General features: G+C 45.4%; 49 protein-coding genes and 1 rRNA gene (1 of these 50 running past the window's edge). 9 read left to right on the top strand and 41 right to left on the bottom strand.

Features of this window, described 5'->3' with window-relative positions; genetic code table 11:
* The 5 genes from CAN90_RS01945 to folE form a co-directional block, all read right to left on the bottom strand.
* Positions 1-125 (bottom strand): 16S ribosomal RNA (locus tag CAN90_RS01945); the annotation flags it as partial.
* 335 nt (positions 126-460) lie between these two features.
* Complete coding sequence (gene folK, locus CAN90_RS01940) at positions 461-946, bottom strand: 2-amino-4-hydroxy-6-hydroxymethyldihydropteridine diphosphokinase (protein WP_085832146.1); 486 nt, start codon at positions 944-946, stop codon at positions 461-463.
* On the bottom strand, positions 943-1,314 hold the full coding sequence (gene folB, locus CAN90_RS01935; RefSeq protein WP_085832145.1) for a dihydroneopterin aldolase: 372 nt from the start codon (positions 1,312-1,314) through the stop codon (positions 943-945). Before folB ends, folK begins: the two co-directional genes overlap by 4 nt.
* Complete coding sequence (folP, locus tag CAN90_RS01930) at positions 1,307-2,155, bottom strand: dihydropteroate synthase (RefSeq protein ID WP_085832144.1); 849 nt, start codon at positions 2,153-2,155, stop codon at positions 1,307-1,309. Before folP ends, folB begins: the two co-directional genes overlap by 8 nt.
* On the bottom strand, positions 2,152-2,718 hold the full coding sequence (gene folE, locus CAN90_RS01925; RefSeq protein ID WP_085832143.1) for a GTP cyclohydrolase I FolE: 567 nt from the start codon (positions 2,716-2,718) through the stop codon (positions 2,152-2,154). Before folE ends, folP begins: the two co-directional genes overlap by 4 nt.
* A 268-nt stretch (positions 2,719-2,986) precedes the next feature.
* Here folE and CAN90_RS01920 point away from each other — a divergent pair, with 268 nt between their 5' ends.
* Positions 2,987-3,856: a radical SAM protein gene (locus tag CAN90_RS01920; RefSeq protein ID WP_242953543.1), complete on the top strand. Its 870-nt coding sequence runs from the start codon at positions 2,987-2,989 to the stop codon at positions 3,854-3,856.
* A gap of 75 nt (positions 3,857-3,931) precedes the next feature.
* Complete coding sequence (locus CAN90_RS01915; protein WP_085832141.1) at positions 3,932-4,498, top strand: hypothetical protein; 567 nt, start codon at positions 3,932-3,934, stop codon at positions 4,496-4,498.
* 100 nt (positions 4,499-4,598) lie between these two features.
* Here CAN90_RS01915 and CAN90_RS01910 read toward each other — a convergent pair whose 3' ends face one another.
* The 8 genes from CAN90_RS01910 to polA all read right to left on the bottom strand — a co-directional run bounded on the left by CAN90_RS01910 (position 4,599) and on the right by polA (position 15,266).
* Entirely contained in the window at positions 4,599-6,044 is a 1,446-nt protein-coding gene (locus CAN90_RS01910; RefSeq protein ID WP_085832140.1) for an NCS2 family permease, read from the bottom strand.
* A 309-nt stretch (positions 6,045-6,353) separates the two neighbouring features.
* The gene (gene gdhA, locus CAN90_RS01905) at positions 6,354-7,706 is read right to left on the bottom strand and encodes an NADP-specific glutamate dehydrogenase (RefSeq protein WP_085832139.1); all 1,353 of its coding nucleotides are present in this window, start codon (positions 7,704-7,706) and stop codon (positions 6,354-6,356) included.
* Between the two features lie 345 nt (positions 7,707-8,051).
* Positions 8,052-9,821 (bottom strand): phosphoenolpyruvate carboxykinase (GTP), encoded by a 1,770-nt coding sequence (locus CAN90_RS01900; RefSeq protein WP_085832138.1) that lies wholly within the window; start codon positions 9,819-9,821, stop codon positions 8,052-8,054.
* Between the two features lie 184 nt (positions 9,822-10,005).
* Complete coding sequence (gene tsaD / locus CAN90_RS01895) at positions 10,006-11,037, bottom strand: tRNA (adenosine(37)-N6)-threonylcarbamoyltransferase complex transferase subunit TsaD (RefSeq protein WP_085832137.1); 1,032 nt, start codon at positions 11,035-11,037, stop codon at positions 10,006-10,008.
* Complete coding sequence (locus tag CAN90_RS01890; RefSeq protein WP_085832136.1) at positions 11,034-11,762, bottom strand: flavodoxin family protein; 729 nt, start codon at positions 11,760-11,762, stop codon at positions 11,034-11,036. Before CAN90_RS01890 ends, tsaD begins: the two co-directional genes overlap by 4 nt.
* A gap of 13 nt (positions 11,763-11,775) precedes the next feature.
* The gene (gene rimI / locus CAN90_RS01885; RefSeq protein ID WP_085832135.1) at positions 11,776-12,234 is read right to left on the bottom strand and encodes a ribosomal protein S18-alanine N-acetyltransferase; all 459 of its coding nucleotides are present in this window, start codon (positions 12,232-12,234) and stop codon (positions 11,776-11,778) included.
* Positions 12,218-12,643, bottom strand: coding sequence for an arsenate reductase/protein-tyrosine-phosphatase family protein (locus CAN90_RS01880; protein WP_085832134.1), 426 nt, complete (start codon positions 12,641-12,643; stop codon positions 12,218-12,220). Before CAN90_RS01880 ends, rimI begins: the two co-directional genes overlap by 17 nt.
* Positions 12,644-12,689: 46 nt before the next feature.
* Positions 12,690-15,266 carry a DNA polymerase I gene (polA, locus tag CAN90_RS01875; protein WP_085832165.1) on the bottom strand — a complete coding sequence of 859 codons (2,577 nt, stop codon included), beginning with the start codon at positions 15,264-15,266 and terminating at the stop codon, positions 12,690-12,692.
* A 234-nt stretch (positions 15,267-15,500) separates the two neighbouring features.
* Here polA and dusB point away from each other — a divergent pair, with 234 nt between their 5' ends.
* Complete coding sequence (gene dusB, locus CAN90_RS01870) at positions 15,501-16,481, top strand: tRNA dihydrouridine synthase DusB (RefSeq protein WP_085832133.1); 981 nt, start codon at positions 15,501-15,503, stop codon at positions 16,479-16,481.
* A 110-nt stretch (positions 16,482-16,591) separates the two neighbouring features.
* Here dusB and CAN90_RS01865 read toward each other — a convergent pair whose 3' ends face one another.
* The 21 genes from CAN90_RS01865 to CAN90_RS01770 all read right to left on the bottom strand — a co-directional run bounded on the left by CAN90_RS01865 (position 16,592) and on the right by CAN90_RS01770 (position 30,510).
* Positions 16,592-16,810 carry a phage holin family protein gene (locus CAN90_RS01865; protein WP_085832132.1) on the bottom strand — a complete coding sequence of 73 codons (219 nt, stop codon included), beginning with the start codon at positions 16,808-16,810 and terminating at the stop codon, positions 16,592-16,594.
* 45 nt (positions 16,811-16,855) lie between these two features.
* Positions 16,856-17,731 carry a glycoside hydrolase family 25 protein gene (locus CAN90_RS01860; RefSeq protein WP_085832131.1) on the bottom strand — a complete coding sequence of 292 codons (876 nt, stop codon included), beginning with the start codon at positions 17,729-17,731 and terminating at the stop codon, positions 16,856-16,858.
* Positions 17,724-17,894, bottom strand: coding sequence for a hypothetical protein (locus CAN90_RS13560; RefSeq protein WP_159450346.1), 171 nt, complete (start codon positions 17,892-17,894; stop codon positions 17,724-17,726). The genes CAN90_RS01860 and CAN90_RS13560 overlap by 8 nt, the downstream gene beginning before the upstream one ends.
* Positions 17,895-17,905: 11 nt before the next feature.
* Entirely contained in the window at positions 17,906-18,265 is a 360-nt protein-coding gene (locus CAN90_RS01855; protein WP_085832130.1) for a hypothetical protein, read from the bottom strand.
* The gene (locus CAN90_RS13430; RefSeq protein WP_143750780.1) at positions 18,252-19,292 is read right to left on the bottom strand and encodes a hypothetical protein; all 1,041 of its coding nucleotides are present in this window, start codon (positions 19,290-19,292) and stop codon (positions 18,252-18,254) included. The genes CAN90_RS01855 and CAN90_RS13430 overlap by 14 nt, the downstream gene beginning before the upstream one ends.
* On the bottom strand, positions 19,293-19,709 hold the full coding sequence (locus CAN90_RS01845; RefSeq protein ID WP_085832129.1) for a hypothetical protein: 417 nt from the start codon (positions 19,707-19,709) through the stop codon (positions 19,293-19,295). It lies immediately after the preceding gene.
* 102 nt (positions 19,710-19,811) lie between these two features.
* A complete protein-coding gene (locus tag CAN90_RS01840; RefSeq protein WP_085832128.1) occupies positions 19,812-20,036 on the bottom strand; it encodes a hypothetical protein in 225 nt (74 codons plus the stop codon).
* Positions 20,036-20,269, bottom strand: a complete 234-nt coding sequence (locus CAN90_RS01835) for a hypothetical protein (protein WP_085832127.1) — start codon at positions 20,267-20,269, stop codon at positions 20,036-20,038. Before CAN90_RS01835 ends, CAN90_RS01840 begins: the two co-directional genes overlap by 1 nt.
* A 17-nt stretch (positions 20,270-20,286) precedes the next feature.
* Positions 20,287-21,930: a hypothetical protein gene (locus CAN90_RS01830; RefSeq protein WP_085832126.1), complete on the bottom strand. Its 1,644-nt coding sequence runs from the start codon at positions 21,928-21,930 to the stop codon at positions 20,287-20,289.
* Entirely contained in the window at positions 21,917-22,285 is a 369-nt protein-coding gene (locus CAN90_RS01825; protein ID WP_085832125.1) for a hypothetical protein, read from the bottom strand. Before CAN90_RS01825 ends, CAN90_RS01830 begins: the two co-directional genes overlap by 14 nt.
* Positions 22,278-22,841 carry a putative phage tail protein gene (locus CAN90_RS01820; protein WP_085832124.1) on the bottom strand — a complete coding sequence of 188 codons (564 nt, stop codon included), beginning with the start codon at positions 22,839-22,841 and terminating at the stop codon, positions 22,278-22,280. Before CAN90_RS01820 ends, CAN90_RS01825 begins: the two co-directional genes overlap by 8 nt.
* On the bottom strand, positions 22,841-23,920 hold the full coding sequence (locus CAN90_RS01815) for a baseplate J/gp47 family protein (protein WP_085832123.1): 1,080 nt from the start codon (positions 23,918-23,920) through the stop codon (positions 22,841-22,843). Before CAN90_RS01815 ends, CAN90_RS01820 begins: the two co-directional genes overlap by 1 nt.
* A complete protein-coding gene (locus CAN90_RS01810; RefSeq protein WP_085832122.1) occupies positions 23,913-24,302 on the bottom strand; it encodes a DUF2634 domain-containing protein in 390 nt (129 codons plus the stop codon). Before CAN90_RS01810 ends, CAN90_RS01815 begins: the two co-directional genes overlap by 8 nt.
* A complete protein-coding gene (locus CAN90_RS01805) occupies positions 24,299-24,538 on the bottom strand; it encodes a hypothetical protein (RefSeq protein WP_085832164.1) in 240 nt (79 codons plus the stop codon). Before CAN90_RS01805 ends, CAN90_RS01810 begins: the two co-directional genes overlap by 4 nt.
* Positions 24,539-24,542: 4 nt before the next feature.
* A complete protein-coding gene (locus CAN90_RS01800; RefSeq protein ID WP_085832121.1) occupies positions 24,543-25,481 on the bottom strand; it encodes an XkdQ/YqbQ family protein in 939 nt (312 codons plus the stop codon).
* Positions 25,482-25,493: 12 nt separating this feature from the next.
* Positions 25,494-26,354: a hypothetical protein gene (locus CAN90_RS01795; RefSeq protein ID WP_187138275.1), complete on the bottom strand. Its 861-nt coding sequence runs from the start codon at positions 26,352-26,354 to the stop codon at positions 25,494-25,496.
* A complete protein-coding gene (locus CAN90_RS01790; protein WP_143750779.1) occupies positions 26,351-27,676 on the bottom strand; it encodes a hypothetical protein in 1,326 nt (441 codons plus the stop codon). The genes CAN90_RS01795 and CAN90_RS01790 overlap by 4 nt, the downstream gene beginning before the upstream one ends.
* 218 nt (positions 27,677-27,894) lie before the next feature.
* Positions 27,895-28,284: a phage tail assembly chaperone gene (locus CAN90_RS01785; RefSeq protein WP_085832119.1), complete on the bottom strand. Its 390-nt coding sequence runs from the start codon at positions 28,282-28,284 to the stop codon at positions 27,895-27,897.
* A gap of 12 nt (positions 28,285-28,296) precedes the next feature.
* Entirely contained in the window at positions 28,297-28,737 is a 441-nt protein-coding gene (locus CAN90_RS01780) for a phage tail tube protein (protein WP_085832118.1), read from the bottom strand.
* 13 nt (positions 28,738-28,750) lie between these two features.
* Entirely contained in the window at positions 28,751-30,016 is a 1,266-nt protein-coding gene (locus CAN90_RS01775) for a phage tail sheath subtilisin-like domain-containing protein (RefSeq protein ID WP_085832117.1), read from the bottom strand.
* Between the two features lie 14 nt (positions 30,017-30,030).
* A complete protein-coding gene (locus CAN90_RS01770) occupies positions 30,031-30,510 on the bottom strand; it encodes a phage tail terminator family protein (RefSeq protein ID WP_085832116.1) in 480 nt (159 codons plus the stop codon).
* 135 nt (positions 30,511-30,645) lie between these two features.
* Here CAN90_RS01770 and CAN90_RS01765 point away from each other — a divergent pair, with 135 nt between their 5' ends.
* Together CAN90_RS01765 and CAN90_RS01760 are read left to right on the top strand one after the other, a co-directional pair.
* Positions 30,646-30,948 (top strand): hypothetical protein, encoded by a 303-nt coding sequence (locus CAN90_RS01765; RefSeq protein WP_242953542.1) that lies wholly within the window; start codon positions 30,646-30,648, stop codon positions 30,946-30,948.
* Positions 30,949-31,211: 263 nt separating this feature from the next.
* Positions 31,212-31,433 (top strand): hypothetical protein, encoded by a 222-nt coding sequence (locus CAN90_RS01760; RefSeq protein WP_085832115.1) that lies wholly within the window; start codon positions 31,212-31,214, stop codon positions 31,431-31,433.
* A 64-nt stretch (positions 31,434-31,497) separates the two neighbouring features.
* Here CAN90_RS01760 and CAN90_RS01755 read toward each other — a convergent pair whose 3' ends face one another.
* From CAN90_RS01755 to yfbR, 3 genes are all read right to left on the bottom strand, one after another.
* Positions 31,498-32,673 (bottom strand): hypothetical protein, encoded by a 1,176-nt coding sequence (locus tag CAN90_RS01755; RefSeq protein ID WP_085832114.1) that lies wholly within the window; start codon positions 32,671-32,673, stop codon positions 31,498-31,500.
* Between the two features lie 375 nt (positions 32,674-33,048).
* Positions 33,049-34,146: an LCP family protein gene (locus tag CAN90_RS01750; RefSeq protein WP_242953541.1), complete on the bottom strand. Its 1,098-nt coding sequence runs from the start codon at positions 34,144-34,146 to the stop codon at positions 33,049-33,051.
* 103 nt (positions 34,147-34,249) lie between these two features.
* Entirely contained in the window at positions 34,250-34,864 is a 615-nt protein-coding gene (yfbR, locus tag CAN90_RS01745) for a 5'-deoxynucleotidase (protein WP_085832112.1), read from the bottom strand.
* A gap of 320 nt (positions 34,865-35,184) precedes the next feature.
* Between yfbR and CAN90_RS01740 the strand changes: the two genes are divergently transcribed.
* From CAN90_RS01740 to CAN90_RS01725, 4 genes are all read left to right on the top strand, one after another.
* The gene (locus CAN90_RS01740) at positions 35,185-37,620 is read left to right on the top strand and encodes a YfhO family protein (protein WP_085832162.1); all 2,436 of its coding nucleotides are present in this window, start codon (positions 35,185-35,187) and stop codon (positions 37,618-37,620) included.
* Complete coding sequence (locus tag CAN90_RS01735; protein WP_085832111.1) at positions 37,620-38,558, top strand: glycosyltransferase family 2 protein; 939 nt, start codon at positions 37,620-37,622, stop codon at positions 38,556-38,558. Before CAN90_RS01740 ends, CAN90_RS01735 begins: the two co-directional genes overlap by 1 nt.
* Positions 38,559-38,727: 169 nt before the next feature.
* On the top strand, positions 38,728-40,461 hold the full coding sequence (locus CAN90_RS01730; RefSeq protein ID WP_085832110.1) for an ABC transporter ATP-binding protein: 1,734 nt from the start codon (positions 38,728-38,730) through the stop codon (positions 40,459-40,461).
* Positions 40,458-42,356 (top strand): ABC transporter ATP-binding protein, encoded by a 1,899-nt coding sequence (locus CAN90_RS01725; protein ID WP_085832109.1) that lies wholly within the window; start codon positions 40,458-40,460, stop codon positions 42,354-42,356. The genes CAN90_RS01730 and CAN90_RS01725 overlap by 4 nt, the downstream gene beginning before the upstream one ends.
* A gap of 203 nt (positions 42,357-42,559) precedes the next feature.
* Here the strand turns inward: CAN90_RS01725 and CAN90_RS01720 are convergent, their stop codons facing one another.
* The 4 genes from CAN90_RS01720 to CAN90_RS01705 form a co-directional block, all read right to left on the bottom strand.
* A complete protein-coding gene (locus CAN90_RS01720; protein WP_085832108.1) occupies positions 42,560-42,931 on the bottom strand; it encodes a transcriptional regulator in 372 nt (123 codons plus the stop codon).
* On the bottom strand, positions 42,909-43,298 hold the full coding sequence (locus CAN90_RS01715) for a hypothetical protein (protein ID WP_085832107.1): 390 nt from the start codon (positions 43,296-43,298) through the stop codon (positions 42,909-42,911). The genes CAN90_RS01720 and CAN90_RS01715 overlap by 23 nt, the downstream gene beginning before the upstream one ends.
* A 151-nt stretch (positions 43,299-43,449) precedes the next feature.
* Positions 43,450-45,057, bottom strand: a complete 1,608-nt coding sequence (locus tag CAN90_RS01710) for a peptide ABC transporter substrate-binding protein (protein ID WP_242953540.1) — start codon at positions 45,055-45,057, stop codon at positions 43,450-43,452.
* A 264-nt stretch (positions 45,058-45,321) separates the two neighbouring features.
* Positions 45,322-46,650: the 3' portion of a S1C family serine protease gene (locus tag CAN90_RS01705; RefSeq protein WP_085832105.1), read on the bottom strand. The gene runs 15 nt beyond the window's last position; the window shows 1,329 of its 1,344 coding nt (coding positions 16-1,344); its start codon lies off the right edge, out of view — the gene reads right to left on this strand; its stop codon occupies positions 45,322-45,324.

The raw sequence follows: 46,650 nt of genomic DNA, 5'->3' as shown, positions 1-46,650 counted from the left end.
ACGCGTTACTCACCCGTCCGCCACTAAGTAAGAGCTAAGCAAGCTTCTCTCTTACTCCGTTCGACTTGCATGTGTTAGGCATGCCGCCAGCGTTCGTCCTGAGCCAGGATCAAACTCTCTAAAATATTGTATTAAAATGACCGAGGTCAATCTAATCTAAATTTTAGAGCATTTTGTATCTGCTCAATTAGTACGCTTTCGCGTTTCTTAGGTTTTTATAGAGTCCTAAGAACTCTTATCCGGAAGTACTCACTCCTCGTTTCCGAGAAGCTTTCTCTCAAAAAATTACGGGTTCTTTTGTCTTTCTCGTTGTTTAATTTTCAAGGTCCTGTCCGACTCTTCAGCGCTTTTCGCTTTCCGTGTCGTGCGCCGTTCTCTGTGGCGCTTGACTATAATACCAAACCACACAACTAATGTCAATGCTTTTTTTAAAGTTTTTTCGATTTTTTTCAAAAAACTTTCAATTTGCCTGAAAAAGACGCACTTCTGAGAAGTCTAAATCGCGAAAAGAGTCGGAAAAATCCAGTTCCAGAGCCATTTTCTCAGGAAAGAGGTCTGAAAGGGGTGCTAACACAAAAGCACGGTTCAAAATACCCGGATGTGGCAAACGAAGCTCGTCTTCACGCAAATTCGTGTTTTCATATAAAAGTAAATCCAAATCAATAATACGAGAACCATGATATTCACGCCGTTCACGACCAAGCCCTGCTTCGATACCAAGACATGCCCCGAGGAGCGCATGAGGAGAAAGCTCGGTGAGAAGCAATGCGCAGGCGTTAAGATAATCATTCTGGGCACTCTGCACCTCTACCGGAGCCGTTTCATAAAACCGGGAGGTTGCAATTACGGTTGTACCCGGCAGATTTTTCAGTGCCTGGAGCGCTTGCGTAATGTTCTCTAGTCGGTTACCCAAGTTTGAGCCTAGTCCTATCACTGCTTTTTTCAATGGAAATCACTTCGCTTTCTATTAATAAGGACTGCTGTATAATCAAAATCTGCTTGGATGGGTGCCTCCGGCTTTTTCAATAGAACCTCCAGCTCCATTATCTGCGCAAAATCTTTGAATAGCTGTTCGGCGATTCGCTGGGCTGCCCGCTCTAGTAAATCGTACGATTGCTCCTTCATAACTCGTACCGTTGTTTTTAAAATTTTAGCATAGCTAACCGTATCATCAATACAGTCGCTCGTGCACGCCGCAGACAAGTCCAACGAGGCGGTCACATCTATTTCAAAGTTTTGACCGTCTCTTTTTTCTTCTTCATTGACACCATGATATGCAAAAACACGCAATCCCTTTACAATGATTTTATCCATGAGCCATTCCTCCCTCTTTTGCGCAAAGTACGGCATAGGCTACCTGTGCCGCCTGAACTGCCTCTCGAACGTCGTGCACACGCAGTAGCTGCGCTCCACCAGCCTGCGCGATTGTATGCGCTGCCAGCGTGCCTGGTAACCGCTCCTGAGCAGGTGGGTTACCGCTGCTTTTGCCAATAACCCCTTTGCGTGAAGCCGCCATGAGAAAAGCACAGCCTTCTATTTTAACCGCCTCAACGTTTGCAATCAGGCGCAGATTTTCTTCATATGTTTTACCAAACCCTATGCCGGGGTCAAAGCAAATGCGTTCCGGGTTGATACCAATTTCTTTCGCATAGCGCAGCTTGTCCTCAAAGAAGCGCCGTACACGCGTTAAAATATCCTCTGAAGGGTCTTCCTCTAATACATGGCCATTATGCATGATGATACAGCCACAGGTGTTCCCTTGCACCGCAGGGAACATGGCAGGGTCGGTAAAGCCATTTACATCATTAATCACGTCAGCACCCGCAGAGAGTGCCAGAGAGGCTACCTGTGGGTAAAAGGTATCAATGGAAATCGGAATACGCAGCCGCCCTGTAAGAGCCTTTAGAACCGGCTCAATACGTTCCCACTCTTCCTCTGGTGGAATTGCGGTAAAACCGGGGCGGGTAGACTGCCCGCCAATATCCAGCATTCCGGCTCCCTGCTCCTGCATGGCAAGCGCGTTTGCCACAGCGACCTCCGGTTCAAAGCTTCTGCCGCCATCCGAAAAGGAATCAGGCGTTACATTTAATATGCCCATAATACAGGCAGGCCCATTCAATGGCAGGAAATATTTTCCCGCGCGAAACCCGCTCATCGATGACCACCCAACAGAAGCATTACCTCACTGCGGGTTTTTGCCTCCGTACGCATTGCACCACGCAGAGCAGAGGTCTGCGTCGTCGCTCCGGCAGCACGAATACCGCGCATGGTCATACAAAGATGCTCTGCCTCTGCAACAACAGCTACACCGTATGGCTTCATATTATCATATAGAAAGTCTGCAATCTGTGCCGTCAGGCGCTCCTGCACCTGAGGGCGAGAGGCAAAGGTCTTTACAATTCGAGCGAATTTAGAAAGACCAATGATTCGGCCGTCCTTAGGAATATAAGCAACATGCACCTTACCAATAAAGGGGATTAAGTGGTGTTCACAAACCGAATACAGCGGGATGTCTCGTACCAAAACCAGCTCACCGTGCTGCTGCGGCTCATGAAAAATCTTTAAATGGTCCATGGGGTCTTCTTCTAACCCAGAAAAAATCTCTGCATACATTTTGGCTACACGGTCTGGTGTTTCTAGCAGCCCCTCACGCTCCGGGTTTTCGCCCACTGCCAGCAGCAACTCCGTTACCGCCGCGCGAATTCTCTCTTGATCCATATTAAAAAGCCTCCTAACCTTTATTTTTCCATTGGGGCAACATACCTACACGATTCTTCCAAAAGAATGTAAAATATCAAGCATTGTGTTCATTCCCGGTGAATTTGCAGACATAAGGCAGGTAAAATTGCCAAAAATAGCGTGTGTGCTTTTCTTGATAAGCGAATCATGCTACAATTTAGTAATAGCATACCGAAAACAACGTTATTATGCAATAGATTTGCGCACGCGAAAAAAATAACAAATAGCGTGCAACAACAAGGAGGAAATGAATTACATGCATTATGAAGGTACCATTTTTCGCCCGCCGTCAGAAGCTGACAGCCTGCTCGTACAGGTAACGGTGGGCTGCTCGTGGAATAAATGCACATTCTGCGATATGTATTCGGAGAAGCAATTCCGGGTACGCAATATGGATGAAATTAAAGCAGACTTAGTGGAGGGCTCGCGCTATCGCAGCCAAATACGCCGCATCTTTTTGTGTGACGGTGACGCGCTTGTGCTGAAAACGCCCATGCTGCTTGAGATATTAGAAACCATTCGTGTGCTGTACCCCGATTTAGAGGCCGTTCGTGTTTACGCCTCAGCCCAAGATATTCTGCGTAAAAGCCATGAAGAATTGTGTCAGCTGCACGAAGCAGGCCTTGAAATGGTGTACATTGGGCTAGAGTCTGGCAGCGACAAGGTCTTAACGGAAGTAAATAAGGGAATTACAAAACAAGAAATGATTTCCGCAGCAAATGCTGCCACAAAAGCGGGGCTTCGCCTTTCTGTCAGCATTATTTCAGGGCTTGGCGGTCAGGCGGATTCGCGTGAACATATTCTCGAAACGGCGGATGCCTTAAATCAGATGCAACCAGATTACGTTGGTATGCTGGTTCTGCACGCCGGCAACGACACCGACATGTTCCGTAAAATTGCCGAAGGAACGTTCCGCTTACCCAGTGCTACCCAAGTGCTAGAGGAAATGAAGCTGCTAATTGAAAATTTAGATTTGAAACACTGCTACTATACCAGTGCACATGCCTCCAACTATATTGATGTACGCGGCCGCTTACCAGAAGATAAGGATGCAATGCTCCGCAATATCGCTCGCCTGACCGAACTGGTTCGCAAAAGAGAGGGCACGCCTCGTTAGTTCATCCCTCTCCAATACCGCCCAAAAGCGATGCCGCTTCTTGGGCGGTACTATGTTAAATGAAGGGATTATAGAATGACCACCATTTGTCACACTTTAAAGGAATGCATTCAAGAGAAATCGTTGGTGGAGCTTTACACCAATGGAGACGACGAATTTTCAGTCGGGCTACCTCTCTATATGGATGATAAAGGGGTTGTTGTGTTTAATATTGACCCTCAGGGCAGAATGGACGGCTACTCTTATTATGACTTGTCTTCCATTCATATATTGAATACAGATACCTCTTATCTACAAAAACTAAATCATTACCGAAAGTTCTGGGAGGAAAACCAAGGCGGCGTTTGTGCAAACACATTGCTGCCTCGCTTTACTTATGATTCTTCTGAACCACTATTATTAGAGGTTTTAAGGAAACAACAAAATGAAAATCGCATTGTTTCGATTGAAACCTGTTGTGCCGATAATTTGTATACTGGTTTTCTAATTCAGCTAACTGAAAAAACAATCGTATTAAATACCATTAATATTGAAAATGCAAAGGCGACGGAGAAGATTATCATCCATTTAAAAGACATTGTATTCGCCGAGTTCAACAGCATCGATAATCTCTTGCTGGAATCTGCTTTTCGTACTTTATAAGTAATTCGTAAAATAACGGAAAAACCGCCTTTGGGAAAATCCCAAGGCGGTTTTTTCTGTATAAAACCTCAAGCTAACTAAAAAGGGCGAACAAACGAATTTAACTGATTTTTGCAAGGATTACGAAGTTCAGAACAAACAGAATCGTCGAAATCCATAGAATGGGGTGAATCTCTTTGGCTTTCCCTTTTACTACCTTAATAATGCAGTAGAACAGGAAGCCCGCAGCGATACCATAAGAAATGCTGTAGCACAGTGCCATGAAGATACCGGCGAAGAACCCGGGAATCGCATCCTCCATGTTTTCCCACTGAATGTCGCGGAAAGAACTGAGCATCATGATACCAACTATAATCAAAGATGGGGCGATAGCCGCATCGGGAATTGCACTAACAAGGGGAGCAAAGAATGCGCTGACAATGAACATTGCAGCAGTAACTACACTGGTTAAACCGGTGCGTCCACCTGCGCCGATACCGGCGGCACTCTCTACATAAGTTGTGGTATTCGAGGTACCAATAATTGCACCAATGGAGGTTGCGGTTGCATCTGCAAACAGCGCTCTTTCCATTTTGGAATTAAAGCTTCTGTTCTCCGACAGGTTGTCCTGCTCGTTGTCGGTAAAAATACCGGCTTTACGGCCTGTACCAATAAATGTTCCAATGGTATCAAACATATCCGACAAGCTAAATGCAAAAATCGTCATTAATACAAGGGGAAGCTTAGAAGGATCCGAGAACAAAGACTGCATTCCGGGGTTGCCGAATGCGGCACCAAAGGTTTCCGGCAGTTGATTCACTGCATCCGTAAAGCTAACGGAGTTGCTCATAGTAGTAAGGCCGAGCGGGATACCGAGAACTGCAGTAACCATAATACCAATTAGAATGGCACCCTTTACATTGCGGATAATCAAAATAACCGTAAAGATAATACCAAACAGCGCCAGCAAAACGGACGGAGTATTGAAGTGAACAATTGCAGGAACAATGCTGGAGTTCGCTACAACCGTGCCGCTGTCAAGCACAATATTTTGGCCGGGGTCAGAGGTAAACGATAGAAGACCGCACTTCTTAATGCCGATGTAAGCAATAAATACACCAATACCGCCGCCAATTGCGTGCTGCAGCATGGGGGGAATCGCATCAATAATCATTCTGCGAATTTTCGTTACGGTAATTACAATATTGAGAAGACCGCACAGAAAAACCATTGCGAGTGCTTCTTGCCATTTAAAGTTCAAACCGAAACAAACGGTGAAAACAAAAAATGCGTTGAGTCCCATTCCGGGAGCCTGTGCATAGGGTACGTTAGCAAACAGCCCCATAACAAGGGTACCGATTACCGAAGCAATAATGGTTGCCAAAAACACCGCGCCCCAGGGCATTCCAGTTTGTGAAAGCATGCTCGGGTTTACCATAATAATGTATACCATGGTAAAGAAGGTTGTTATACCAGCCACGACCTCGGTCTTAACGTTGGTCTTTTGACCCTTCAGGTCAAAAAAGTCCCCCTTGGGGTGAAACGTACTCTGTTTGTTTTCCGCCATTCCGTTCATTCCTCCTGAAATAAAGTAAGAAGCCTTTTACATGGCTTCTTAGGGTATTTGCCTATCTCTTAGGACTTGAATCAACAATCCTAAGTATAGAGAATTCTTCATTCAAAATCAAGTGTGTGAATCGACAAATTTTTGGTTTTGGAAACAGTTTATTCATAACTTTTTTAAGAATTTTACATATTTTTTTCTTTTTATGGAACTATTCGCTTTATCATTGCCACATTTTGGCTCTGTTTATGCAGGAAAGAAGGGTTTGTTCTATTGAACAAACCCTCTTCTATCCCCTGCAAAGGAAAAGGCCTAGTACGCAATGCCCTGCCATTTCATCGCTTCGGCAACCTTTAAAAAGCCTGCAATATTTGCACCAATTACCAAATCGCCTTTATGACCATACTCTTCAGCAGCCTGATACGCGTTATGGAAGATATTCGCCATAATGTGCTTGAGCTTCTCATCCACCTCTTCAAAACTCCAGGAATAGCGCATGGAATTCTGGCACATTTCTAAGCTACTTACGGCTACACCGCCTGCATTGGAGGCCTTACCGGGAGAATACAGAATATGATTGGAGCGGAATACCTCAATTGCCTCTGGAGTACAGGGCATATTTGCGCCCTCTGCTACAATGATTACTCCATTTTTCACAAGCTGCTGTGCTTGCTCCTCATTAATCTCGTTTTGTGTGGCGCAGGGCAGAGCAATATCACATTTCACACTCCAGATTCCACCGCAACCGGGAGTATATACCGCTCCGGGAACACGCTCGGCATACAGATTTATTCTGCCGCGTTCCACCTCTTTAATTTGTTTCATGACTTCCAAATCAATTCCCTTTTCGTCATAAATAAAGCCGTCGGAGTCCGACATAGCAACAACCTTTGCCCCTAGCTGCATTGCTTTTTCACAGGCATAAATCGCTACATTGCCCGAACCAGAAACCACCGCGGTCTTTCCCTCAAAGGAATCCTGCTTTATGTAGGACAGCATCTCCTGTGCAAAATAGCATAGCCCATAACCGGTTGCCTCTTTACGAACCCAGGAACCGCCGGAGTAAAGAGATTTTCCGGTAAAGGTACCGGTAAATTCGTTACTAAGCCGTTTATACTGGCCAAACATATATCCAATCTCTCTTGCGCCTGTTCCAATATCGCCCGCAGGTACATCGGTATCAGCACCAATGTGTTTGGTTAACTCCGTTGTATAGCTTTGGCAGAATCGCATTACTTCGCCATCACTTTTGTCTCTCGAGTTAAAATCGGCTCCGCCCTTTGCACCACCAATCGGCAAGCCCGTCAATGAATTTTTAAAGGTTTGCTCAAACCCAAGGAACTTTAAGATAGAAGCGTTCACACTGGGGTGCAAACGAATGCCACCTTTATAAGGGCCAATCGCTGAGTTATATTGAACACGCCAGCCGCGGTTCACCTGCACTACGCCTTTGTCATCTACCCAAGAAACACGGAACTGAATCATCCGTTCTGGCTCCACAAGCCTTTCTATGATACCCGCCGCAACAAAATCTGGTCGTTTTTCCACTACGGACTCTAGGGATTCTAGAACTTCCCTCACCGCCTGAAGAAATTCCGGCTCCCCTGCATTGCGCTGGCATACAGTTTGATATACGGACAACAGATATTGATTTTGAAAAGACATGTGGTTACCTCCTATAAGAAATTGTTTTGATTATACTCCCTCGTTTGAAATATATCAATACCAAAACTGCATTTTATTGATTGATTTTGATATTTTTAGTATTTTTGTTGATTATATAAGATGTTTTCTGAATTGTATTTTATTTTAAAATTCAAATTTAGAGTATTTGATGATGAAAACTAACAAATTACATATATCGTAAGTTCTGTTTTACTCCATTACTAAATTGCAGAACAAAGAAGTCCTACTCCCGAATATAAAAAAAGAACGATTCCATAAAGGAACCGTTCTTCTTTAGATAAATGAGTGAAAAATAGAATGGTATTTGCAATACCAATTCAAATTTTATTTTACGCGCTCTTTGAGCTTGTCGAGCTCTTCATGAAGCTCTTTTGGCAGCTTATCGCCAAACTTATGATAGAACTCTTCAATCCCCTCAGCTTCCTTCACCCACTGTGCTTTATCAACCTGCAAGATGCTGCGCAGTGTTTCAAAGGAAATTTCATCCTCAAGGCCAGCAATATCAATATCTTCTGCTTGGGGTACAAAGCCGATGGGGGTTTCTACTGCGTCTGCTTTTCCCTCTACACGTGCAATAATCCAATCCAGCACACGCATATTGTCGCCAAAGCCGGGCCATAAGAAATGACCTTCATCGTCAAGGCGGAACCAGTTCACATTGAAAATCTTCGGAGCCTTATCACCTAAGATTTTACCCATTTCGATCCAGTGGTCAAAATAGTCTCCCATATGGTAGCCGCAGAACGGCAGCATTGCCATGGGGTCACGACGAACCACGCCAACAGCACCAGCAGCGGCAGCTGTTGTTTCGGAAGCCATAATGGAGCCTACAAACACACCATTATCCCAATCACGAGACTGGTAGACAAGCGGAGTGGTCTGTGCACGGCGACCACCGAAGATAATCGCGGAAATCGGCACACCTTCGCCCTTATCAAACTCGGGGCTAATGCAAGGGCAATTTTCAGCCGGAGCGGTAAAGCGGCTGTTGGGGTGAGCGCCTTTTTCCTCAGAGGTGGTGCCGTCCCAAGGCTGGCCCTTCCAGTTCAATGCATTCTTGGGCGGGTTCTTATCAAGACCCTCCCACCAAACGGTGTTGTCATCCAAATTATGAACAACGTTGGTGAAAATAGTACCCTTCTTCGTGGACTCCAAAGCATTGAAGTTGGATTTTGCATTGGTGCCGGGAGCTACGCCGAAGAATCCGTTCTCTGGGTTAATGGCATACAGTCTGCCATCTTCTCCCGGGCGCATCCAAGCGATGTCGTCGCCAACTGTCCAAATTTTATAGCCCTTATTGCGGTAACCCTCCGGCGGAATCAGCATTGCCAGGTTGGTTTTGCCGCAAGCGGACGGGAACGCAGCGGTAACATAGGTTACCTTGCCTTCCGGATTTTCAATACCGAGAATGAGCATATGCTCTGCCATCCAGCCCTGCTCGCGACCGAGATTAGAAGCAATACGAAGCGCAAAGCACTTTTTGCCGAGTAGAACATTTCCGCCGTAACCAGAGTTTACGGAAATAATGGTGTTATCCTCTGGGAAGTGGCATATGTAGCGTTTTTCTTGGTCAATTTGGCACTTGCAGTGCAGGCCGCGAACCCACTCAGGGTTATCACCCAATACATCCCAAACTGCCTGGCCAACACGAGTCATAATTGCCATATTGAGCACAACGTAAATCGAATCCGTCAGTTCAACACCAATTTTTGCAAGAGGGGAACCAACGGGACCCATGGAGTAGGGAATTACATACATTGTGCGGCCTTTGTAGCTATCTTTAGCAATGTCATAAAGCATATCGTAAGCTTTTTTCGGCTCCATCCAGTTATTGGTAGGGCCTGCATCCTCTTCATTACGGGAGCAAATAAAAGTACGATCTTCCACACGTGCAACGTCATTTACTGCTGTTCGGTGCAGGTAGCAGCCCGGCAGCTTCTCTTGGTTCAATTGAATCAGCTCGCCAGTTGAGCAAGCCTCAGCTCTTAATTGCTCGAGCTGCTGCTCGGAGCCATCAATCCAAACGATCTGATCAGGGCTGACAAGAGCTTTCATTTCTTCGATCCAGTTCAATACCGTTTTGTTGTTTGTCATTCCAGTTCTCCTTCCGGCCTGTTAGCCAAATAACGATAACTCTATTCCCATTATAATCGATATGAAAGCAGGAATCAATTCATATTTGTCAATTGTCAACCAAAAATGAGTATAAATAACTGTTAAATTCATTTAGAGAATCACGAAAAAAACACCGAACGACAAGCCACTACAATATAATTGATTATCTTACAGATTTATTCACAAAATCAGCTTGAATATCCATACTGGCAACCGCGTTTAAGTCGAGCCCGGCTCGTTTCCCCGCCTGGTATTCATAAAACCCCTGCGATGCCACCATGGCGGCATTATCCCCACACAAAGCGAGCTCTGGGCGATAAAACTCCCAGCCATTTTCGCGGCATATGACCTCTAATTCACGCCGCAATAATGCATTTGCAGAAACACCGCCTGCTATTACCAGCTTCTTTTCTCCGGTTTCTCGCATGGCTGCCATTACATTACGCACGAGGCAGTCAACCACCGCACGGCGAAAGGAGGCCGCTAAATCCGCTCGTGGAAGTTCTTCCCCTTTTTGTGTTGACTTGTGAATTAAATTAATCACAGCCGTTTTTAGGCCAGAAAAACTAAAGTCAAACGGTGAGCCATCCACCGTGGGGTGCGGCAAAGAAAAGGCATTGGGGTCGCCAAGCTCAGCCTCTTTGTCTAAAAACACACCGCCGGGGTAAGGCAAGCCCATGGCGCGCGCCGCTTTGTCGAACGCCTCGCCTGCGGCATCATCCCGTGTGCAGCCAAGCACATGAAACTGTGTGTAATCCGCTACATGTACAATGTGCGTATGTCCACCGGAAACCACCAAGCACAAAAAGGGTGGCTTAAGCTCCGTATTTGTCAGGTAATTTGCCGCAACGTGAGAACGAAGGTGATGCACCGGCACCAAAGGCACTCCAGAGGCATAGCTCAGCCCCTTTGCATAGTTCACGCCTACAAGCAGCGCACCAATCAACCCCGGTGCGGCGGTAACTGCAATCGCATCCAAATCCTTCAAGGTTACTTTTGCGTCATCCAGTGCCTGCTGTACCACACCCACAATTGCCTCTGCATGGCGGCGAGACGCTATTTCGGGTACTACGCCACCAAATTTGCGATGCTCCAGCACCTGAGACGCTATGACTGACGATAATACACGGCGGCCGTCTTCCACTACGGAAGCCGCTGTTTCATCGCACGAGCTTTCAATTCCTAACAACTTCATTTTTGTTTCCCCTTTGTTTGATTCCACGGCGTTGCGCCATGCTCCCAGCCTTGCTCTGCCCAATAGGTACGGTCTGCCGGATTATTGGCAAACCCAAATACGGATTGTCTCATGATATAAAACATGCCTTTGGTTCGTATGGATGGTGCAGAACCCTTTTTAATACTCTCATACAGCCGCTCCGCTGCACGATTCAAAGAACGTTCCGCTTTGATACGGCGGGATTCTTTCATATCTTGAAATCCTGCCGCCCAAAAGGTAATTCCGCAGTGGTATATATGGCTGATTCCCCAAAAAGAAAGGGAGCGGGTGATTCCATTGATTACATGCTTTGTTCCTGCGCCCGCCGTAGTCGAAACAATCAGCGCACTTTTATGGAACATTTCCCTTCTTGGACGATGCGCCATAAAGAAATGTCCGAAATGGTCAAGAAAGTTCTTCATTGGCGCAGTCATTTCCATTACATACACCGGCGAAGCGAAAATAAGTCCGTCTGCCTCAAGCATAGCGCGCTTCATGGGCTCCGTATACTCGTGGTGCGGGCATTTTTCTTCGGTCTTTTCAAAACAAGTAAAGCATCCCGTGCAAAAATGTGGCAAATCCTTCGGCAAATAAAATTCAGTGAATTCTGCGGGCTCCAAAGCAGCCAAGCGTTCTTTGACAATCTGGACAGCATCGTACGTATTCTTTTTGCGAGGGCTACCGTACACGATACAGTATTTCATCGGAATCCTTCTTTCAAATAAGCACTTTGGTCATAATAAGACCATCCTCTTTTGGCTGCTCGTACAGACCCTTTCGAATGCCAATTTCCTGAAATCCGCAAGCATGGTACAACCGAATCGCCTCCTGATTGGTAACACGAACTTCGAGCGAAAGGGTAACCGCGCCGCGCTGAGTTGCCAAGCGTTCCAACGACTGCAGTAAAAGCCTCCCTGCCCCATGCCGGCGGTAGTTTGGGTCTACCGCTACATTGGTGACATAAGCTTCATCCACAATAACGTGCATTCCCGCATAGCCAATGGTTTGCCCCATATACTCTGCTACCTCAAAGCAGGCAGTAGGCTCCGAAAGCTCTGCCGCAAGCCCTTCTCGTGACCATGGGATGGAAAAGCAAAGCCGCTCCAGTGCGGCAAGTGCGTCCAAATGGCATTCCTGCATAGAAACTATACGAACTCCCTCAACGCTCCAGCTCATACAATAGCTCCTCGAGTGCTTTTCGTATTTGGTCGCAGCTGGCACGGTAAATCTCCATACTCCCGCCGTAAGGGTCTCCCACACCACCGCCGAGCACCTTGATTTTCTCCCGCGGAACACCGGCTGCTTGAAGTGCCCCTGCATGGTTCTGCATCATCACTACAAACAAATCTGCGCTTTGCAGCAGCTCTTTCGTTACGGGTTTGGCACGGTGGGAAGAAAGCTCTACCCCAAGCTCACGGCATACTGCTACGGCATTTTCTGCGGCAGGTTCTCCCGCATTTGCAAACAGCCCCGCACTGCTGCAAGTAATATCGGTTATGCCGCGTTCCAAAAGCATTTTGCGGAACAACCCTTCAGCCATTGGGCTGCGGCAGGTATTGCCCGTACAGATAAAGACTATTTTCATTATCACTTACCCCTTTTCTTTTGGGACGAGCGGGTATCTATAAAAACTATTCTTTCGCATCGTACCATGTTTTCCCGATTTTTGCTTCTGCAAGCATTGCTACGGAGAGTGAAACCGCATTTTGCATTTCCTCTGTAAGCAGCTTTGCAGCCGCCTCCGCTTCTTCCTCCGGTGCTTCTACAATCAATTCATCGTGTACCTGCAAAATCAGCTTGGCCTGCATTTTTTCTTCCTTTAATCGATCAGCAACACGAATCATGGCTATTTTAATAATATCTGCCGCTGTTCCTTGTATGGGCATGTTCATGGCAACACGCTCGCCAAACGAACGTAGATTAAAATTGCTGCTCGTCAGCTCCGGCAAATAGCGGCGGCGGCCAAACAGCGTTTCGGCGTAGCCGCGTTCTTTTGCCAGCTCTACCACGCGGTTCATATACCGCTGAACACCATCGTAATGCGCTAAATACGCTTTAATATAATCATCGGCTTCCTTGCGGGTAACACCAATGTCTTTGGATAGTGAAAATGCACCAATTCCATAGACAATGCCAAAATTGACTGCCTTTGCACGACTGCGCATAATGGGTGTTACCATTTCTTCCGGCATACGGAACACTTGGGCGGCAGTAATACGGTGAATATCCGCACCCTCTCCAAAGCCCGCAATCATATTTTGATCATCTGCCACATGTGCCAGCACCCGAAGCTCAATCTGCGAATAGTCCGCATCTACCAAAACCCAACCCGGCCTTGCGGTGAAAAAGCGGCGCAGCTCACGCCCTTGTTCCGTACGAACGGGAATATTCTGCAGGTTTGGCTCCGTAGAGCTTATGCGTCCGGTACGCGTTTCGGTTTGGTTAAAACGGGAATGAATGCGTCCATCCGCTCCAATTACTTTAAGCAAACCATCGCAGTAGGTTGATTTCAATTTCGCCAAACCGCGGTACTCCAGAATCATTTCGACTGCCGGGTGCTCATAGCGCAACCCCTCTAATACCTCCGCATTGGTGGAATACCCGCTTTTCGTTTTCTTACCAGTTTGAAGCCCCAGCTTTTCAAAAAGCGCCTGCCCAAGCTGTTTGGGCGAATTTAGATTAAATTCGTAACCCACCTGCTCATAAATTTGACTTTGGATTTCATCAATCCGCAACTGAAGTCCCTTGCCGTACTCTTCAATTCCGGCGGCATCAACTGCTACGCCCACCGTCTCCATTTGAGCGAGCACCTTGGCAAGTGGCAGCTCAATGTTTTTAAGCAATTCTGTCTGCCCATTTTTCTCAATCTCTTGAGTCAGACAATCCACCAAGGCAGGTAATACTGCCGCTCTGGCGGCATCCGGGTATTCCTCGTTGACACTGGGCAATGCTACCTCATATTCTGCGGCAAGGCGTTCCTCACTGTATTCGGAGGAGGAAGGATTGAGCAGATACGCCGCAAGCACGGTATCCATCCCGAGGTTTTTCACTTCAACTCCCATTTGTGCCAGCGCGGCATAAAAAGGCTTGCTGTTGTGTATGTTTGTTACAATTTTTGCATCACCACACAACGCACGCAGAAAGGCTTTCTCTGGCTTAAGAATATAAACTGTTCCATCTATGGGCAATAGAAGAGTGGTGATTTCATCATTGGCATACACAGCCGTTATATCTGCTCTCCCACGCTCTTGCAATGGGATTAACAGCCCAGCTCCATCCTCCAGTGCTTTTACTGGCAGAGCCTTCGTGGTTTTATTTTCCGGAGTGTCCTGCGAGGCTGCATCCAACCCAAGCTTTGGGATAAGCGAGAACAGCTCAAGCTTTGCCATCAGGCGGGCAGCCGCGGCCTTGTCGCCTGCCTGCATGCGATAAGCCTCCAGCTTGGTCTCAATCGGCACTTCCGTACAAATCCTACCCAGCTTGCGGCTAAGAAACGCGTTCTCTTTGCCCTCACGCAGCTTTTTGCGGACACCATCCTTAATTTCAATGGAGTCCAAGTGCTCATAAATATAATCTATGTCATGAAAGTTACGAATCAAATCTCCCGCGCCCTTGGGGCCAATACCGGCAACGCCGGGGATATTGTCGGAACTGTCACCTTGAAGTGCCTTTAACTCAATCATTTGGGGTGGAGTTACACCATATTCCTCTAAAATCTTGGCTGCGTCATACACAGACACCTGGGGCTGACCAAATTTGGTGGCAGCAAGGCGCACGGTTACTCCCTCACCCACTAACTGCAAGCTGTCGCGGTCACCGGTCGCAATCACACATTCCGCTCCCTGTTCGCGGCTGGCCTTGGCGAGCGTACCAAGAATATCGTCCGCTTCAAAGCCGGGCTGCTCCACCAAAGGGTAACCGAGCAGGCTCAATAGCTCCTTAAGAACCGGCATTTGCTGTGCCAGCTCTTCCGGCATTCCCTTGCGCTGGGCTTTGTAGCCGTCGTATTCCAAGTGGCGAAAGGTTGGCTCTCTGCGGTCAAACGCAATTGCCACTGCATCCGGCTGGGTTTCATCCCATATTTTTTTCAGCATGGTTAAGAACCCATAAATACCATTGGTAAAGTGACCGTCCTTGGTGGTAAGCAGCTTAATACCGTAAAATGCACGGTTTAAAATACTGTTTCCATCCAGCACCAGTAATCTCATTTTTTCTCCATTCTTCCGCGTTGCGCGAAGCGGCGCTCCCTTTGCAAAATGACACATTGTTTTTCATTCGTTCCTTTTGCATCTGCCGCAATCTGTTTTATCTTACATTTATTATAACATCTTCCAGCGAAAAAATTAAGTGCTTTTCGTCCCGGATTGTGGTATATTAATAAGAACCTTATGCCACAAACGGCTGTAAGAATTCTGAGCTTTTATTGGAAAGGATTTTATTCATTGAAACTGGGTTCTTTTCTCATTGAAAACCGAGCGGCGCTCGCGCCAATGGCTGGGATTACCGACGCTTCATACCGCCAGCTATGTGTGGATTTTGGAGCAGGGTATGTAGTAACCGAAATGGTGAGTGCGCAAGGATTAACGTATAAAAACTATAAGACCAACCAACTCATGAAGCTTTCAGACGCGGAGCGACCCGCGGCGATTCAGCTTTTTGGCGATGAACCCGATTATTTGGCACGTGGAGCAGAGATTGCGATGAATTTTTCTCCCGATGCCATCGATATTAACATGGGCTGCCCTGCACCCAAGGTGTGCGGCACCAGTGGCAGAGGGCACGGCAGTGGCAGTGCACTGATGAAAAATCCCGAGCTTTGCGGCAAGATTGTTGCGGCAGTAAAATCTGCTGTGAATGTGCCGGTTACGGTAAAAATCCGCAAGGGTTGGGATAAAAACAGCATCAACGCCGTGGAGGTTGCGCAAATCTGCGAGGCCGCAGGTGCGGATGCCATTGCCATTCACGGTAGAACCCGCGAGCAGATGTACCAGCCCAGCGCGGATTGGGACAGCATTGCCGCTGTAAAGCAAGCCGTAAAAATTCCTGTGATTGGTAACGGAGATGTTACCGATGCCAAAACCGCTGCTCAAATGCTGGAGCAAACCGGGTGCGATATGGTGATGGTAGGCCGCGCCGCTCTGGGAAACCCGTGGATATTCCGAGAGATTCACGCGTACCTTTCCACCGGAGTGCTGTTGCCGCCCCCAACCTTAAACGAGCGCATGCTCATTATGCTGCGCCATGTACAAGCCATGTGTGAAGATAAGGGCGAAGACCGCGCCATGCGCGAGGCACGAAAGCATGCAGGCTGGTATTTAAAGGGATTACCGAATGCGGCGGCGTTCCGCTGTGAGGCTGGGCAGCTATCTGTATTTCACGACATTGAGGTGCTAGCCCAGAAGGTGCTTTCTTCTTCCCTTTAAATCATATTATTTTACTATAACAAAAGACCCTCAACCGCAGATATGAATCTGGGTTGAGGGCCTTTTTCCATCCTTTGTTCACGAGAGCATTTTACACTCCGCACGCGAACCTATTCTGTCTTTTGCTCCCCCGAGGCCGCCTGACCATCCACATACCCCTCGCCGGCGATATAGGCAATCACCGCGCCGAGTGATAAAATCACACCGCTTACCTGCTGTGTGGTGTTTGCGTCTGCCCCGAACAAAGCTAGTACACCCACAATAAATGCGGCTACTGCTAGCCAGAATTTACGCGATGTCAGCTTTTGCGCCCAATTGATTTTACCCATTTTTACCCCTCTCTCTGCCGGGTGAATTTAAGCAACCATATTTCTTTACAATACGGTAAAGTTACACGGTACGGTCTGTCCACCCGACGTGACCATAATATGTCCATGCCTTGCCACTGGTTCCAATGGTAGGCCTTTTACATCGATGAGCCAGCCACGCCCTTTGGAATCTAACCGCGGCTCCGAAGCAAAAATCACGTCTCGCCCCGTGGTGCTCACCGTAGGTTTTTCTTGGCAGCGGGCGAGCACCGTATACGTTTCTCCCACCGCCATGCTTTTACTGGAGGTATCTAGCGTAAGACCAGTGATTTCCGGAACACAACCGTTAGAAAAATCCTTGTAACAAAGATTGAGATCTACTCTCCCGGAAATTCCCGGCAAGCTGCCATCACTGGAGTACTGCCACACATCGTACTCACCGGGGTAGGTCACCTTGGTACTATACTGTGCCAGCCAGAAGGAATAATTGACAAGTTGCGACATATTCAGGCGATTGACTGCCCAATCCTTATTCGCGTACACTCCAGCGGGAAAGCCTGCCGCCGCAATTCTTTCACAGAAGCGCAAACAGATGGCAGTTGCCACCTGCTTGCTGGTTCCACCGCGCTTGCTCTTGTAACCGTCGGCATCTTCCATATCAATGTACACAGGGTAGGTGGGCTTGAAACCCTTAAGTAGCCGCAAGGCATGTGCCGCCTCACTTTCGGCTTCCTTTACCGTCATTGCATAGCTATATAGATACACACCCCACGGGATGCCTAATCGGTTGCACTCAGCCACATTCCGCGCCCACTGCTTGTCGTCTTGGCTAACCATATCGCTGCCATACCCACAGCGCAGGATGGCAAAATCAATATTGCCCTTCAGCTTGTCCCAGTCAACGAGCCCGTTGGCGTTGCTCACGTCGATGCCTTTAAGCATTACTCTTCCCATCCGTTTCCACTGCATCTAGAGCGGCGGCAACAATCTCTGATTTTTCAGTGTCCGTTAACAATTTATAATCAGCAAAAACAACTTCTCTGCTTTCGCCCGCTTGTACCCGTCGCTGTATTAATTCAGCAGCAACTTTCAATCGTCCTGTCATACTTTTACTCCTCATTCACTATAAAATGTATTTGCAATCTTAACCGCCAGCTCATCCGGGATATTATCCCTAGCAACGTCCACCAACTCGTCCACAATTCCGGTCACGGTTTCCTGCTTACGGATATATCTGAGCTGCCGCAGTATGTCGATCTGTTCTTGTAGTTCTTCAAGGCTGTCAACAAAGAGAAGCAGGGCGACGTTGGGGGTTGCTCGCAGAGGTAACACTTCTGTACACGGACGAGCATCCATAAAATTAATTAGTGCAGTTTCAACATCAAGTTTAGAAGCAAGTTGTTCAGCATACTGCTTTGTACCATCAAACTCGTTGTGGAATATGGCTAGTCTTATCTGTCTATTATTTTGCGCCAAAATAGTATTCTCCTTTACTATATTTTTTTACTGAAATTGAGCCTATGCCTCCGGCAGTACCAAATTCTCCATGTCCAGTATTACCACTTGATGGAGTAGAATTCCCGCCGGGTCCGCCACCGCCGCCTGCAACAGTTAAACTACCCGTGTTTGTATAGGATTTTCGATAGAGGATGTAGATTCCTCCGCCGCCTCCACCGCCGCCTCCACCGCCACCTGCGGCTGCGTCACCACCCCAGCCTCCACGACCACCAGAGCAATCGATTCTCCCGCTACAAACAAAGTTCCCCCCAACAGCAAATATTATAACACCGCCACCCCGGTTACCAGCACCGCCACCACCACCATATATATAGTATTTGTTGTCGACCAGATACCCGTCACCGCCACTACTACCGGGGCCATTCCCACCAGCACTGTATCGCCCACTATCTCCAGCTGTGCCGTCGCCACCGCCACCGCCACCATATCTACCGCCACCTGCCTGATATCGACTAGTCCCAGCGCTTCCTCCTAAAAAGGTATCAATAATATCAGTTGTTATTTGGTCAGCGCCTCCGCCTCTACCTCCCATGTTTTTATAGGAATTAACATAACCTCCTCCGTCGCCGCCACTGCCATACCCACCGCCATACTTCCTTGCCGACATTCCCTTTGAATGTGTCTCCCTAATAAGAACACCCTTCATGTCGCTACCCCGACCGCCACTACCTCCCTTGCCCGGAGACAAGGATGCCGGGTAATTAAAACTGCTTGTATGTAGCGCTGCTGCTAAATTACTTTGAGATAAGGTTCCTTTTATAATACAATCGCCTTGAACCCTAATGATTAGCCCCGAATTTAGATTATTTAGAGTTACTGATACATTAGGGTTAATAGTAAGAGATTTATACTGCAACTCCATATACTCAGCGGCAGAACCAACGTTAAATGACATATTGCTGCTTATCACAGCATCACCATGTCTTCCATCACCAAAAATCTCATCTAATGTAAGCATTCTACGTCTTAATAAAGCTATCCCCATTCATCTCACCACCAGTATTTGAATTGGAATTGCAATCGTAGGTTTAGCATCATAACAATATACCACTATACTATTTTCACCTGTTACTATTTTGCTTACGTAGCCCCATGCGTCTAGTTGTGCTTGAGCTGTTGCAACTGCATCTGATAACACTACATCAATTATTGGATTATCTATTTCCAGCAGACCGCTGACTGTAACCGTTTGAGTATGTGGGGCATTGGCAGACCAGCCCGCCGTGCTCAGTGTAGCCGTATAGGTAGTGGTTGTGGCCTTTCCGTTCCACACCTCCCGTTCCTTTTCTGTAACATGCCTGGTTGTGTCGTTTCCGTGCGCGTTGATATCGCTGATTTTCTGGTTAAATAGATTTCGATTTACCGCGTCCGAGCCTTGAAATAAACTTGTAATATCCGGCAATTCTCTTTCTCCTTTCAAATATATATAAATTTAAGTAATTAAATGGACAATGACGTAACCAAATACATCATTGTCCTATCACCCTTTATTTAGAGCAGCGTATTACTGCTGTTCCGTATCACTCACTTTTGGTTCTTCTGCCTCTTTGTCATTTTCATCTGGCACTTCTTCACCGTTTGGTTCTTCACCAGCAATTGCCATACTTAGAGTTAAGTACTGGTCCTTTGTGAGCCTGCCTGCTGCAAAGAAAACATCTAATTTTTCCTGCAAATCTGCTGTAAGCCCATTTTGAATGAGCATTTGGCATAAATTATAAACAAAAGTCATTATTTGTTACCTCCTAATTTTTCTAGCTCTTTTTCGTACTCCATTTGTACCATTCCTTGTGTTAAGGTAAGGGTTTTATCTTGCAAGGCTTTATAGTCGTTTTTTAAAGATTCTACCATTACAGCTATTGAACCGTTACTTTCTTTTAAACTACAATTTTCATCCTCTAACCTTTTTAGGTTTTCTTTTTGTTTCGCAAACTGCTCTGTAATTTGGTCATAAAAACAAGGCATGTTAACTCTCCTTTTCTTTATTCGATTAAGAAGTAATCAACCCAGTCATCAAATTCAGTATCATTTCTAATATAAGTAGCGTACATTGGGAACATCTGAAAATAAGCAAATCTTGAGATGTAGCCATTCCAATTTGGCTTAGAACCATCAGACAATGTAGCATAACCATAGCTTTCAACAGAATGTGTATTACCTGGGCTAATTTCAAGAATAATCATTTTTCCATTGGTGTTTTTTTTCGCACCTGAAAGTCGGCTTTTCTTTGTATATAAAACGTTCATTGCGACACTACTGTTGGAAATAACTCTCATTGCAATGCTACTATTAGCAATCGCTTTCATCGCTGTTGAAGATGCAGCAACAGTGTTAAAATCCGGATACAAGCTTGCATCCAAACCAGCGCAACCTACAGCAAACTTTCCAACAGCTAGATTAGAATTGCTTACTACATTCATAGCAACAGAAGAATTAATACAAGCGTTCCTTGCAGTACTGCTATTTGCAATCGCAGTCATTGCCGTTGAAGATGCAGCAATTTCGGTCATAGCGGCACTACTGACAGCAATAGACTTCATTGCCGTGCTGCTATTTGCAATCACTTTCATTGCAGTAGCATTGTTTACAAACTTTGCGATTGTCTCCTTAACCACAACCATTTTACTTAGAATCGGGTTCAGCGTAACCAAAATACCGTTTATGGTTTCTTCTGTTTGTTTTACTTCTTGTTCCGCCGTATTGCCTTCGATTATCTTAGGTAAATTCGAACGGATACTGCTAATGTTACTTTGAATTGTTTGCAAAGAAGCAGTTCCTTTCGACAAATCATCAATGGCAACCAAAAGCGTATTAATCGCAATTGCACTTTTCGCAATTTCTCCCATGGCAACCGTGCTGTTTAAAATGGCGTCCATTGCAATGCTACTTCGAATTGCAGAGTACATCGCCGCTTGGCTGTTTGCAATGAGCTGCATAACATTTTGCTTTTGTACTGCCGCCCTCATAAAATAACGGTTGCTAATTAACGCGTGTATGGTTAAAGCATTCAAACTGTTTTGAACAACAGTCTCACTTGTACTCTCCGCAGCAGATATTTTGTCCGCGGAATACGTGCAGCTCGTCAATGCGGTAAGCGCCTGAACACTACTGCAAATGTCCGTCACTGCTTCGTTATTGGCTATGATTTCTTCAATCGTATTTAATGTTGGCAAAACGTTGGAGGTCAGTTTGAATGTAGAAACCAACCATTGCCCAACCTTTTCACCAGATAAGAATTTTTCTACATATCTGCTGTAACCCTCTTGGAACTTGGATTCCAGAATATTAAACAGATCCGTAGTCATGTTTTGCATCACAACAAAGCCATTGCCATTCGGGAATGCCTCTACTCCATAGAATGCGTTCAGCTGTTCCCCTAAAACGCCGCTGTCTTTCCATAAGCTGTCTACATTTTTTACATCCAGGCGTGCATACACGTATTCGCGTATTTGCTTATGACCATACAGCCACAGGCTCCTGAGACAAAACTCGTTCCATAGATTTTTATTCTCTTTTGCCATGATGAAGCTTTTGTTGCCAAAAACAGAAATATCGTTGATATAGTGAACATAGTTTAAAGGCTCCCTCATGTCACTATTTACTTTCATTACTTCAGCCCAACTCATAATCTGTAACCACCTCTCTAATTTTTCCGTCAGCTAAAAATTCTGTGGTTTTTTTCAGTAATACTTTATTCTCCGGCTTGCTTTTTACGATTTTCTCAATATTGCCGTTCCCTAAAAATCTCGTAATTTCAATGGTATCTTCCATTTCTTCTTGTATGGAGCCGTCGGCTAAAATGCTGGTCATTTTTCCATCAACACAAGTGCCAACGCTGCCTATGTTCCATTTTCTTCTCTCTTTTTCCGTCACATGCCTAGTAGTATCATTCCCGTGCGCATTCATATCGCTGAGTTTTTGGTTAAACAGAGTGCGGGATACCCCGTCCGCTCCTTCAAATAAACTTGTAATATCAGGCAATCCACTCTCCCCTTTCTAGCTGCGTTAAGGTTAGATTTTTTTCATCCAATTGGTCAAAGGTAAGTGCTTGGTCATCTAGCTCATCCCAAGTAAGGTAAATGTAGGCGATGTCCAATAGCAGGTTCGCGGGAATCGTCTCATAAGCCGTTACATACAAGGGCTTTAAATCGGATATTCGGCTTTCTCCGCGATAGCGAACCTTTATCACAAAATCCTCTACGCTTACCTCTACATTCAGCCCCATGTACGCTTCTACCATATTGCGCAGTACATTAATGTTGATGGGCGGTTTTGTCATCAGCTTTGCTTTCAGTGCATCGCGCCGCGCTTGCAAGGTAGAATTCATGGGGGAGGAGACGCCGAGCAGCTTCTCCCAGCGCTGCGCCCCCTCTTCGTCACAGGTGGAAACCGATTTGTTCTTTACCATCTTCCGTACCTGCTCGGACAAAGCATCCATTTGTATATTTACAACTCCGGCAATCGCATCGATTTCCACAACATCCTGCAGTCGGTCGATTAAATAGCCTTTAAAATCGTTCTTGTGGTCGTAAAACATCAGCCGGTCACCTCGCTCACTGTGATCGCCCCCATTACCGGAACCTGATACGCAGAGAAGGATTTTTCCAAGGATAAGTTTGCACTTTCCCCGTTTAGCGTTACCGTTCCAACATCCACTACGCTTTCATGCGAATTTAATATGTTCGCCACCAGCTTTGCGTAAAAGACCGTCTCCTCTGCAAAACCGATGCTGCCAATGTAATCGCTAATTGCTTTTTCCACAGAAGCTTTTACAAGGGCTAAGTTCGTACCATGCCGCAGTCTCACTTGTGCCATAACCTCAACGGGCAAGTCTACGGAGGTACCTACCGTTACGGTGTGCCCAATGGGGGCAATGCCGTCACCGTTCGTTCCCATTACCGATTGCACCTTATCTACAAGCGTCTGCGTTGCGGTATTGCCCTGCTCATCGCCAATAACCAGCCCAACGCTGCCCGCTCCCATAGTCAAGGCGCCGAATACCTGCACTGTACCCACTCCGTCAATGGAAAGTGTCTTTTCTTTGTAGTCCGCAATATTGCCGCCATATGGCTGCTGCCGAACTGCGGTATGGAACCTTGCGCGCAGGGACTCATCGCTTTCCTGATCCCTTGCTGGAATGAGAGCAGGAGCAATTAATTGTGCCGAAGCCAATCCATTAATGTTATCCACTGGCAGAATTTCGCCACCATACGCATTTCCCTGCATCCCGTATTTATCACAGATTGCTTTGTACTGCCCATCCGCAAGCTTTTCCTTTGTTGTAAAGGAAACATCCTCTATTGCAAAGCGACTGCCAAGCGGAATATCCTTTGGCGCACCGGAGGAATCAAAGGTATTGATTTGCCGTATCGCCTGTGTTGCTTGGTCTCGATCGACACCAAAATCGGATGTGACTCGGTCTAGCCATTCCTCCTCTGCTGTGTCTGCAAACAGTAGGTCAGTCAAATAGGCTATCATATAAGACTGCTGCGCCAAAACAAACGCAGTAGGTGCTAATGTATGGTAAATGATGCTTCCCTCACGTTTATCGATGCTGTTTGGCACTTGATCGAGCATTTGTTTCAGGATTGCTTCATATTCATAAGGTTCAGCCAAGCGTTACACTCCTTTCTGTGTTGAAATCTCCAAAGATGGTGTTCACTGTAAAGTGAACAGTTGCAACTTCGCCATCAAACGTAATCTGATAATTAGAGATTCCCGTAATCCGGTCATCCTCACCGAGTGCTTCTTCTATGCGCCGCCGGAAGTCAGCTTGTACATATTCCCGATCCTTTCCGATTAAATCCGCAAGCTCCACTCCATAATCGTACGAAAAAATGTCGTAAAGGAATCGCTCTGTGGATAGAGCAAGACTCGCCGCTTGTGCTGCAGCTTCTTTCCCGTCAATCATCCCTTGAAGATGATTCCCGGACAACCGCCACGTTTTGGACGGATGAAAACTATATACGTCGTCACCATAGGTTTTTAGCACACTCATTCCATCACCCCTATCACCGCAAAACGCTGGCCACCATGCTTTTGGATTAAACTCACCCTCGACCCAATTGTAATAGTAAGGCCTTTGGGTACATCCACCATGTCAAGCGGAATCACCAGCGGGCGGTTGTCCACTTTAATATTGGAGCTACCCCATGTGCCATAAATTAAATCACAGAGTGCCTCATTTTGCAGGTATTCTTTTACAATGCTTTTAATGGCCGTATTTAAATCCATATCATCACCACACAAACTTTAATTCCAAACTCATGGTGTGCTTGTTGTGCCCAAAATTGTGCGTCACTTGGTCTGCAACCGCCCACAGGTCAAGACCCGCTTCTGCAATTTTTATTCGGATACCACTGCCTCCAAACACGCGGGTATCACCCATACACTCAACCTTTAGTGACTGAGTCTCCCGGTTCTTTAGCTGCAGTAATTGATGCGCTCGGGCAGCGAGCTGCGATTCGTTCAGGTCAGCATCTACTCTATCGTAATATTGCAGCTTTCCCCAATGATTTACATTACTACTATCAGAAGCGACATAGGCATTTCGAATACCTGTTTTATTGTCATCCTTAACAACCTTAATATAGTTAAAGGTATCCTCATCAATAGAGCGTTCGTAATCAAAGCCAGTCGCCATGGAGCCGTCACCAATTATAATCGGCAACCGCAAATCCACCATATCCCGCAGTATAATGGCGCCAAACTGATCCCGAAGTACATACCAGTATCCATTGGTATAAAGATTTTCCTCTATCGATTTGTAAATCATATCCAGGTGTGTCTGATCTAGAAACCGAAACTTTGTTAACTTTACTTCCGTATTATCGACCTGTCCCAAACGAATGCGGTCTCCTATTCCAGCTGCCACCGTGTTCAAAAACTCCGTTAGGGTACTCACCGGCCGAATAATGGAGTTCTTCGCCTTTAAATACCGTAGCTGGTCGTAACAAACACAGCTATACTTTTTAGTATCCTGTTTTGTTGTGAAAAGAAACCCATAAAATATATTCGCGTTGCCGTAGGTGAACACCACCGTGCTACCATTGGGGAACATTCCCGTTTTATAGGTAGGGTACTCAAAGCTAAACTTACTGGCTCCATTGTTCCAAGAAGATTGATGCGTTATATTCAGTGCAATATCCGAAATATCGGTATTATTAATAAGTAGCATTTTTTCACCTGCCTAATTATTACCACCAATTGCCCCATCTGGTATGCTTTTGGCGTAATTATCCATCGCTTTTCCAATTGTAGCGGCAGTGTTAGCGGCAGAATTAATTCCTTTGAGAATTTGTTCCTTATTTTTGATAGTATCCATAGCAATAATATACGAACTATCTTGACCATCGTTTAAAGTAGCTGGATTAACTTTAAAAGCTCCATTTGTACGATCTTTAATAACTAATGAATCTTTATAAAATTGATTAACTTTTTCTCCCAATCCATCGAGAAACCCAAAAAAACCACTGCTTCTGCTGGCTCCACTACCTCCACAACCTCCGCCGCCTCCACTGATCCCGCCGCCTCCACTGCTTTCTTCATCTTTTCCTGTCCTTCTAATAAGACTATATGGAGTTGTTTTACTATCAAAAACAACTACTTTAGGAATTGCAGGCGCTTTTCCGGGGCGCTTAATATATGGAACGTCCGTCGTTTTCACACCAGCCGCCTTATATTCTGTTACCTTTACTGTTACGTTATAAATTCCGGGGTATTCTTCCTTTTTGCTGTACCCTGTTAAGTATCCGGACATTGACTCATTTCGATTGTTTGATACAAAAATGAATCGGCTTGGGTCTTTCGTGGCAAGCAGGACCTCAAAACCTGTAAAAACCTTACTGGCAGCAGTCCAATTCGCCAGTCTATTCCGATTCTGTTCCGTCATTTCACATTCAAATGTCCAGGTTCGTAGCTTTCGGGATTCCGGCACCGGGAAGAATCCTTGCCCGATGCCGTCGTAAGAAGTAATTTCACGTTCACTGTTATCCTCTACATTCTTTATCCCATAAAGCAAAATACCACCTAGATTTACATAATAGGTCATCCATACACCCCCGCTGGCTGCGTTTGCAGATTTTGATATATGATATCGCCTAAGCTGTGATTAATCTCATTGAGGTCAGCGGTCTGGCTTACATTTTGGTTTTGAATGATTACCTGCGGCACATATTGCTGCATACGGAATACCGCCATTGCCTTCTGCGCTGCCAAATCGAACTGATAACGCAGCACTTCTTTTTCAATCTCCATTTTTCCGGTTACTGCAATTGGAGCAGTATTAGTGATTTCTGTATGAAGTGATGAAGAACTTAAATCTGTAGGTCTTTTCTTTATCTTTGAGCCATCCATACCATTTTGTGCTTCAGCTTTTAATTTATCTAAATCCTTAAATGTGCTTCCCTCGGAATCCTTATTTTCTTCATCTTCCATATTTAGAATTGAGGCCGTTCCCGCACCAGCTCCGAGCAGACATGCAATTAGAGTAATTACCTTGACAGGAACTCCTCCAAATACAAATTTTAGTATATTTGTAGCCACGGCTGCAACTTTCATAGCTTTTGCAAATCCCATAAGAGCTTCAGCACCTATCCGAAAGATTTTTATCAGTGTATTTAAATTCTCCGCAACCCATGATAATGCGTTTCCGAGCCATTCCATTCCATCTCCAATAATATTAAAGAACCAATTAAGTCCTCCATTTTTCAGCTGATTATTTAATTGTTGTAAGAGAGCTGATAGCCCCTGCACCACGGAACCAGATTGGTCTCCCAACGCGTACTGCATGCCTTCTCCAAACTTGTCTGCCTGTGTCTGTAATGATTCAAAGTTTGCTAGCACGATTTCCTGTGAAGCCCCACATTCATCAAAGGCCTCCAGCATATAATCAATTGCTCCATTCATATCGCCACTTGCCATGAGGGAGTTTACCTTATTTCCATCTGCTCCCCAAATTTGATAATCGTTTTGAACGGCAGAAGCATCCCCCATTAGCAACGACTGAACGGAGGAAACTGCTTTTTCTTTCCCCTGAGAAGGATCGCGTGCGTAAAGTCGCTCTGCTAATCCGTACAATCGAGTTATTATATCTATATTGTTTGTAAACTGTGCAAACTGCTTCGTTGCGTTTAAAGTACCACCTATACCCAATATAGATTTTTGTGCACCATACGTTTTTGCATAATCATAAAGCGCCGTTCCGGCCGATTCACTTCCGAGCATAGACTGTAGCGAAATTTTATTCACTTGCTGATTTTCTGCATTTTCAATTCCACTAATAAAATATTTGTAAGAATATTCTCCTGCTTTTTTTAGTAAATCTTCTGGCTTAATTAAATCTTCCAACTTAAATTTAGCGATTGAGATCACTCCTTTCCCATTTATTTTTGGGGAATGAATCATAGAGCCAGAGGCGGCGGAAATTCCGCCGCTTTAATTTTTACGCATCTCACTATTTACAATCAGATCGCTTGCAATAATGAATGCCCTCTCCTGTACTGACAGCTCCATAAAATCATGAGGAAGTATATTGTGGTTCTGCAGGGCCAGATGTGCATAGAAGCAAAAACCATCCTCGCCCTGCTCGATTAGTTTTTTGCTTCATCCACCTTATTCCCAAAATCGATGGTTACGTCAGCATGCTCATTATAAATATTGAGCAGTGCGCCAATTTCACCTGCGGTGAACATCGTCTTTAGCGCATCCGTAGGGCTCAAAATTCTTCTGCCCTCTTTTTCAGACAGAGCATCCAACAGTTCCGCACTGCTCAAATTCGGGCTCACCAAACTCAGCGCAATGGTGGGGTAAAGAGCCTCTAAGCCCTTTAGGCCTTTTGTCTGAACCTCGGCAGACATCTGTCCCATTTCATCTGCATTGAGCGCACGCATTTCAAATTCTGCGTCACCAAAGCTATCCAGCTTAAACGTAACGTTGGGTTTGCGATTCGGGTGCAAAAATTGCATCAAAGATTTATCCATAGTTAGCCCTCCTTATGCCAAGTCAAAGTCGTTAAAGGTAAATGAAGTCTCAATGGTCTGCGCGTTGTCACTGCTATCATCCAGCGCAATCAAGCCGATATTCGCCAAAACCACATCGGAGAGGGTTACGCCAATGCGTTTACTCTGCGAGCTAGCAGAAGCCGCATAAAACTGCAAGCTGATATTGGGTACCGCTCCGCCATTTTTGTAGTCGCGCATTGCTTTAATAAACGCGGGAGTGGTATGGTAATACGTCATATCGCCGCTGCCCTTCAGTCCACGCTGTGCTGCCTGCTCCATCGGGTCATTCAAAAACCTTCTATTTTCAACCACGGCTTCCAGCTTGGCGTTGATTTTAGAGACTTTAAATGCGGACACAATAGAACCGTTTAGTCGAATAAATGCCTCGCCGTCATGTCCAGAAAAAACGTCCTGTAATCTTGTTTTAGCCATTCTTCATTCCTCCTTAAAGTGCCGTCACGGTAACATAGATTTTATCAACTGTATCTACCGCCTTAATGCCTACTACTACATTCACTGCATCACGCTCTGAACCAGCAGCCACGGTAATGTCATCTGCAGAGAAACCCTCCACATATCCCGGGGCAAGATAATTCTGCGTGGTCATCTCAAATACCATTGCTTTAATTTGTGCACGGCCTTCCACACTATTGCGAATTTTACCAACACACTTGGTGTCCAACAGCTTCTGCAAATCACCCTGATATTTCTGCAGGGTACGCATCACCAAACCCTTGCCAAAATCTTTTGGTCGTTTGTCATCAAATTTAGTCAGGCTGGTAATGTCATATAAAACAGCCGGAGAACCGTACAACGGCACAAACAGAACTTCGCCCTTCTGGGTTCTGTCAATCTGCTGGTCACGACTCAAATGCGGTTTTACATCTGTCCAACCAGCGATGCCTCTGCTATAAGTAAGGCTATTTTCCACACCTGCCTGAGCAATCAAGCCAGCAAGTGTCGCACAAGCCTCCGCAGGTGTCAACTCATAATCAACTGTAACACCGCCGGTTGAGTTGCACGCATAAACATTTTCGCAGTTGGGGTTTATGCCGGTTACAACACCCTGTACATACGCCTTATTGGCATTCTGCTCCTGAACAAAGCTAACAACAGGCTCTGCCATCGCTGCATTCGTGCTACAAACCACGTTAAATTCACGCTTTTCCAGCTCTGAGAAAAATGCGGTATAATCACTTTCCGTGCTTCCATCCAGTCCGCCGCTCAGCTTAACTGTAACAGGCTCCAGATCACCAGTGCCGGAAAGTGCTACATAATACGTTGAATACTCTGCCACAGACGAAATTGTCTGAGCATCCACTTCCTGCGTGCCAAGGTAGGTTTTCACCAACCACTTTTCACCGCTCGCACTAACAATAACCGAAAGGTCGTTCCCGCGAGAACCGGCATATACCGCTTCTGCTGTAATTCCAGTGCTCAGCTTCGCTGAAGCTTTTTCACCCGCCGCATTAAGGCGGTACAAAATCAGCTTTTTAGCCCCGTTCATCACTTCGCGAACCAATTTCATAGAAGGATCGGTAATTTTGTAACCCAGAGGGAACAGTGTATTATCCCCTGCATTGATAACGGTCACCTGTTCACCCCAGCGAAGAGGAAGTGCCATCGCTACAACACCCGTAACGCTCAAACCATCCTCACGTGCGCCGGCTTTCAGCTCAATGTTTGTGCCTGGCAAGATTTTTGTAATCAATCTTCATCAGCTCCTTAAGAAGTTATATTTTGGTCTGCGTGTCCGATGATCGCATCATCAGGCACAACAGTTTCCCATACCTTTACAGAACTCGTCATGTAGGCAAGTCCCTCTTCCACGCTTGCACTGCTTGTAAAACAACGAAAGCTGCTTGTGTCGTTTTCTAACATATCTAAATTCTGTTCCAGCAAAAACATGGCATTTTGCAAATCTCTGCGCTCGGTGCCTTCCACTGGAACATACGTGATTTTTAGTCCAAATTCAAATTCTGTGGTCTGCCTAAGCTTCTTTCGATTGGTCATCCAATTACAATCAATAAAAAATGCCGGTGCGTCAGCAGTTTGTGGCAGCCCAATGTAAATTGACGCAAGTGGAAACAAGCTCGCTGTAAGCTGTGCCGCCGCCAGTGTTAATTGATCTAGAATTGTTAGAGATCCATTGTCCATTGCATCTCGCAACGACTGCGAAATGATTATTTTTTCAGATGCTTGCATAATACGCCTCCAAAATAGAATAAATTGTATATCCAATAACTCCCAGATACTATATGTTGATAACTCGGTTGAAATTGTGGAATCACTTTTTTGCTTTTCTGACATATTTTAAAAGAAATGAAAAGAAATGTGGTGATGCAAGTGAACGCAAGTTACAGGATTTCGATGCGTACTCCCATTGGTTTGCAAAATGGAATACTTTTTATTGCCGAAGAAGGAGATAGTATTCGTGGCTCCATTCGCACAATGGGAAATACGAGCTATTTTAAAAATGGAAAGCTAAGAAATAACACATTTGAATTTTCAGGAATTTTGAATACTGGTTTAATGCGGTTAAAATATAGTGCAAAGGGGAAAATAACAGAAAGCAAGTTAGACGCAACGGTGAAAACCGATTACGGCGTTTATTCTTTAGCAGGTATGCGAATTGAATCTTAAATGACCTCTCGTCTTCTTTATTAGGTCTCTCTATTACACCCAACAAACCTTCGATTTCTTTCTCTCTAAAGGGCAAGTTTCATTTTTTTAAATTAATTTATAAAATATGTGGGCAGCTTTAAATAAAAAAAAGACCCTTTGCATCTACTGTTTACAGTAATTGCAAAGGGTTTAAAAATTTGGAATACTTAAAGCTCGGATAGTAAATACAAAATCGAGAAAACTAAGGATGTACGCTATTATGGAAAGGAGTTTTGTTTCAATTGACAGATTATTCAGTAGAAGAAACTGCATTGCTTTATTCCGCTTTACAGTCCAATAAAGATCAATGGATAGGGCAATTGCAGAACCCATATCGTATAGAAGACGTTAATGAAGCTGGAGAAGGTATTCGAACACTTCAACCGCTTATGGAAAAAGTGAAAGAAGATTATATTACACGTGGTGGAGACGCAGCAAATTTGCAACACCAAAAGCACCTTTAATATTATATGAAAACCAGCCCTTGAATCAAAAGATTCAAGGGCTGGTAAGTTTCTCTTTTATTAATTAAAACAGAACGATGGTGTCCTCTTGCACTACACACTCGCATTCATAGCTTTGCTGCTGTTTTGTCTCCAAATCATAAATCGAATAAAAAACATATGAATCCGTTTCATCGCTAATAACATATTCCGCAACTAAATAACGATTCTCTACACAAGCAACAAATTGCCCGAGCTCCTTGCTGTATTGGCTGCTTACCTCAGTATTTAGTACACCCTGTATTTCATATGTATCTTCCAACTCGGTCACTCGGTAAATACGGGCAGGACTCTGCTCAATAAAGAAGCTTGCCGGCTCTTCGTCTTCTTTTAAATTCAGTTCGGCAACAACGGTTTTTTTACCACCAACTTTTTCTACCATGCAAATGCGTTGGTCACTATTGGGGTAATATTTTGCGCGAAAATATAGGCTAAGCTCATCTTGTCCTACATAACGCACCAGCCCGTGTGTTCCGGCGCTTAAAACAAGCTCTAACGGTAAATGTGTCTCATCCGCTTTTACCGATACAACAAAATCAAGTAGCGGGCAAAGCCAAACGTTATCATTGATTTCGTCGCCTAGCCATCTACGGTTCCGATAACATTTTTCTTTTTCTTCGTCGCTGCCATAAGGTTCTAAAATTAAAAGCATGCGTTCACCGGCCGCGTCAAATGGAATCAGCTTTTCTGCAGACAAGTTGCAAATTCGCTTATCTCTTACATAATAATAACGTTCTTCTTCTATATCATATAGGTAAGCAACCCGTTCAAATCCAGATGCTTTTTTATACTCTTCAAACAAGCGTTTATGCAACTCATTCTCTTCCGTATAAAAAATCACACGGCTTTCATCCAGAGCAATACAATCGGAGAAGCTCCCAATAAAACGCAGCTTTTCCGCGTTTTTTTCCTCACCGGTTTGCTTATCGAAACGCAAAAGTCGGGCTGAGCTATCCCCGTTTTCCATAATTACAATAATATCATTTGGGAAAGAGAAAAAGTGAAGCACCACAGAAGGGTCTCCTAAAAAACAATTGGCTATCATGCGTTCTGATTCTGTTTTTCTATCGTATTCCAGCAAGAACAGACTATAATGCCCCTCCTCCGCTTTTTCTTCTGCATAATAAACCGTTGTTTCGCTGATTTCAATCAGCTTTACATGGCTATCAGTGACCTTGTTGCGTAAATCCACAACCGTCATTCTATTCCCCCGCTTTCCCGCCGGATGCAGCAATTCTGCCCGACCTTATCGTCAATCTTAATTCAATGGTTGTCATCTATGTATACGTTATTTCAAACTGTCTTAATTCTCTCCCATGCGTCGAAAGCTCTGCTTTCGGCTACGCCGTGAGGTTATTCAATCACAGAAATTCTGAATTCGCTTATCCCCTTGTCTCCAAGTTATAACAATGAAAAAACCTAAGATTCAATGCTCTCTCAGGCGTCGAAAGCTCTGCTTTCGGCTACGCCGTGAGGTTATTATAACATAATCCTCCAATTTTTGCATTCCCCATATCAAATTAAAAAGAGAAAAAAGCCTTGAATCAATGTTGATTCAAGGCTAAGAAACGCTTTCTTAACGACTCTCAAAAGAAGACTCTTTATCGGAGGAATCCGCTTCCTGCTTTTCTTCATAGATAAACTCAACAAGCTTCTTATGGTTCTTTTTAAAATCAGCAATCAAAGAAGAACCTACACCAGGAACATTCTGGTTAGTAAAAGCACCGTCTACCGGAATGCGATTTTGACTCGTAGGGTAATTCAGGTATGTCAGTGAGTTTGCGGCCAAAGAGAGAATCTCATTTTTCGTCATATTGGTTTTTACGAGTGGCAGTACATCATATAAAATTCCATTGATCTCGCCTAAATCGGCAGATTTAAACTTATCTACAATAGACTGAAGCACTTTTCGTTGGCGCAGAGTGCGCTCATAGTCGTCGCCAATCGCGCGGATGCGGGAATAATAGTGAGCCTGTCTGCCTGTCATATGCTGTACACCGCTGGTTAATCGTTTGGAAGAAGGCTCACCTGAATACGTATTAATCAGCTTTGCTTCTGCACTCGTAATTTCGAGTGTAACACCACCAAGGCGGTCAATAATCTTATTAAAAGAATCATTTCCAATTAGCACGTATCGGTCAATATCTACTCCAAAGCTATTTTCAATGGTCTGCACGGTCAATGTTGGGCCGCCAAGAGAGTATGCAACCGTCAATTTATTGGCATGATAACCAGGAATAGAAACGTATAGGTCTCTCATAAAAGAAGTCATCTTCAGTTTCTCATGCCTGCGGTCCAACGAAACCAGCAGCATACTGTCGCTGCGCCCGCGGTCATTTGCTTCGTAATCATCCACGCCCAATAATAGAACATTGAGGATTTTATCATCATGATATAACCCATTTACTACGTATTGAGAATTTCCTATGTTTTCAAAAGAGGTTACTGTCGAGTTCTTTTGTGGAGTGGAAGACTCTACCGGGTCCTGCTGAAACTGAATGCGGCCAAGCAGATGGTCTGCGTATACCAAAGTACCGCCTACCGTTATTAAAACAAGGCTTACCACTAAAATTGCAACATTTAAAATAAATGTCTTTTTCCCTTTTCCAGATGAGGGTTTCTTCCCTTTCATCGGCTTGTTCTTATTCACAACATCATCCCTTCTTCGGCTCATGGGCATTACACCCGCACCGCAGTACGCCTTTATGTGTTATCTTGTTCTTATTTATCCTCTTTATGTCTTCCAAAATCCACTCAAAATACCTTTTATTTTTAACTTAGTTATCCATATCGTCGCCAATCTGTTGGGGTAAGTCCTGTTCATCCAGTGTTAGTTCATACGACGGCATAAATTCAGCTAAAAAACAATCTGCCTCCGGTAAACCCATCGCCATTATGGTTTCACGCTGTGCCTGCTCCGCACGGTGGAACTCTGCATTGCCCATTCCGCGCTCTTCTACGCATTTAATTAAAGCAGATATTTTATCTGCTGCCTTAATGAGCGTGTAAAGCTCGCGGTCACCTGGCTCATCTTCGCAAATAAGAGGCTGATATTCTCCCCTAAGGTCATCCGGCAATAGACTCAAAAGCCTTTTTTGCGCCATCTCTTCTACCCGGCGGTACGCCTGCCGAATTTCCGGATTATCGTATTTCACCGGGGTAGGAAGATCCCCTGTTATAATTTCTGTTGCATCATGAAACATTGCTAGCACCGCCGCCCGTTCTGGGTTTACACTGCCACCAAAGCGAGAATTGCGTAAAAGTGCCAGCGCATGTGCAATTATCGCCACATCAAGACTATGCTCACAGATGTTTTCACTTCTGGTATTTCGCATGAGCCCCCAGCGATTAATATATTTCATTCGCGATAGCATCGCATAGAAATGATACATTTTGTTTCCTCCCAGCCGCTTTTATGACATATTTCGGCTTAAAGCAACTACGACAGTTATTATAGCAGAGAAAAACGCAGGATACAATAAAACGAAATTATTTTACAATTGGCTTCATTTCCTCTTCTTTCATGGGAATTCCTATGTTATAATAACCAAAGCATCGCTTTCTTAATTTCTTATTTGTATAATATTTAAGCGGTCTTTCCCACAGCCGCTTTTTCATTTTGCTCTATCATTCTTGCCGCCTGCTTTCTTTTACAATTGGCAAATTCTTAGGGCAAGCAGTTTTTATTTTCTGCGCAAAGGAGTGGATGGTTTTGAACCTACTTTCCAGACCAGTGGAAAACGTACTCACAAAAGCATTTTTGTATAGTCTGGGTCTTGCCACGCTGATTTTTCTTCCCTTTCAGCTGGTAGACAGCGGCTATTTTTTATTTTATGGGGATTTTAACGTTCAGCAAATTCCCTTTTATCGCATGTGCCACGACGCCATTCGCAGCGGTAATTGGCACTGGAGCTGGACAACCGACCTAGGCGCCAATTTTATTGGCTCTTACTCTTTCTATTTAATCGGTAGCCCCTTTTTCTGGTTGACACTTCCGTTCCCAAGCAGTGCCATCCCTTATTTGATGGGTCCACTTCTGGTGCTCAAATTTGCCTGCTCCGGATGTGCCGGCTGCCTATATCTAAAGCGCTATCTACGCGACCCACAGTACGCAGTGGTCGGCGGAATGCTCTATGCTTTTTCCGGCTTCTCCGTCTATAATATATTCTTTAACCATTTTCATGAGGCTATCATTGTATTCCCGATTCTTTTGTGGGCAATGGATGAGTACATGTATCACCGCAGGCGCGGTATATTTGCAGTAACCGTTTTTGTAAGCTGCTTTGTAAACTACTACTTTTTTGTGGGACAAGTTGTTTTTTGTATTTTATATTGGCTGGTGCGAGCATTCTGCGGCAGCTGGAAGATAACGATACGAGATTTTCTACTTCTACTGTTAGAATCCGTTCTCGGTGTAGCTCTCTCCAGCGCACTTCTTGTTCCCACTGTTCTTACGGTTCTTCAAAATCCCCGTGTAAATAACCCGCCTGACGGCTGGAGCTCTTTGCTTTACGGGTGGAATCAGCGCTATGTACACATTTTACAATCTTTCTTCTTCCCACCAGATATACCTGCGCGCCCGAACTTTACCCCCAATTCCGAAGCAAAATGGGCATCCCTCGGGGCTTGGCTTCCCTTGTTCAGCATGACCGGTGTGTTTGCCTTCCTGCAAAGCAGAAACCGCCATTGGCTGAAAAAACTCCTTGGCATTCTGTTTTTAATGGCATTTGTGCCGATTCTTAATTCGGCATTTCAATTATTTAACGCCTCTTACTATGCACGTTGGTTTTATATGCTTGTACTCATGATGTGCCTTGCAACCTTAATATCCTTGGAGCGGGAAAGCAGCGACTGGCGCCGCGCCGTGCGCTGGGTACTTGGTATTACGCTCGGCATTGCGCTACCAATTGGTTTAATTCCACAGTCCAAAACCAGCAACGGCACAACCACGCGCACAATTGGTCTGGAAGATTACCCCACCCGCTTTTGGGCTTATGTAGCACTGGCATTGCTCGGTCTCCTCGCACTTTGCATCGTTATGAAATATTGGAAACGCGATAAAAAGGTATTTCAACGCAAGCTATTTGCTGGAATTGCCGCAATGTCCTTTTTATACTCCATCTTTTTCATCTCTCTCGGTAAAACGCAGTCGGAGGATGTTCGCCGCCAGTTAATTCCCTATGCACTCAACGGTGGTGCAGATGTCACTTTACCCGATTTACAAAACGTACGTTCCGATTTCTACCATGCGATGGATAACCAAGCCATGTATTGGCAAATACCAACCATCCAAGCGTTTCACAGCATTGTGCCAGGCTCCATAATGGAGTTTTACCCAACCATTGGCGTCACGCGAGACGTAGGCTCGCGGCCAGACACCAAAACGTATGGACTGCGCGCGTTTACCTCTTGCCGGTGGTTGTTCGACCCCATTAATGACGATAATTATTTTGGTGGTGAAAACCGCCAGAATCCAGAGATGCCCGGCTGGCGTTATTTTGGCACACAAAACGGTTTTGACATTTGGGAAAACGAATATTACATTCCCATGGGTTTTAGCTACGACAGCTATGTTACACAAGAGCAGTACGACGAAACCGCGGAAGGGAACCGCAACATACTATTGCTGCACTCCCTCGTACTTTCTGATGAGCAGATAAAAAAATATGGCTCCATTTTAACCCAACAAGAGATCTCAGACATCGATTTTAATTACAACGATTATTATGAAGCATGTCTGCAACGGCGTGATAGTGCTGGAACGGATTTCTCGCACGACAATACCGGGTTCTCCCTGCATTACTCAACAGAAAAGGAGCGGCTGGTGTTTTTCAGCGTTCCTTATGAGTCGGGCTGGAGTGCAACAGTGAATGGCAAGTCGGTTGATATAGAAAAGGTAAGCATCGGCTTTATGGCCGTTCCTGTTCCTGCTGGGGAGTCTACGATTCGCTTTGAATACCATACTCCTGGTCTTATGAAAGGAATCGCACTTTCCGGAGCCGCATTTCTATTACTGCTTCTCTATGTTCGTATCTGCAAGCGTTACGATAGTCAATTAAAAACGGCTACCAAGCGCCGTACGTTCCGTATCAAACAATCGGAGCAAAACATGCCACCGTTCGGCGGAGGCATGGAGGAGGAATTGTAATGTCTATTGTCTATTTCGTCATTCCCTGTTACAACGAAGAACAGGTATTGCCTGAAACGGTAAAGCGCCTCACCACAAAACTAAATAGCATGATTGCAAGCGGAATCGCATCACCCGAAAGCCGCATGCTGTTTGTAGATGATGGTAGCCGCGACAAAACCTGGGAGATGATTGAAACCTTTCACAATGAAAACCCTATGATAGGCGGCGTTAAGCTGGCACACAACCGAGGCCACCAGAATGCCCTGTTGTCCGGCTTGATGACAGCGCGTAAATACGCAGACTGTGCCATTAGTCTGGATGCCGACCTTCAGGATGACATTGAAGTGCTTGACCAATTTGTTCGCCAGTACCAAGAAGGGTGCGATGTTGTATACGGGGTTCGCAGCAAACGTGAGACAGATACCTTCTTTAAGCGCAGTACCGCATTGGGCTTTTACCGTGTGATGAAGCTCTTAGGAGTTGACCTTGTCTTCAACCATGCAGATTACCGCCTGATGAGCCGCCGCGCGCTTGATGCGCTCTCCGATTACCGAGAAACCAACCTGTTCCTGCGCGGTATCGTGCCGCTCATTGGTTTTCGAAGTGGTACCGTAACGTATGAGCGCCATGAGCGCTTTGCAGGGGAATCGAAATACCCGCTCAAGAAAATGATTTCCTTTGCGCTGGACGGTATTACCTCATTTAGTGTAAAGCCCCTCAAAATCATTGCTAATTTTGGCGTTTTGGTTTCCATCCTCAGTATTCTGGGTTTGCTGTATGCACTTATCTCTTATTTTACCGGCAATGCAGTAGCTGGCTGGACCGCCATCGTCTGCTCCATTTGGCTGTTGGGGGGAATACAGCTTCTCTGCATTGGTGTACTAGGTGGTTATATTGGGAAAATCTACAATGAAGTGAAGGATAGACCACGCTATTTAATTGAAAAAGAACTTTAAAACTTATGAAGTGACCCGTAAGCAACGGGTCGCTTTTTTTATGTTCCTCTCATGGAAAGGAATGGAACGGTAAAATTTGAGCAAATTATTGGGAGATGTGTTCTTCCAACTTACCGCAGCTTTACAGCGGCAAACCCTCTCAACTCCATTCTGTGAAAGGAAATAAGCAATGCTCAAACAGTTAACCTCTCTTTTGGGGGAATACCGCAAAGACGCCATACTTGCACCATTGTTTATTCTTGTGGAGGTTGCAATGGAGCTGCTCATCCCTTACCTTGTGTCCGGCCTTATTGACTATGGCGTATTGGGCAGTGGTGGTATTGTATATACCATAAAAATAGGTGCGCTAATGGTATTTATGGCAATTGCGGCCTTGGCATTCGGTGCCTTGGCTGGCAGATTTGCCGCGCGAGCATGTACCGGTCTTTCAGCAAATATTCGCGATGCTATGTTTGAAAAAATAACGGAGTTTTCTTTTTCTAATATAGACCATTTCTCTTCGGCATCCCTCATCACTCGACTCACCTCCGACGTTAACAATGTGCAAAATGCCTTTCTCATGTTTTTACGCCTTGGTCTGCAAGCGCCTATCCAATTAATTGGCGCAACCGCAATGGCTGTGCTCATTAGCCGCCGCCTCTCGGTTATTTTTCTTGCCGCCATTCCAGTTTTAGCTATCACAATGGTGTACATGATGAAAAATGGGTATCCCCGTTTTCAAGAGATGCTAAAGCGAGTTGATGACATGAACGCCTCTGTTCAAGAAAACCTAAATAACATCCGGGTTGTAAAATCTTATGTACGAGAGGAATATGAGAGCCAAAAATTTGCAGAGCAAACCAAAACACTGCAAAACACACAATTTATTGCCGAGCGCCTTATCTTATTTACTCTACCAATTTTGCAGCTAACCATTTTTGGCTGTATCGTAGCAGTGGTCTGGTTGGGTGGGAATCTAGTCATTCAAAAAGGACTTGAGCTTGGTCAGCTATCTGCTTTTATCAGCTATATTTCTCAAATATTGATTTCCCTGATGTTCCTCTCCATGATTTTTTTACTCAGCGTTTTATCCCGAGCCTCAGTAACAAGAATTCAAGAGGTTCTCGCAGAATCCCCCTCCATCTCAGATTCTCCCTCATCCACCTTAACTCCTAACGATGGCTCTATTGAATTTGTAGATGCTTCTTTCTCTTACGGAGATTCTTCAAGCAACCTTGCTCTCCATCACATCAGCCTGTCCATAAAATCGGGTGAAACTATTGGAATTATCGGAGGTACCGGTTCGGCGAAATCCACATTGGTGCAACTCCTTCCTCGGCTTTATGAGCTGTCGAGCGGAAAGCTGTACGTTGGCGGTAACCCCGTTGAGGACTACTCTTTTCAAGCGCTGCGCAGTGCCGTTGCGTTGGTACTGCAAAAAAGCACCCTATTCACGGGAAGCGTTCGCCAAAACCTTTTGTGGGGTAATCCAAATGCAACAGAGGAAGAACTGATTCACGCCTGTTGCATTGCACAAATTATGGAGTTTATTAAAACGTTACCAAATGGCTTCGACACTCACGTTGAACAAGGAGGCACTAACTTTTCCGGTGGACAAAAACAACGCCTATGCATTGCACGAACCTTACTCACCCGCCCAAAAATAATCGTGTTTGATGATTCCACCAGCGCGGTGGATACCACCACCGACTCCAGAATCCATGAAGGAATCCGAAGAGAACTGCACGGTACTACAATTCTCATTATCTCCCAACGCATTGCATCCTTACGTGGTGCAGACCGCATTATTGTAATGGAGAATGGGAGCATTTGCGGTGTTGGTACACACGAGGAGCTTCTCACCGGCAATGCCATTTACCGCGAGATTGCTAACTTGCAAGAAAAAGGGGGATTGGTCTCGTGAATGCAGAAAACCAAGCAGAAGTAATTGCCACACCAACCCCAGAGGCGAAAGGTACCGGAGAAACCATCCGCCGTATTTTCAGTTATTTACAGCCCTATCGTTTTCATCTTATCGCCGTTGGCATTTTAATCATTGTAAGTTCCGCCGCGCAAATAGCCGGGAGTGCATTGCTCAAAACCATTATTGATGAATGCATTACCCCCCTCACTCAGCAATATAATATCGCCTTAATGCAAACCTTTTTCCGGCTAACTATTACAATGCTCGCCTTATTTGTCGCAAGTGCCCTTGCCTCTTATGTATACGGGTATTGGATGCTAAAAATATCTACGGAAACACTTTGTCGCATTCGAACCGAGCTTTACGAGAAGCTAGAGCGGCTGCCCCTGCGCTATTTTGATTCCAAACCGAATGGTGAGCTGATGAGCCTCTTTACCAATGATACCGACGCACTGCGTGAAATGCTCAATAACAGCATCACCAGCTTTTTTTCTTCCCTACTGACTGTGATTGGCATTTTTGCACTCATGCTCTATTACAGCTGGCAATTAACACTCCTCACCATACTCCTTTTCGTTGTCATGCTTCAAGTAATACGTGTCATTGGCGGCAAAAGCGGGAATGCGTTCGAGTCACAGCAGGCAGCTATCGGCTCCCTAAATGGTTATATTGAAGAAATGATAGAAGGCCAACGTGTGATAAAAGTGTATCGGCAGGAAGAAGCCGCAAAGCAGGAGTTCCGCAAACGGAATGAAGAACTGCGTCAGTCTGCCGATAAAGCAAACACCTTTGCCAATATCCTTTTGCCCATTCTCACAAATTTATCGAGCTTACAGTTTGCCCTTACAGCCGTTGTCGGCTGTATACTAGCGATTAGCCAAATCCTTACCCTTGGTACCGTAGTGCTATTTTTGCAGTTTACCCGCAGCTTTTCTTCCCCATTAACCCAAATGTCTCAGCAAATTAGTGCTGTACTCAGCGCATTGGCGGGAGCCCAGCGTATTTTTGCAGCTATTGATGAACCACCCGAACCAAACCATGGGAAAACTACGCTGACTGCCTGCGAGCTGAAACCATCTTCCACTCTGCAAAATCCGAGCAAACGCAAGGGCTGGGCATGGAATATCCCAAGTGCAACGGGTACACTCACTCAACTTCCACTAAAAGGTCAAATTGAGTTTAAACAGGTTTCGTTCGGCTATCACTCTGAAAAGCCTGTTCTTACCAATCTAAGTCTATGCGCTTATCCTGGGCAAAAAATTGCATTTGTTGGTTCTACCGGAGCGGGAAAAACGACCATTACAAACCTGATTAACCGATTTTATGAAATTGAACAAGGCTCTATCCTCTTCGATGGAATCGATATTCAACACATTCAAAAAGATTCACTGCGCCACTCCATGGCATTGGTACTGCAAGACACGAACCTCTTTACCGGAACGGTAATGCATAACATCCGCTATGGCAGGTTAAATGCAACCGATGATGAGGTGATAAAAGCCGCCATAACAGCTGGTGCTGATACATTCATTCGCCAGTTGCCACAGGGATACGATACTGTGCTAACTGCAGACGGAACCAACCTTTCGCAGGGGCAGCGGCAGCTATTGGCAATCGCCCGGGCTGCGATTGCTAACCCACCCGTTTTAATATTGGATGAAGCAACCTCCTCCATCGATACACGCACAGAGGCAATCATTGAACAAGGGATGGATCGCCTCATGCAGGGTCGAACCGTATTTGTGATTGCCCATCGCCTCTCTACTGTGCGCCATGCCAACCAAATTCTTGTGTTAGAGCATGGCTGTGTGGTGGAGCAAGGCAATCACGAAGAGCTTCTAGCTATAAACGGCAAATACGCACAGCTTTACAATGGTCTGCTTGAGCTTTCTTAAGCTTACATCTATGGTCTATTGTTTTGCTCCATGTTGCTCAATTCAATTGCGTTTGTCCAACTAATAGTCAAACGTCTAAGAACTACACTTCTCTAGCTTCTTGTCATAACAAGCGATTTAAATTTTAATTATTGAACTTAGCAAAATTATAAGTAAAAAAGCTCTTTCCAAAAAGGAAAGAGCTTTTGTTTTAGCTTTCATTTTTATTCAGTTCCGGTTCTGGGAAGCTCATGCGCTTGCAGCTCCCGTTCCATATCGGCTACTGGCAGCCCCATTGCATCCTCTACAGGCACCGCAATCGACATGCCCCGTGCCTCCGTACAGAACCCACAGTTCTGGCATATGGCACGCATAATGTCCTGCTTTTTCTCGCGCAGAGTTAAAATCAGAACAATTTCTTTTTCCGGATGAATTGAGAAGCCAAGGATTTTTTCAGCCTCGTGCATTCCCGCTCCACGTGCTAATAAAATGGTTCCTCCGGTGGCTCCGCCCAGCTTTGCCGCTTTCATCACCTGTTCCGAGTATCCACGGTTTACAATGGTAATGATGAGATTATACTGGCTCGCAGCAATCACAGGAATCCCCCTTTCCTTTTTGAAAATCTCCCGTCATGAGTGAAAGGGTTTTTGCTCCGCCCACACTCGAAATCGGGATTGTAAATGCCACGCCGCTGCCTGCTTTATCCAAATGCAGTTCACGTTGAAGCTGTTCCATTAATGCAGGAACTTTTTCTGCCGGAGCAGAGCTAAGCACAATATCCTTTTCCGTTTCGCCAATCCCCAAGTAATTGAGTAGCTCTGAGCTGGCGGTGCCATGTCCTAAAAAGATATAGTTAAATGTGAGATTCTCGGAATTTAAAAGCTTTGATACCTTTTCCCCTTGATGGCGGTTCACAATCGCAACGATCAAAGAAAGCTTTTTCGACAAGGCTGTATCCAACATCCTTTCGTCCTCCCTTAACCCCGTCAGGGTTCTTTGCCAAAGCCATTTCCCGCAGCCGGGCAGGCATTTTGTGCAAGCAGTGAGCAGAGAAAATCAGTCTCCCTGCGCTCCGTCGTTCCATTATATAGAATTAACCGTCTTTCGTCAATCCCTAGCCTGTTTTTCCAGCAAGTAAAAAATCAATTCCGGCAGAATTGGGGCGGAACACAATACCGGTAACCCCTTTTCCGGTAGCAAAGTAACTATTTTTATAATAAATCGGGTAAAAAACAGCATTGGCACTCAGGTAGTTTTCCGCCTGAATATACGAAGCAAGCGCTCCCGTATTGCCAGTTTGCTCTGCTGTAATCAACAAGCGGTCAAAATCCTGGCTGCTTAGGCGAGCCGGGTTCAGCGGACTATCGGAACGAAATACCGAAAGCAGCTTTCCACCCTGCTCCGGGTGAATCCCGGTTAATGCAATTTGGTATTCCCCGTTATCCACTGCTTTTTGCAGCTCTTCTTCCGCCATAGGCTGCATACTAAAATACTGGCCTGTTAGGTGATTCCATGCCACCAATATTTCATTTACCATCCGCTTTGACTGTTCCGTGTCAGGGCACAGTACTGTTACACGAGAAAACTCGGGGTGACCCAGCTCCTTCAAGCCGGCTTGCAGCATTGCACCACCCTGCGTGCTCTCTTTCAGGTAGCCGGATGCTGTACTGGCTAGCTTCCGGTAGTTTTCACCCATAAGCATTGCTTGCGGGCCAACAATATATTCGGCACGTTGCGCTTTTTCCGGCAGCTGTTCCATGAGCTTTTGTCGCGGGAGGGACTGAATTAATCCCTGCCGAATTTTTAAATTTTGCATGAGTGCATCTTGTGTATTAAATGAAAGCCCCCAAGTAATGTCTTGAAATGAGGTGACCGACAGTTCCAACTCCTGCGCTTGCACAGCCTGTTGTTCTGAAACTGCAATGGCATCCACCTTTTTCGTGGTAAGCGCCTTGATTGGGTCAGATACGTCAACATCAGAACCTATCATTGAAAAAATCAAGGCTGCCGGCAGCGCAGCTTGCGCACCCTGGTACTTATCCGAACGGCTCAGTTTAATCTGCTTGCCGTGGTCCCAACTGTATTTGGTACTCAAAACAAACGGGCCATTGCTAACAATTGCTTTGTATTCCAGACCATATTTTCCCTGCGTTTGCTGAAAAAATGTTTCGTTGCAGGGCATGAATACACTCTGTGCAGTGAGCGCCGGGAAATCAGGGTACGCATATTCCAGCTGAACTACAAGGGTTTTATCGTTTTGAACCGTCACTCCAAGCTGTTCTACGGGTAAAGAGCCTTCACTGATTTTCCTCGCATTTTTGATTGCGTACAGTGGGCGGCACGCCAAAGACTTTGTTTGCGGTGCCAATGCCCGGCGGAACGCAAACGCAAAATCGGCAGCGGTCACTGGCTGCCCATCAGACCAAACGGCTTTATCTCGCATACGAAAAGTAAACTGCGTAGATGTAGCATTTGCGCTCCAGCTCTCCGCAACACCCGGGGTTGCTTTTCCGTTTGCATCTAACCGAGCGAGGCCTTCATATAAGGCGCCAATAGTTAAAAGAGCAGAGGAATCCGTGGCCACCTGAGGGTCAAGTGTTTGTGGCTCTTTTTCAATATAATACTGAATTACCTTATCTGCTGCCTCATTCTTTTTTTGACCACAAGACGGGAACACGAGCAGCATGCACACAACAAGAAGTGCAGAAAGTAGCCTTCTCAACTTTATCACCAACATATTCTAATATAGTTTGCCCTGGCTTATATTGAAAATCATTTCCTCATTATAGAAAAGAAGAAAGAAATGAGGCGTTCAATTTGATTTCATTCTAGCATGTTTCATAGGTGAATGCAACGAACTAAAACAGTATGTAAAACATAGGAAAAAGCAGCAAGGCAACATGCTTTGCTGCTTTTTCACAGCGTTCTCAAATGAGAAAACGCTTGATTCTAAGATAAAATCCTTTTGGTTGCCATCTTGCTAAAATCAACTACCGGTAGATTGTGCCAAAGTAACAGTAGCCGTAAAGGTTTTACCCGTTTTTGTTCTTGAAACACTCAGCGAGACGGTCTCACCCGGTTTTTTGGAGGCGATGGCACTAGTTAGTACCGAACTGGAGTTAATGTCTTTGCCATCAATCTTAGTGATAACATCCCCTGCCTGTATACCCGACGCATTAACAGAGGGGTTCGAAACAGAAGAAACATAATAGCCAACCGGTAAACCATAAAAACGAGAAATCATGGTATCTACAAACTGGCCAGAAATGCCGAGCATAGCACGGTCTTTTACATAGCCGTATTTCTTTAGGTCATCGATAATGGGTCTTGCATCATCCATGGGGATTGCAAAGCCCAGGCCTTCGTAACCCTGCGCTACAATCTTTGAAGAATTAATGCCGATTACCTGCCCAGCAGAATTCACCAAAGCACCACCGGAGTTGCCGGGGTTAATGGCGGCGTCTGTCTGAATGCACTTCATCGTGTAGCCATTCTCACTGTTGGTAATTTCACGGTTTAAAGCAGATACATAACCAATGGTTACGCTGGAGTTAAACTCCAAGCCGCCGGGGTTACCGATTGCCATAACGGTGTCTGCCACCTGTAAGGAAGAGGAAGTGCCAAGCTCTGCGGCAGTTAGTCCAGAGGCCTCAATCTTTACAACCGCCAGATCGGTTACGGTGTCGCTACCAATCAGCTTTGCTTCGTAAGACTTTCCATCCGAAAGAATTACTTTCAGTGAATCTGCGCCGGAAACCACATGCGCGTTTGTTACAATATAACCGTCCGAAGTGGTAATGATCCCAGAGCCCTCGCTTGTTGGAGAGACTGCAGTTTCGTCACTGCCGGAACGGCGCTGTAAATTGAGTGACTGGCTTACTTGATAGTTTTGAATACACACAACAGAAGGAATCACCTTTTTTGCAATTTGCTGTGCGGTAAGTGCGCCACCCGCCTTTAAAGTTGTGGGGGTGGTAATTGGGGAAGAAAGGACCGATGACTGGCTAGAGGACACATTGCTGGCAGTCGCTCCACCGTTTAAGGTCACATACCCATTGTTTACCAAGGCAACAAACCCACCAATGGAGCTTGCCGAAATGATTAAGCAGGTTAGCGCTCCGCATAAAACCTTGGTGCCCGTCCGCATTTTAGGTTTTCTTGGAGGTTCCGGTGAAGAACCATTATAGTTTCCACCTTGTGAGCCTTGCGAGTGATATGTGCTGCCGTTCCATTGTACCTGTTGATCCGGATTATTCCACTGATAACTGTCCGTTGTATAGTCATCGCGCTGCGCGTTAAATTGATTATTGTTTTC

Source organism: Clostridium merdae, assembly GCF_900176635.1.
Lineage (GTDB): Bacteria > Bacillota > Clostridia > Oscillospirales > Acutalibacteraceae > Faecalispora > Faecalispora merdae.
Note: the sequence above shows the minus strand (reverse complement) of the source record. Positions and strands in the feature narration are given on the sequence as shown.

Bases quoted from the DNA above. Each gene is read 5' to 3' on its own strand.
- folB (WP_085832145.1), bottom strand. From the start codon at position 1,314: ATGGATAAAATCATTGTAAAGGGATTGCGTGTTTTTGCATATCATGGT.
- folP (WP_085832144.1), bottom strand. From the start codon at position 2,155: ATGAGCGGGTTTCGCGCGGGAAAATATTTCCTGCCATTGAATGGGCCT.
- folE (WP_085832143.1), bottom strand. From the start codon at position 2,718: ATGGATCAAGAGAGAATTCGCGCGGCGGTAACGGAGTTGCTGCTGGCA.
- CAN90_RS01920 (WP_242953543.1), top strand. From the start codon at position 2,987: ATGAATTACATGCATTATGAAGGTACCATTTTTCGCCCGCCGTCAGAA.
- CAN90_RS01915 (WP_085832141.1), top strand. From the start codon at position 3,932: ATGACCACCATTTGTCACACTTTAAAGGAATGCATTCAAGAGAAATCG.
- CAN90_RS01910 (WP_085832140.1), bottom strand. From the start codon at position 6,044: ATGGCGGAAAACAAACAGAGTACGTTTCACCCCAAGGGGGACTTTTTT.
- gdhA (WP_085832139.1), bottom strand. From the start codon at position 7,706: ATGTCTTTTCAAAATCAATATCTGTTGTCCGTATATCAAACTGTATGC.
- CAN90_RS01900 (WP_085832138.1), bottom strand. From the start codon at position 9,821: ATGACAAACAACAAAACGGTATTGAACTGGATCGAAGAAATGAAAGCT.
- tsaD (WP_085832137.1), bottom strand. From the start codon at position 11,037: ATGAAGTTGTTAGGAATTGAAAGCTCGTGCGATGAAACAGCGGCTTCC.
- CAN90_RS01890 (WP_085832136.1), bottom strand. From the start codon at position 11,762: ATGAAATACTGTATCGTGTACGGTAGCCCTCGCAAAAAGAATACGTAC.
- rimI (WP_085832135.1), bottom strand. From the start codon at position 12,234: ATGAGCTGGAGCGTTGAGGGAGTTCGTATAGTTTCTATGCAGGAATGC.
- CAN90_RS01880 (WP_085832134.1), bottom strand. From the start codon at position 12,643: ATGAAAATAGTCTTTATCTGTACGGGCAATACCTGCCGCAGCCCAATG.
- polA (WP_085832165.1), bottom strand. From the start codon at position 15,266: ATGAGATTACTGGTGCTGGATGGAAACAGTATTTTAAACCGTGCATTT.
- CAN90_RS01865 (WP_085832132.1), bottom strand. From the start codon at position 16,810: ATGGGTAAAATCAATTGGGCGCAAAAGCTGACATCGCGTAAATTCTGG.
- CAN90_RS01860 (WP_085832131.1), bottom strand. From the start codon at position 17,731: ATGCTTAAAGGCATCGACGTGAGCAACGCCAACGGGCTCGTTGACTGG.
- CAN90_RS13560 (WP_159450346.1), bottom strand. From the start codon at position 17,894: ATGACAGGACGATTGAAAGTTGCTGCTGAATTAATACAGCGACGGGTA.
- CAN90_RS13430 (WP_143750780.1), bottom strand. From the start codon at position 19,292: ATGGGGATAGCTTTATTAAGACGTAGAATGCTTACATTAGATGAGATT.
- CAN90_RS01840 (WP_085832128.1), bottom strand. From the start codon at position 20,036: ATGACTTTTGTTTATAATTTATGCCAAATGCTCATTCAAAATGGGCTT.
- CAN90_RS01835 (WP_085832127.1), bottom strand. From the start codon at position 20,269: ATGCCTTGTTTTTATGACCAAATTACAGAGCAGTTTGCGAAACAAAAA.
- CAN90_RS01830 (WP_085832126.1), bottom strand. From the start codon at position 21,930: ATGAGTTGGGCTGAAGTAATGAAAGTAAATAGTGACATGAGGGAGCCT.
- CAN90_RS01820 (WP_085832124.1), bottom strand. From the start codon at position 22,841: ATGTTTTACGACCACAAGAACGATTTTAAAGGCTATTTAATCGACCGA.
- CAN90_RS01810 (WP_085832122.1), bottom strand. From the start codon at position 24,302: ATGAGTGTGCTAAAAACCTATGGTGACGACGTATATAGTTTTCATCCG.
- CAN90_RS01805 (WP_085832164.1), bottom strand. From the start codon at position 24,538: ATGGATTTAAATACGGCCATTAAAAGCATTGTAAAAGAATACCTGCAA.
- CAN90_RS01800 (WP_085832121.1), bottom strand. From the start codon at position 25,481: ATGCTACTTATTAATAATACCGATATTTCGGATATTGCACTGAATATA.
- CAN90_RS01795 (WP_187138275.1), bottom strand. From the start codon at position 26,354: ATGACCTATTATGTAAATCTAGGTGGTATTTTGCTTTATGGGATAAAG.
- CAN90_RS01785 (WP_085832119.1), bottom strand. From the start codon at position 28,284: ATGGATAAATCTTTGATGCAATTTTTGCACCCGAATCGCAAACCCAAC.
- CAN90_RS01780 (WP_085832118.1), bottom strand. From the start codon at position 28,737: ATGGCTAAAACAAGATTACAGGACGTTTTTTCTGGACATGACGGCGAG.
- CAN90_RS01770 (WP_085832116.1), bottom strand. From the start codon at position 30,510: ATGCAAGCATCTGAAAAAATAATCATTTCGCAGTCGTTGCGAGATGCA.
- CAN90_RS01765 (WP_242953542.1), top strand. From the start codon at position 30,646: ATGCAAGTGAACGCAAGTTACAGGATTTCGATGCGTACTCCCATTGGT.
- CAN90_RS01755 (WP_085832114.1), bottom strand. From the start codon at position 32,673: ATGACGGTTGTGGATTTACGCAACAAGGTCACTGATAGCCATGTAAAG.
- CAN90_RS01750 (WP_242953541.1), bottom strand. From the start codon at position 34,146: ATGAGCCGAAGAAGGGATGATGTTGTGAATAAGAACAAGCCGATGAAA.
- yfbR (WP_085832112.1), bottom strand. From the start codon at position 34,864: ATGTATCATTTCTATGCGATGCTATCGCGAATGAAATATATTAATCGC.
- CAN90_RS01735 (WP_085832111.1), top strand. From the start codon at position 37,620: ATGTCTATTGTCTATTTCGTCATTCCCTGTTACAACGAAGAACAGGTA.
- CAN90_RS01730 (WP_085832110.1), top strand. From the start codon at position 38,728: ATGCTCAAACAGTTAACCTCTCTTTTGGGGGAATACCGCAAAGACGCC.
- CAN90_RS01715 (WP_085832107.1), bottom strand. From the start codon at position 43,298: ATGTTGGATACAGCCTTGTCGAAAAAGCTTTCTTTGATCGTTGCGATT.